Consider the following 57,671-nt stretch of genomic DNA (forward strand, 5'->3'; position numbering starts at 1 on the left):
TTGTAATCGATGGTATTAAAGAACGTTTGGAAAAACGTATTTTCGGCTATACCAGAGTATTCGAAAATAGCTATTATGAGGCCTTTGCCAATTGGTGTATGAAACGTTATGGATGGACATTTGACAAAAATCAGCTAGTTATGTCTAATGGCATTATACCAGCATTGTATGAGTTAGTAGATTATATTTGTAAAGAGGATGAAAAGGTTCTGTTTTTAACTCCGTCCTACGCATATTTCAAGTATGCGGCTGATTTTAATCATAGAAAGTCTGTATGCTCCAATCTGATTAACGAGGATGGATATTATACAATAGATTTTGAAGACCTGGAAAGAAAAGCTGCAGATGATAAGACAACACTTTTTATCTTTTGCAATCCTCACAATCCTACAGGGCGTGTGTGGAAAGAGGATGAACTGAAGAAAATCGGAAGGATTATAAAAAGGCATCAACTTTGGGTTATTTCTGATGAAATTCATTGCGATTTAATTCGCCTTAATCAAACACATATTCCGTTGGGGAAGATTATGCCCGATTATAAAAAACTAGTTACATGTATGGCACCTAGCAAGACATTTAATATGGCTGGCCTGATGCTTTCACATATTATTATCCGAGAAGAAAGTCTAAGGGAAATATGGCTTAACAGACATTACAATTTTGATAATCCTCTAAGTATTGCAGCTGCACAGGCAGCATATGAAAAAGGAGAAATCTGGCTTGAGGAATTACGAGCTTACCTGGATGAAAATTTCAGATTCACGCAAGAGTATCTTTTGCAAAATTTGCCAAAGGCAAAATTTAAAGTATCAGAAGCGACTTATCTTGCATGGGTGGATCTAAGTTCTTATTTTGAGAAGGATGAGAATTTGTCTTTGTTTTTTGCATATAGGGCGGGGGTTCTACTTGAAGGTGGAGATATGTTCGTTCAGAATTCTGATGGTTTTATCCGATTAAATCTGGCATGTCCCAAGTCCGTGCTGGAAGAAGGTTTGAGACGAATATGTGAGGCAGTCAATACAAAGCATAATGAGGACACTTCTGATCAAAATATTAATTAAATAGAGTTAATACTTTAATAAAAGTAGGGGTATTGCACTTAAAGTCACTAATGAAATTAAGTTGCAATACCCTATATTTTTATAATGTAAATATGCTCAAACTTCCTATTAAAAACTTACTACTATGTTTAAACTATTTGTTTAATTATTTCAATTGGTCTTTGTCAACCTTGTCTCGATAAAATAGACATACAGTTAAGCAACTTTTCTCTGATTTTCATAGTTTTTTGGCGATTTGTAATTTAAGCTTGAATGCAGCCTTTCAGTATTGTAAAAGAGCTCGATGTATTCAAAAATACTAGATTTAGCTTGTGCTCTAGTTTCATATTTATTAAAATACACCATTTCTGTTTTTAGGGTTCCAAAGAAGGATTCAGCACAAGCATTGTCATAACAATTGCCTTTTCTACTCATGCTAGCTTTCATACCATAGCTTTTGAGCAAAGATTGATAGGCTTTGCTGGCATATTGGCTTCCCCTGTCTGAATGGTGAATTAAGCCTTTTGTTGGTTTTCTACGGGACACAGCATTATTTAAAGCATTAATAACTAGCTGCTGGGTCATGGTTGACCAGCCTACAACCTTAGGATCATATAAATCAAGAATAATAGCAAGATAAAGCCAACCTTCTTTTGTTGCTATGTAGGCTATATCTGTTACCCAAGCTTGGTTTGGTTTTTCTACGGTAAAGTTTTGGTTTAATAAATTAGGGGCTACAGGGTAGCTATGTTTTGAATTCGTTGTAGCTTTAAATTTTCTTTTCATAATGGATTGAATGTTGTTAAGCTTCATTAACCTGTAAACCCTGTTTCTACCGCATTTGATGCCTTCATGATTAAGCTGTTTGGTAATTCTAATACTTCCATATATATTTCTTGATTTTTTATGGACTCTTTTGATTTGTTCTAGAAGTTTTTCATTTTCTAAGTCTCTTTTGCTTTTAGGGCGCTTTAGCCAGGCGTAATATCCGCTTCGGGAAACCTTGAGTACTTGGCACATCTTCTGCACACGAAACTTGAAGCGGTGGTCATAGATAAACTTAAATATTACTTCGGTTGCTTGATGAAGATGGCTGCTGCCTTTTTTAAGATTTCATTTTCTTCCTCTAAATCAGCTATTTTGAGTTTCAATTTTCTTATTTCATCATCTTCAGATCTTAGATTGCCTTTATGCTTTTCATCTTGCTTTATCCATTGGGTTATTGTAGTCTTTGGTATATCTAAATCCTTTGCAACACTTGAAACAGTTATATTACCTTCTTTAATAAGTTTTACGACTTCTTGTTTAAATTCTTTATCATAGCTTTTTCTTTGACCCATTTGGTACACCTCCTACTTTTTTATTATAGTATACTTTCTTGGTGTCTACCAAATCGGGTGAAGATCATCCTGAACTGCCCCCTGTCAAGTAGACAGGGGGCAGTTCAGTTATTAGGTAACAGTACACTTTTTACATTTATATAAAAACAATCAAACCTTTATACATAAGATAATTAAAGATTCAACTATATATAAGCCTTACTTCGATTGGTCTTTTTGGTTAATCGCCGCCTGAGCTGCTGCTAACAAAATAGACCAATCACCGTTTTTTACTATTATGGAACACTTCATAATATATTCTACTCGTTGCCTGATCAAACCCTAATAACTTCATCTACTATATCTTGTGTTTTAAGATCTTTTAAGGTTATCACTTTAAATGAGAACTTAGCGTTGAAAAAATATCATTTACTGTGAATTGTTTATTATTTGAGCGAATCTATTAATGCTTTCCTCTGAGATATTCGAAGTATCTTTATATACCTTTAGTGTTTTCGTTACTATTAAACGTTCTATTGGATTCATCTTTTTAAATATAAATTCTCCGCCAAAGCTTTCCTTGGCTATGGAGTTTGCTAGGAGCTCAGGAGGAAACGCAGCAACAAATTCAGCCTCCATGATAGTTCCTTGTTGCATACCGCAAATGAAAAGACCAACCTTTTTTCTCTTTAATTCTTTAAGTCTTTTAAAACAGAATTTTTTAATTTGTTTCTGAATATTACCTATATATATAGAACCCCCAATAATAACTTTATCGTACCTGTCTAGAATGGGATCCTTTCCCGATTTTATGTTATGTAAATCGACTCTTCCATTAAGCTTTTTCGAAAGCATATATGCACACTTTTCTGTAGTACCATGCTTCGTTGCATAAATTATTATAGTATTCAGCGCTATACCTCCTCTGCAAAACGTTTATAATAATGTTGGCATATTTCTAGCTTTTTATGCTAATAAATGGCAGAATCACATGAACCATCCTAATAAGAAGTAAAATCATTATCCCCCCTGACTAACGCAAATTGTTACTATAATTTTACCATAAAAAATATTCCATAATTAAATTAAGAAAGTGTTTCCTAAAAGCTATTTTTTGTACTATTTTGTACGCGAAAATACTAATAATCATTAAAAAACAGGGTATTATTTCTTGAAATCACTAAGAAATAATACCCTTACTTGTTTTTATACTGAGTCTCCTAAACCTTTTATTTATAAGGGTTTAAGAGATTCAACCATAATTTCAAGCCTTATTTAGATTGGACCTTGTTGTTAATCGCCGCCTGGGCTGCTGCTAACATAATAGACCAATCACTATTTTTTAGTATTATGGAACACTTCTTGTAATCATATAGTTTATATATGTTCAGGCTTACTGTGCAAAATCATTCCGCTATGATATGAGATCATGCAAATACTCTTGCCTAAGTATAGCCCATCCTTCTTAAACCTCTTTACCCAAATTTTATTGTAATTCTTGCAAAAACCATGATAGAAAAAAAGATATTTGATGGTGTCGTTCCTAGATAAGCATTAATTCCTTGTACTTAATTCCACTTATTAAGTATTAGTTTTTTTATTTCCATTACAAGGAGAATTTAAACTATGCACTAATTACAGTATTCTTTCATAGTATATGTTGAGTAAATATCGAGGGGGTTTTTTATGAACATGTACCATGGTTATCCTATTACATCGCCTCAAGGTTTAAGCGCGGCTGTTGACGAAATGAGATTTTGGCTTCGGATTATGTTTGAACATGCTAAATTTATTCGTGGGGGATTAAATCCAAGTCAGGACCAGGAACTGTTTATTCGCAAAGCAGAGCACTTTGCAGTAAATATTGAACGATTATTCATGATGGTAGTTAATACTCCTCCACATGATGCTCGTCGCGTTAATACTTTTGTTGACGACAGCATTAATTGGACAGTAGCATTGAGGGATTTTAAAGCCCAATTATTTGTTCTTCTAGAGCAATGTAAGGCCGTTGCCGAACTTCCTGCTCCACTTCTTGATCATATTCGCCGTGAAGCAGACTTTTTCTTAACCATGCTATACAGACTAAAAGGTTTACCTGTACCTCCTGAAACAGTCTTAGGTATACCAAACGCCAATATTCCTACCAGTCTTGTGCCTAAGCTATTAATTCCTTTTATGGGTGAACATATTCCTAGAATTGCCCGAGATCAAAACCTATTTTGGCTGCGAATTCATAGGGAGCATGGAGAGGTGCTGTTGCTAGTTGCTTATCGTCCTAAAATTCAAGATATGCTATATGAGGCTACAGCTAAATTTGAGAAACAGCTTGAAATATTGCTTGAAGAAGCTAAAAGTGTGCCCGAACAACCTACTGCTTTAAAATTATTTAATACCAAAGCATATGCTGTAATGAAAGAATGGCATGATTTTTTACAAAAGTTATTTAGGGATGTCGTTGAATGCGATGTACCTTCCGGTCAGATAAATGCTCCAGCCCTGATTTTAGATCATATGGCCCGTGAAGCACAGTACTATCTGGAAGTGCTTTTAATCGAAGATAAAGTATTATAATTCTGAAAAGCTGTAGTAAGAAATGATTTCATTAAGAAAAGGAAAAATATTAAAAACAGGGTATTATCTCTTAAATTACTAAGACACAATACCCTTGTTTATTTTATACTAAATCTCTAATCCCAGCACTTTTGTTATCATATACCGACGCTATAAAGAGCAATTGTTTTTGACTATACATCTAGGTTTACGTGTATACGTCTCCAATCAAATAGGAAGACGTTGTCGATTAGTTTGAATGACGTATTGACGCCTGTGCCGCAGCTAATCTAGCGACCGGCACGCGATAAGGTGAACAGGAAACATAATCTAAGCCCAGTATATGACAAAATTCTATAGAATCAGGGTCTCCTCCATGCTCTCCACAAATACCAAGCTTGATATTTGGTCTAGTTTCTTTACCTAGCTTAGAGGCTATTTCCATTAGTTTACCTACACCTCTTCTATCTATCCTCTGGAAAGGATCTTTTTCCAGTATATTTTTTTCTTTATACTCTTTAATAAACTTGCCTGCATCATCTCTAGAATATCCAAAGGTCATTTGCGTTAAATCATTGGTGCCAAAGGAGAAAAATTCTGCTTCTGTTGCTATTTCATCTGCTGTAATAGCGGCTCTAGGAATTTCTATCATGGTTCCTATTAAGTATTGCAGTGGGATTTCCTTCTCACTTAGTACCTCTTTAGCAGTTTTTACGACAATTTCCTTGTTGTATTGAAGCTCTTTTAATTCCCCCACCAATGGAATCATAATCTCTGGTACAACATCTATGCCTTCTTTCTCCTTCACTAGCACTGCCGCTTCTATAATGGCTCTTACCTGCATTTCATAGATTTCTGGATAAGTGACTGCCAAACGGCACCCTCTATGTCCTAACATAGGATTCATTTCCTTTAAGTCATTCACTACCCCTTGTAGCTGCGTAGCAGAAACTTGCATTTTTTGTGCCAGTTCTTGAATATCTTCTTCTTCATGAGGTAAAAACTCATGCAGTGGAGGATCTAATAACCTCACTGTAACAGGTCGATTTCCCATGGTCTTGAAGATTTCTATAAAATCTTCCCGTTGCATAGGTAGTAGCTCATTTAAGGCTTTTCTTCTTTCTTCTTCTGTTCTTGCTAAAATCATCCTGCGCATTACAAAAATTCTAGATTCCTCAAAGAACATATGCTCTGTTCTACATAGTCCAATTCCTTCAGCACCAAATTCAATGGCCTGTTTTGTATCTCTTGGTGTATCAGCATTGGTTCTAATTTTAAGTTTTCTTATTGCATCTGCCCATGTCATTAATTCTAAGAAGTTATCTGTTAATTGAGACTCTTTTGTCGCTATTTCACCTTCATATACAGTACCTTCATTACCATCCAAGGAAATGTATTGACCTTCTTGATATACAGTTTCTCCTACCATAAAAATTTTCTTGGCTTCTTGGATTTTCAACTCTCCCGCTCCTGCAATACAGCACTTGCCCATTCCTCTAGCTACTACTGCTGCATGAGAAGTCATCCCTCCTCTTGCAGTAAGAATTCCTTGAGCCGCTACCATACCTTCTATATCCTCTGGTGAAGTTTCAGCTCTAACAAGAATAGCCCGTTCTCCCCTGCTATTGGCGTTTACTACATCTTCTGGGGTGAAGTATATTTTCCCAGTAGCAGCTCCTGAAGAAGCCGGTAAGCCCTTTGTAATAATTTTACCCTTGGCTAGTTCTTTTTCATCAAAGGCTGGGTGCAATAATTGCTCTATTTGCAAAGGATCTATTCTTAAAATAGCCTCTTCCTTTGTCAGTCTGCCTTCCTTCACCATATCTACTGCTATATTTACTGCAGCCAAAGCTGTTCTTTTACCATTACGAGTTTGTAAAATATATAGTTCTTCATTTTCTATCGTAAATTCAATATCCTGCATATCTGTATAATGCTCTTCTAAAAGGTTTGCAACTTCTAAAAACTTCTCATAAGCCTTTGGCATCGTATTTTGTAATTCAACAATAGGCTTTGGTGTTCTAATTCCTGCTACAACATCCTCCCCTTGAGCATTCATTAAAAACTCTCCAAATAGCTTTTTCTCACCAGTGGAAGGGTCCCTTGTGAAAGCTACACCTGTTCCTGAAGTTTCCCCCATATTCCCAAATACCATAGATTGAATGTTCACAGCAGTACCTAAGCTATGGGGAATATCGTTGAGTTTTCTATATACATTCGCTCTAGGATTATTCCAAGACTTAAATACAGCCTCTATCGCCATAAACAACTGATCTTTCACATCTTGTGGAAATTCAATACGACATTCTCTTTTTACCATTGCCTTATATTTGTCTATAATATCTTTCAAGTCTTCTGCTGTTAAAGCAGTATCTTCCTCTACATTTTTTTCATCTTTTTTGTTATCTAAAATAGCATCAAATTTATACTTAGGAATCTCTAATACAACATCACCAAACATCTGTATAAAACGTCTGTAACTATCATACGCAAACCTTGGATTTGAAGTAGCTTTCGCCAATCCTTCCACTGAAACGTCATTTAGCCCAAGATTCAATATGGTATCCATCATACCAGGCATAGATATTGCACTACCAGATCGTACAGATACCAATAAAGGATGTTCAATAGCACCTAATTTTTTTCCCATTCTTTCTTCTAACGCCGCTAAATGCTGTAGTGTCTCCTCCCTTAAACCATCCCATAACTTAGCACCTTCCTCATAATATTGATTGCATGCCTCTGTTGTTACGGTAAATCCACTAGGAACAGGTAAACCTATTCTAGTCATTTCTGCTAGATTAGCACCCTTTCCCCCTAGTAGCGACTTCATCTCGGCTGTTCCTTCATGAAAATCATAAACAAATTTTTTCAATTAATACACCCCCACATTATGTAGAAATTTTTATACTATTCATTAAAGAATTAAAAGTAGCAACACTTGGTTTCATGATCCTTAACCTTAACTGAAAAGCTCTACTTTCCATTTGTCAATTTATAACCTATCTCTCTAAAGATTTCTAGAATAATGCTGGCACTTTCCTCTACCGCCTTTGTAGAAACATCTATGACTGGACAACCTAATCTTTTCATGATGTTATCAGCATATTCTAGTTCTTCTAAGATTCTTTCTATACTAGCATAGTTAGCTTCACTTTTTAGCCCCAATGCCTTTAACCTTTCTTGACGAATTTCAATTAATTTCATTGGATTGGTGGTTAAGCCTATAATTTTTTTAGAAGGAACATCAAATAGTTCCTTAGGTGGCGTTACCTCTGGTACTAAGGGTACATTGGCAACTTTTAGATTCTTATGCGCCAAATACATACTTAATGGCGTTTTAGAAGTTCTAGAAATTCCTATTAGCACAATATCTGCCTTTTTTAAACCTCTTGGATCTTTACCATCATCATACTTCACTGCAAATTCGATGGCTTCTACCTTCTTGAAATACTTTTCATCCAATTTCCTAATAAGTCCTGGTTCTCTTTTAGGCGTAGAGCCCAGTACGCCACCAAATCCCTCTATGATAGGCGACATAATATCAATGCTTGGTATATTCAACCTAGCGGTTTCTTCTGTCAAATAATCCTTTAATTCCTGTACCACCATAGTAAATACAACAATAGACCTTTCTTGTTTTGCCTCCTCCAACATTTCCATAATCTGTTGCTTTTCGTTAATAAAAGGGAATCTTCTTATTTCATAATCTTGAAATACAAATTGGCTAATAGCAGCTTTTGCCACTTGTTCAGCAGTTTCTCCTATAGAATCCGATACAAGATATATCAGTAAGTTTTTTTGATTCATACAACGCCTCCTACTCTTTGCAAAGTTCAACAAACAATTTTGTTATATTGCTTTTAGAAATTTTTCCTACTACCTTTAACTTTTGCTTCCCGTCTACTATAGTTTTTTCTACAACTGGCAAACTATCCACTTCATGTTCTACAATTTTGCTAGCCGCTGTTAATACATCTTCTTCTGGAGAAGTTGTGGCTATATTTGGCATACGGGTCATAATCATAGCCACCGGTACCTTATTTATATCAATGGTTCCTATTGCATTTTTCAAGAAATCTTTTCTAGAAATTACCCCTACTAGAGAACCACCAGAAACCACATAGATAGCACTAGTGTCTTCTAAAAACATGGTTACAATAGCATTGTATACCGACATATCTTCTGTAACCACCACCGGTATAGACATCATATCCTTCACCTTCATCCCTCTGACTTCTTGGGATATAAGATTGATGTCAGGTTTCCCGCTATAAAAGTATCCTACTTTTGGCCTTGCATCCAAAGTGCCCGACATCGTTAATATAGCTAAATCCGGCCGCAAAGTTGCTCTTGTCACCTTGAGTAACGCTGCTATTTCTTGGCTTGTTATAGGCTCATTTTGTTGTACAATTTCTATAATTTTTCTTTGTCTGCTTGTAAATTCTATAGGTATCACCTCTTATGTGTTACTCTATTTATTATATATGTTATACTATATAAATAATTTATCATATTTTTTTTACTTTTGCTACAGTAATTTTCTATTATTGAAAAAAATTTTTTCCAGGATAAATAAAAATCAGTTGAAGTATTCCTACACCAACTGATTCTTACTTTATAGGATTAAAACTTTAATTTTTCTTCTAAATAGGTTTCTAATTGATCCATAGAAATTCTTTCCTGCTGCATTGTATCTCTATCTCTGATGGTAACACAATTATCTTCTAATGAGTCATAATCAAAGGTGATACAGTAAGGTGTGCCTATTTCGTCATGACGGCGATATCTTTTGCCAATACTTCCTGCCTCATCATAGTCTACCATATACTTTTCTGATAACTTTTCAAACAGCTTTAGAGATTCTTCCTTTAATTTTTTTGTCAATGGAAATACTGCTGCCTTAAAAGGAGATAATGCAGGATGTAATTTTAACACAACTCTTGTATCATTTTCATCTATAACTTCCTCTTCATAAGCATCTACTAAAAATGCTAAAGTTACTCGATCTGCCCCTAAAGAAGGTTCTATGCAATAAGGAATATATTTTTCGTTTGTTACTGGATCTTGATAAGTAAAATCTACGCCAGAATGCTGACTATGCTGTTTAAGGTCAAAGTCCGTTCTATCTGCTATACCCCATAACTCTCCCCAACCAAAAGGAAATTTAAATTCAATATCTACAGTAGCATTGCTATAATGAGAAAGTTCTTCTTGAGAATGCTCTCTTAGCTTAATACTTTCTTCCTTCATATTTAAGTCAAGAAGCCAATTCTTACAATACTTTAACCAGTAGTCAAACCACTGTAAATCTTCTCCCGGCTTACAGAAGAATTCTAATTCCATTTGCTCAAACTCTCTTGTTCTGAAGGTAAAGTTTCCTGGTGTAATTTCATTTCTAAAGGACTTACCAATTTGTCCGATACCGAAGGGAACTTTTTTTCTAGAAGTTCTTAAAACATTTTTAAAATTAACAAAAATCCCTTGCGCTGTTTCAGGTCTCAAATAAATTTGTGTACTGCTGTCCTCTGTTACCCCTTGAAAAGTTTTAAACATCAAATTGAACTGACGGATATCCGTATATTCATCAGCACCACACTCTGGACAATGAATTTTCTTTTCAGTGATAAATGCCTTCATTTTTTCATTACTCCAACCATCAACAGCCTCTTCTCCTGGATTTTCTCCATGGACAAACAAATAATCCTCTATAAGTTTATCTGCTCTGAATCTAGCTTTACATTTCTTGCAATCCATTAAAGGGTCACTAAATCCTCCTACGTGTCCGGAGGCCACCCATGTTTGAGAGTTCATCAATATCGCTGAATCCAACCCAACATTATAGGGACTTTGCTGAATAAACTTTTTCCACCATGCTTTTTTTACATTATTTTTCAATTCTACCCCCAGCGGACCATAATCCCAGGTATTTGCCAAACCTCCATATATTTCAGAGCCAGGAAAGATAAAACCTCTAGATTTCGCTAAGGATACAATTTTTTCCATTGTTTTTTCCTTTGTCATGTCAATTCCTCCTATTAAATTTTTTAAAAAAATAAAGCCCTCCATCCCCAAAATTAGGGACGAAAGACTTTCCTTCCGCGGTTCCACCCTAGTTGATACTTATCGTATCCACTTTGTGTTGTTTAGCTCAAAAGCGCCCTTCATTGATGAACTACACTGGGCTTTCACCCTCCCCAGCTCGCTTAAGTGTTCTTTTCAACTACTCCTCTTTCTCATTGCTGATGATAAATATACTGCTATGAACTTTCATATATTAAGAGCTACACTGTGACCTTTACCTACATTTTTCCGCCAAAGGCAAAACCATAGATCGTGTATATGAAAATCCAAGGTTAAGACGTATATTTATATATATTTTTAATATAAAATTTATCAAATTATCTTAATATTGTCAATAGGTTTTCTAAAAATCTGCTCCACTTTCATCTAAGTCATCTAAAATATCGTCAATGTTTTCTTTGGTTGGATTGCCCTTCATCATGTTTCTAAAATCCCCGACTTTTTCTTCTGCAATTTCGTTTAAGTCCAATACTTTTCCATCATTTTGCACGATTTCAATCTTGGTCTTTGTCACCAATGCAGCAGAAATGCCAAGTAATGAAGCTAGCGGTGCCAAAACAACCCCTATAGCGCCAGCAGTTATAGGAATATTTAGCATCACTTCGTCGTCTTTTTTTAAAATAACTCTTGTAACATTTCCTTTTTCGATCACTCGTTTTAATTTTTCGATGATTTCATTGCCAGTCATACCCATGTTTTTGGTCCACTTACTATTATTTTCTCCTTCTAAAGCAATCAGAGCTTCTACTACATTTCCTCCTGCATTTTCCAAAGCTTCCTTCGCCTTTTTATAGGATACACCGGTTCTTTCTCTTATAATGTCAATGTTCTCAAGATTAATATCCATAAATTTTCTCTCCTTTCTTACTATAATTTTTCAGCAACCTCAAGACTTTTAAAATCATATTTATTAATATGTACTAAAATATACTGTTTTAACAGTTTTTTTAATGCCTCATTTAAAGTGTCACTTATCTTTAGCTTACGTACCTCATGAATCTCCTTAGACTGTAAATACCTTGCTAAGCGAAGGGTTGTTTCAGAAATCTTCATAGCGTAGGGATCCACAGAAGAACAATGATTACACAAAAGTCCCCCCTCCTGTGGGCTAAACTTCCAATAATCTGCGGTTATTTTGTTACAGTGAACGCAGCGATGTAACTCCGGCTTTAAACCACAATAGTTAAGAAAGTTTATCTCAAAGCTTCTAACAACAGTATTCACCTCAATCTCTGGCTTTGTCAATAGATACAATGTCTTTCCTAACAAATTAAATAATCTATTATTTGTTTGACCCTCATTGGTGACAACTTCCACCAATTCTACTAAATAGGCTGCATAGGAAAGTCTTTTTACATCCTCCCTTAGCTTATAAAAGATTTCCTTAGGTTCACATTGACTAACCGTATATAGACTTTTACCTCTATATAATAAAAATTCACTATAGCAAAAAGGTTGCACGCCAGCCATCAAAGCACTTTTAGGTTTTTGTGCTCCCTTTGCTATAGCATTGATTTTCCCTAGTTTTCTAGAAAAAATCACCAACATATTATCAGATTCCCCATATTTTCTATTTTTTAAAACAAAACCTTCAGTTTTTACAAGCATTCTATTAATCTCCCAAGTATTCCAATCCTTAGTATAATGTATTTGTTTGTACTGACTGCAATAACTGTATCTCCGATACGTTAACATCCTCTTCCTTAGATTTTATATAATCCTTATACTCTTTGCAATATAAGTATGCTTCAATATTACCAGTTTTTTTAAATATGTTCCACATTTTTTTATTTAACATGAAAAAGTCCCCTTTCATCATTTTTTAGGAAGTTAAATGAAAAACTTCCTTAATTATATTTTTAGATTTAAGGGAACTTATATGCATTGAAAATTTTGTAATTGTTTTTTATTCGTATCCTAATGTCCGCAAAGTATTTTGGCTATTTCTCCAGTCTTCCTTTACCTTTACCCACAACTCTAGATATACCTTTGACCCTAAAAGCTTTTCCATATCTTCTCTAGCACTCTTACCAATACCCTTTAGTTTTCTCCCCTGTTTACCTATAATAATCCCCTTGTGGGACTTTTTCTCACAGTAAATCGTAGCATGAATATCTACGATGTTTTTACCTTCTCTTTTTTTCATCATAGATGTTTCCACTGCCACCCCGTGTGGAACTTCTTCATGGGTATAGTGCAGTATTTTTTCTCTAATAATTTCTGCTACAATAAGGCGTTCAGGTTGATCTGTAATCATATCTCCTGGAAAATATTGTGGACCAGTAGGAAGAAAATCTACGACTTTGTCAATCAACACCTGTAAATTTGCTCCTTCCAGTGCAGAAATCCCAACGATATCAGAAAACATCTCTTTTTCTTTATAAAGGGCATAAAGGGCATTGAACTTGTCCTGATCCATCTTATCAATTTTATTTATTACCAAGATAACAGGCGTATTGATATCTTTTAAAACCTCCATGATAAACGCATCCCCAGGCCCTATGGTGGGACTATCATCTACTACAAATAAAATAGCATCCACTTCTCCTAAAGTCTCCTTCGCCGCCCTTACCATGTATTCACCTAGTTTATGTTTTGGTTTATGTATGCCAGGTGTATCAATAAATACAATTTGAAAATCATTTTCTGTATAAACACTCTGTATCTTATTTCTAGTGGTTTGTGGCTTATCTGACATAATGGCTATTTTTTCACCGATTACTTGATTCATTAAAGTAGATTTTCCTACGTTTGGTCTACCAATAATTGTTACAAAACCTGATTTAAATTTCATTACAACACTCCTTTTTGATGTATACAAATACGCTTACAAATTTTAATATACTGAAAGTTCTATTTTTTTCCTTTAGCTATGCCTTTTAGCTAAGGGAAAAAACCTAGACTGTGTATATTAAAATTTAAGGGCGCACGTCTATATAGATAAGTCTTCTGGCGAAAAAGAATTTGGTAATAAATCTGCTATCGTAAATACTTTGTAGTCCTCTTCTGTCTTCCCGATAATGATCTTTATATCTTTTCCATATTCTACAATAACTTGCCTGCATATCCCACAAGGGAAGGTATATTCATCGGTAGCTCCTACTACAGCAATGGCTTCTATCTCTCGATCACCCTCGGATACGGCTTTAAAGATGGCCGTTCTTTCAGCACAGTTTGTACCCCCATAAGAAGCACATTCAATATTGCAACCTCTGTAGACTTTTCCTGACTTTGTTAGAACCGCTGCTCCTACTGGAAAGTGAGAGTACGGGACATAAGCTTTTTTTTGGGCCTCTCTTGCCTCTTTAATGAGCTCTTTATATTCCATGATCTATCCTCCTATGTATTACTCTAACACAACTTCTTTATTATTTGGAAAAATACAAACCCAAGTTTTTCCTTTGTTCATTTTTAATGGATTTCCACTAGCATCCTTAAACTGTGTAGCAGTATTGTAAGCCCCTTTGCTCCAAGTAATAGGTGTAGCCATACCATTAGAGATATAGAGCCCTTTGCCACTGCCGATGAGCTGTATATCTCTTCTTCCTTCAGCATCTCCTGGAATCACCTTTATATTCGTAAATTGAATAATGATATTTTTGCTTTCTAACTGTTGATTGTTATTCTCATCAATATGAGGTTTGCCAAACTGATACCGCTTATATTGCTGTGTAGCAGCATCGTATTGGAAGGTTGAAATATATTCATTTGAAAAAGGAACCGTCACCAATTCCGCCTTTTCCCCTTGAGGTGTCCATTCCTCCTCTGAAAAGTTGAATTTTGGCTGTAAATCTTCCCTTCTTTCTTCTCTGTAACCTACACTTTTCCACGCTTTCATAATCCCTTCTGCACTGGTATATAAACTATGCTCATACATGCCTCTTTGCTTTGATCTTACAGGATCCCGCCATGCCATGATGGTTTCTAATCCAGATAAACTATTCAAATTAGCAGGCTTTAAGTTTTTTATATCTTCAAAAGCTTGTGGGCTTCCACCATGATGCACAAAAATAGCATCATGATCAAAGGCAAGGTTTAAATAGTAATGTCTTGTACTCCTCACAGGACCTATTTTCTTCGTATCAAAATCTTGAAAAACTGCTACTAATCTAGTAATATTTCCTTCTGCTAAAGTTTCATACATAATATCCGCTTCAGAAATACCGCTTTGTGGCAATGCAACTTTTATATTATTAACCATTACTGCCACAGGCCTTCTTTGTGCAGCCTCCTCATCAATCCATATCCCCGTTAGTGGGTTGATGGCCAAACCCTCATAAGAAACCTCCTCCACCTTTTCTACTTCTATTTCTACAGTAGGCTGATCCTCCAAATCTTCTCCAACATCTGTTTTCTTGCCGCAACCTGTGATGGTTACTATAAAACTCATGATAAGTACAGCTATGATGATTTTTCTACCGTCCATTAATAATCTCCCCTTTGTATATGTATTTACCCCGCTATTTGAAAAAAAATAATGGTTATAAGGATACCCAAGATCCCTCCTACCAAAACTTCAAAAAAACTATGAATCCTCCCTTCTATACGGCTTTGACACACCAACAATGCCATTAAAATAGAAAGAGTTGCTATAAACATATTCTCCGAAATAAAAGTCATTGCGGTAGCCAATGAAAAAGCCACTGCTGCATGACCACTAGGCATTCCCCCTTGTAAGGCTGTTCCTCTACCAAAATGCGCCTTTAAAGCAATGGTTGTGAAGATAACAATAATGAAAACAATAAAGGTCAAGTGTATAGGGGACTGCCTCACTCTCGTTAATAAGATATGGGTATAGGGATTAATTCTATGAAAAAAAATCAAGTAGGCTACCATGATAGAATTAATTGCCGCTATTAACACCGCCCCAGCAGCTACATTTTTTGCTATTTTAGCAAATAAATGATACTTATCAGTAATAAGATCAATGGCCGCTTCAATAGAAGTATTGATCATCTCAGCAATGATAACGATAGATATCGTAAGAAATAAAATTAAAATTTCCGTTCTTGCTAAATCAAAAAATAAACTCAATGTTAAAACAACCGTAGCAGTAAAAAAATGGATTTTCATATTTCTTTGGGTTTTGAGGGCATAAATAATGCCCTCAAAAGCATAATTAAAACTCTCAATAAGCTTTCTTACCTTCATTACTACACAACCCCATCTACTCACGTTTTATTCCTAACTGCTGTAATACAGCTTCTTCTTTTGTCCTCATCTCTTTTGCCTCTTCTTCGTCCATGTGATCATAACCCATAAGATGAAACATGCTATGGACTGTTAAAAAAGCCATTTCTCGCTCAAAGGAATGTCCGTATTCTTCAGCCTGCTCTATGGCCTTCTCCACAGATATAACAATATCCCCTAGTATTTTTTCTTCAAGGACAGGTCCCTGATCATCTACCATAGGAAAAGACAAAACATCGGTAGGACAGTCTTTTCCTCTATAAGCTTTGTTCAAACCATGAATTTCTTCATTATCCACAAAGGATAAACTAACCTCGTAGTCCTCCTCCCATCCTTCATAATCTAAAGATGCTTTTACAAGCTTTTCTAATATTTTTATTAACTCATCTTCTATTTTCCTTATATTTTGTCGATTATCAATTTCCAGCTCCATAAGTTTTTCTTCCCTTCAATTCTTTTATATCTGTATCAGGATATTCAATCCGTTCATGAAAAATACCCAATATCACCTTCACAAAAGTCTTTTTAATAATATCTAGTTCCTTTAAGGTTAAGTTGCTTTCTTCTAATTGTCCATCCTCTAATTTATCCTGTATAATTTTATGGATAAGATTTTCTATTTTGTCCTTTGATGGACTGGACATACTCCTTACAGCAGCTTCAACAGAATCTGCCAACATCACAATAGCAATTTCCTTTGTCTGAGGCTTAGGACCACCATATCTAAAGCTTTGTTCATCAATACTTTCACCGTTTTCTCCAGTTTTGGCTTTGTGATAAAAGTAGGCTACCAATGTATCTCCATGATGCTGTTCTATAAAATCCCTTACCTCTACCGGCAACTTATGCTTTTTTGCAAGGTCAATGCCATCCTTCACATGTCCTGTAATAATTAAGCTGCTCAAAGATGGTGTTAATTTGTCATGGGGATTTTCAGAGGTCAGCTGATTTTCTTTAAAGAAATAAGGCCTTTTTATTTTACCAATATCATGATAAAAGGCACCTACCCTTGCTAATAGGGGATTTCCCCCTACTGCATCCGCCGCTGATTCACTTAAGTTACCCACGATAATACTATGATGATAAGTTCCTGGCGCCTCTATTAAAAGTTTTTTCAATAATGGTTGATTAGGATTAAAAAGTTCCACCAGCTTTAGGGGAGTGATTACTTTAAAGAGAGACTCCCATAGTGGTAAAGTGCCTACTGTTAGTATAGAACAAAACAATCCATTTAGGACTCCATAAAATCCATAGGTCAGCACCTTTGTAACGTCATTGCTACTAATAAAACCAATGCCTATAATCGTAAGGATATTGACAAAACTCACGATAATTCCTGATAGGAATATATTTCCCCTCTGCTGTGTATTAATAACACTAAAAACCCCTGCTGTCCCCCCCAGAATAGCCATAATCATAAAGAGGATATCATGACCAGTTATAATACTTACTAAAGTAGCTAAGCATATATTTACCAGAAGGGCCAGTCTCGCCTCAAGAAGAATCGCCACCAGCATAGCCGCCGCTGCCACTGGTATCAAGTAAATCGAAATACCCGCAACGCCTGTTGTAATCAAAAGACTTCCTAAAATAATGATTAAAATCATGAAAAGTTTATCCGTTTTTTCAAGAATTTCTTTATTGAATACATACATATAGGCAATCATTAAAACTTCTAGTACCAATACAATAAAGGCTATCCCTAGATATAGCATGATATCTACGCGACTATCATCTGTTAAGATAGACAACTCTCTTAATAGTTCTAAGCGGTCATAGGTAACAATATCTCCTTCTTTTAAGATAATATCACCTTTTTTTATCATAATTCTTTCAACGCCTTCTACGGCTTCCCGACGAAGTCTTTCAGTAGCATCTATATCAAAAAACATATTGGGGCGAATCGTAGCATGAACCACCGTAATTGCTAATTCCTTTAATGCTTCATTAAAATCCTGTAAACCTAGTATATACTCCTTTATATTGCCTTTTTCAACCTGTAGATTTTCTACCTTGATGCCTATGTTCATATTTTGTGCAATAATTTCGTAAATATAGGTTTCAAGGTAGTTGAGCTTATCTAAGGAAGCCGTCAAAGCGGTTTGAAGGTTTTCCTTGCTTAAATTCAAATGATTTTCTTCTTCTAAAGTTCTTTTCTTCTCCTCTTGATCTAAATCCTCATTGTCCCTCACCTCATAAACTAATTGAAAGAAGTTTTCAATGTCCTTTTTTACCTCAATATGGACCCCTGTATCAAAGTAATAAATCAACTCTACTGACTCTGATGCCTCTTCCTTCAGTTTTTGGGTTGTCCACCGATCTTCTATGTCTTTAGGTGAGTAAATATCTGCTGGTGCCTTTTGGCTCAAGGACAGATCAAACTTTTCTGGTTTTAAACTGAAAACTAGAAATGAAAAAACGCTGAAGAAAAAAATGGTAGCAAGAAGTATATATTGTAACTTTTTTGTTTTCAAACATCTTCCAAAAAAGTTTTTTGATAGCTTGTCTATCCAATCATAAAAAATTTTCATGCTTTTTCCTCCTATATAAGCTACCTATACCCTTCCTATGACTCTGCCTTCATTTGATCAGCTTTATCATAGGCTTGAATGATTTTCTGTACTAGGGGATGCCGAACAACGTCTTTATCTGTTAGATAACAAAAACCCACTTCTTTTATATCCTTCAATATTGTGATAGCATGTTTTAATCCAGAAAACTTACCTCTTGGAAGATCAATTTGTGTAATATCACCAGTTACTACTGCTTTTGAGCCAAAGCCTAGTCGTGTTAAAAACATCTTCATTTGTTCTTTGGTAGTATTTTGTGCTTCATCTAATATAATAAAAGAATTATCTAAAGTCCTTCCCCTCATATACGCTAAAGGAGCTACTTCTATCAAACCTCTCTCCATATACTTTTGAAACTTTTCTCCCCCTAATATATCAAACAAGCTATCATATAAGGGTCTAAGATAAGGATCTACTTTGTCCTTTAAATCGCCGGGTAAAAAACCTAAGCTTTCTCCTGCTTCAACCGCTGGTCTTGTTAGAATAATTTTATTGACTTCTTCATTTCTAAAAGCTTTTACTGCCATAGCCACTGCCAAGTAGGTTTTTCCAGTTCCAGCTGGTCCCACGCCAAAGCTTAGGTCTTTGTGCTGAATTTCTTCTAAATATTGTTTTTGCCCTAAGGTTTTAGGCTTTATAGGTTTCCCTTTTGCAGTGATTAAAAGTGCATCTCCTATAAGATCCTTGATTTTATCTTGATTTCCTTCTAGTACCATATTGATGATATAAGTTATATTCTGTGTTGTTAGACTCTCACCTTTTTTTACAACATTCTTTAACTCTGCAATTAACTTTTCTGTCAGCTGAAGGTTTTTCTCTTCTCCAATGAGCACAAGCTCCCCTTCTCTTGATATAATATCTGTGTGCATGTGCTTTTTTATTAATTTTATATTTTCATCAAAATTCCCAAAAAGCTCCTTAATAAAGTGCATATCCTGTATAATCATTCTCCTTTGTTGTTGGTTTTCCAAAGACTAATCCTCCTCAATGTGTAGTTTCTTTTGTTCTCCAATTTCCTCCAAAACTTCAATAATTAAATTGCCATATAATGTGTTGTTTTCAACAGTAAATTCTGTATTACTGCTGAGTATCTTAAGATCCTTGGGAATTTGTTCCACCAGCTCTTCTACTAGGGTTTCATGCAAAGTATTTTTTGCTGCTTCTACGTCCACTTTTTCTGTCACCTCTATTGCTTCATAAATTTCTTCTGTTATAATTTCGACAGGTATACCTTTATCCCTCCACTGAATAGGTTTTTTTGAAGTTTTTTCAATGATGTATACTTTGTAGGGATGATCTCCTTTGCTTAGGGCAAGTTCCAACTCCCCTAGTTTTATAATTCTTCTTGTGTATTTTTCTCCTGTCTTTTCCTTGTTGATTTTCATCAATGGAACAGATTTTTCTACCTCATAATAGGTTCTAGCGTAAACTTCACCATAGGCATGCAAGTAGATAGGCGCTTCCATAACTTCCCTTTCTATAAGCCCTGTAATCAACAGATCCCCTGATGATACAATATCCCCCTTTTCAACCACTGCATCTCCGTTTCTAGCAATTACCTGTTCAATCACCCCACTTTTTCTAGCTATTACATCACAAGGGATATTTTTATCAATTTTAGGAGGTGGTGGTGTTTTTTCTACCACTTCTATTTTGGCATGTATACCATTGATTTCTATTCCTATCCAAGCTAATTCATGGATATTTATCAGTGCATTGTTTTCTATTTCTCTTAAATCAATAGCATATCTATTGACCCCTGGTTTAAAACCTATCTCTTCTAAAACCGTTAATATTTCTGCCTTTGATACATTTTCGTTGCCGGTCACATCTATAATCAGTACGAAGCTAGATACCACCAATAATAGAATCAAAGAAAAAAATGCCCCCAATATAAGCATTTTTCTTTTCTTTACTTTACTAAACCAAAAAGGATAGCCATTTTTCTCGGATATATATACCTTACATCCTGCCCTTCGGGCCAGTTTTCGTAGTGTTTTAAAAGCTTTAATTCCTATTTTAGCCTCTAGGGTTGTATAGTTGATTCTTTGAATATCCCATAGGTAGATTTCTCTAGCTATACACATATTGATAAATCTTTCCAAAGCTAAACCTTCTATTTTTATAATAACATAGCCTCTTAAATAATTCCATAGTTTCAGTATTAACAACTATATCACCCCTTAATCCGTGAATTCCACCTGCTGAATTTCCCCTACTATGATAATTTCCTCTAGAATAATATTTTTTAAAAGTAGGTTTTTGCCAATAATCCTCAATACGCCACTTTTGGTATTAATTCTTACTCGGTTACTACTATACTCTATAATTCCTTTATGATTTTCTATATAAATCTGGAGATTGCCTACCATCGTAATTTTAGGTATATCCAAAATAATATCTTTAGGCAACTCTAAAATTTCTGCTAAACTTTTTTTTATTTCTTCATTTTTTTTCATTCGGCACACCTCCTTTATATATTCAATTTTTATGCTTTATTACTTTTATGTAGACCATAAAAAAGATAGAAGATGTACTTGACATCTTCTATCTTTTTAGCGCCTTAGGCTTTCCTAATATCTCTGACATAATAATCCCCTGCAGGAGGGCTTTCTCATCAAAGGAAATCCCCTGATTTACAGGTTTTTCTTGAATTTCATTTTCATATATGGTTTTTTCCTGCAAGGATTCTCTGGTTTCTCTCATAGGTTGCCTTTGTTCTAATACTTGCTTTGTTTTTAAATCCTTGTCTTGCATATCCTCCTCATAATAATTTTCATATTCATAAGGGGTTTCATAGACAGGCTCTTCTTCTGCCATTTCAGTTGAAGCAGTATTTTCTTTAAATACTGTTTCAAAGTCTCCCTTTAATTCTTTAAAAAGTTCCCCTAATCTTCCCTTATGGTTTATCGTTGGAGTTTCAGACTCTCCATTGGTTTCACGAGGGACTGGAGGCTTGTTGTTTTTTTTATTCTTGCCGAAAAGGGAGCTTATAATAGCAAAAATGATAAATATGATAATACTTTCCACAGCTGCATCACTTCCTTTTTCTATCGACTGTGGTATCAGTCTTATTCCTGCAGAGAATATACTACTTCTTCACATCTTTTTTGGCTGTATCATCTGTTGATTTATTGACTTTAGAGATCGCTTCCCTCATATTGGTATCTGCTAAAACATTTTTCATATTATAATAATCCATTACACCTAATTTACCTTCTTTTAAAGCAGTAGCCATAGCTTTAGGGACTTCTGCCTCTGCCTCTACAACCTTTGCTCTCATTTCTTCAACCGCTGCCTTCATTTCTTGCTCCTTCGCCACCGCCATGGCTCTCCTTTCTTCTGCCTTCGCTTGAGCAATACGCTTGTCAGCCTCTGCTTGGTCGGTTTGAAGCTGTGCACCTATATTTCTTCCGATATCTATGTCAGCAATATCAATAGATAGAATTTCATAAGCTGTTCCTGCATCTAAGCCCTTATGCAAAACTGTTCTAGAGATCAAATCTGGATTTTCTAATACATCCTTGTGGGTACCGGCTGAGCCTACAGTAGTTACAATTCCTTCTCCTACCCTAGCAATAATCGTTTCTTCTCCAGCACCACCAACAAGCCTTTCAATATTGGCCCTTACAGTAACCCTAGCTTTGGCCATTACCTCTATACCATCCTTTGCAACAGCAGCAATTTTAGGGGTCTCGATTACTTTAGGGTTAACACTTACCTGCACCGCTTGCAACACATCTCTACCAGCTAAGTCAATAGCTGCCGCTCTTTCAAACTCTAGATTAATATCTGCTCTTTGTGCCGCTATTAAAGCATCTGCTACCTTATTTACATCTCCTCCTGCTAAATAGTGGGCTTCTAGTTTATCAATATTTAAGTCTAAACCCGCCTTATTGGCCTTAATGAGAGGATTGACAATTCGTACAGGCTGTACTCTTCTAAAACGCATTCCTACCAATGTAAAGATGCCTATTTTTACTCCTGAAAAATAAGCTGTAATCCATAATCCTACTGGAATAAAACTTAGCAAAACCGACAGCAATATAAAAGCAATTGCTAATAAAATAAGTAATGGAACAAATGCTGGCATATAAAATCCCTCCTAATTAATTTTTTTAACAATAATTCTTCGACCTTCTACTTTCACTACCTTTACTTTGCTTCCTGCTTCAATAAAAGCTCCTTCTGAAACGACATCCAGCAGTTCTCCCTGAATATCTATTGTGCCTGCTGGTCTTAACAAAGTAACTACAGTTCCCTCCATACCTTCATATTGACTATACCTATTGGTAGCACTATATCCCTCTTCTTTTTTCATCTGGGTACCAAGAATAATCCTATCAAAGTGCTTACTTCTAGGTGCATACTTTAGCATCAAAATGAAAGCTATAATAGTTAAGATAAAGGATATCAGCAGAGAGACTACAGCACTGAAGGGTGTAGCAGAGGCCATGACAATACTTATAATAATACAAATAATGCCACCTATTCCTGGAATGCCAAAACCAGGAGCAAAAGCTTCAATTAACAACAGTAAAATTCCTACTAAAAACACCATAAGCACTGCCCATCCGGCATTACCAGCCAAAATAGCTCCCCCAAAGTAAAGTGCAAAGGATAAGAAGCTGACTGTCCCGCCTACCCCAAATCCAGCAGTAAACACCTCTAGCAATAGACCTATGAAACCTACTGTTAGTAAAACAGGCGCTACATAAGCACTGGTAATGGTCTGGGCTAATCTCACTCTACTTGGTACTGGCATCTCAATAACATTCCCGTCGTGAATTTCCACAGCCGCTAGAATATCATTATAGCTTTCTCTTACATGATCAGCAAATCCTATTTGCTTTGCCTGTTGGGTCGTTAGATTTAATAATCTGTTTTTCTCAACAATATCAGGTATTTCAATACTACTATCTGCCATGGAAGCCACTAGCTCAGGGTCTCTCCCTTTTTCTTCTGCTACTGTCCTTAACAAGCTGGTCCAAAAGGATAAGGATTTTTCTGTATTGGGAACAGGTTCAGCTGAACCTATGGTGCTACCAGGAGCCATGATAATAGTATCTGCAGAAATCGTCAACAGTACTCCCGCTGACTCCGCCTTTGTATTTACAAAGGAAATCGTCGGCAAACCAGCTGTCATTATGGCTTTACTTATTTTCTCTGCAGAATCAATTCTACCTCCATAAGTATCTATTTCAAATATAATTGCCGCTACATCAGGATCTCCCTTTACAATATTGATATTGTCCCTTACATACTCATATACCGCCGGCCCAATTTCTCCTCTTATTGGAATAACATAAACATTTTTCACTGTTATGTTTCCAATGGAGGAAAAGGGTAGAATTGAAAATACAAAAACAAAGATAAAAAAAGCAAGCCATCTTTTTTTCATTTTATCACCTCACCTCTTTCTTTAAGATTATTATAACATTAATTAGTTCACTATTATAATAATTATGAAAAGATTATTCTATAGATTTTATCCTTTTATATCTATATTAATATATTTATACGCTTCTTCTATTCATTTTAAACGAAGTAATTCCCCTAGAAAAACTGCCTGTAGTTTGTACAGACAGTTACTGAATTGTTATTGTTGCTGTAATAGGGTAGTGATCAGAAGCTCTGCTCTTTATTACATCATATTTAAGCGGTCTTAGTTGGGGATCGATAAAAATATAATCGATTCTACCAGATAAAACTGGAAGATCGAAGGTAGGCTCTTTCTGCTTACCAGTGGCGTAGCCAACATCCACAAGTCTTTTACTGAGGAATTGTACTTCCTTACTGTTGTGTCTTGCATTGAGATCTCCCACTAAAATAATATCATTAGAAAGCGTATCTAGATACTTAACAATCCCATTGATTTGTTTTTGACGTTCCTGTTGGTTTAATCCCAAATGCGTCACTAAAAAATTCAGCTTTGTACCCTCAACATCAATGACAGCATTCAATAATCCCCTTTGTTCCCTCCCGCTAGGCAAGTGAAGATTTTCATAGGATTCTATTGGATACTTACTAAGAATGCCATTACCATATTTACCTCCTAGCAGATTGGCATTATGACCATAAACATATTCCATCGATAATTTTTCCGCCAGGTACTTAATTTGATCTTCAAACCTTGATCGAACCACACCATTATCTAATTCTTGCAGACCAATTACTTCAGCACCACTGTTTCTAATAACTTCAGCAATTTCATCTAAGGAATATTTGCCAAACAAGTTTCTTCCATGATGGATATTATAAGACATAATTTTCAAAGTATTTACCTTACCTCCATTGGATGGATCTTCTAGCATCATCACCTGAAGTGATCCTTCTTCTGCATCTTCTTTTTTTATCTCTTCTATTTCTATAGGTATCTTTATATTTCCACTTGAAACAAAAATCAATTCATCTATAGCCTGTAAATTTTCGGTTTTATTCGTAATATAAAATATATTTTTCTTTAATTGGGGAGTTACTTTCGATAGGTAATCTTCTAAAACAAAGAAGTGGGTAAGATTTTTTTCATTATTAAATGCCTCTACGGTTAGTTTATTAGTATTCTTATGGGTGATGATTTCTATATGAGAAATGGTTCCTTCATGCAGATATTTTATTCCTCTTATTTTGCCATCAACAGAGGGGTTTATTTTTAAAGTGAATCCAAATAAAAAAAAGATCATGACCATAAAAACGATGGGTATTTTTTTCTTTGTTGTCATGTAGATGTCCCCTTTTGAAAATATTTAGATAATTTATTATAGCACAGGGACGAAATGTTTTATGTAAATGTTTTATAAGGAGTTACTTGTAAATATTCCCGTTTTTGTCTTTTGTTTGCAATAAAATTTACAATAAATGAACCCGGAATAAATCCGGGTTATCTTTTTATTGTAATTGCTGTTTAACAATTTGATTAACCGTCTTGCCATCAGCCCTACCTTTTACCTTAGGCAGAACAGCAGCCATTACTTTTCCCATTTCCTTCATAGAGTTTACACCCATTTCAGAAATAGTTTCCTCCACAATACTGGTTACTTCTTCCTCTGAAAGTTGTTGAGGTAAATATTGTAGTAGCACAGCTATCTCCCCTTGGGTTTGTTCCACAAGGTCTTGTCTACCACCTTTTTCAAACTCTTCAGCAGCATCTTTTCTTTGTTTCAATTGTCTTGAAATAATTTCAATGATATCCTGCTCTTCAAGCTCTACTCTTTTATCTACTTCAATCTGCTTTATTTCAGATCTTATTAAAGTAATAACATTTTTGCGAAGTTGATCTTTTGTTTTCATGGCTTCTTTAAGATCATTCGTTAATCTTTCTTTGAGGGACATCCTTTTCACCTCTACTTGAATAAGATACTTAGAACTTTTTAGTGTTTTTTCTGCGTGCAGCTTCAGCTTTTTTCTTACGCTTTACACTTGGCTTTTCATAATGCTCTCTTTTTCTTACTTCAGATAATACCCCAGACTTAGCGCATTGTTTTTTGAATCTACGAAGCGCATTATCTAGCGATTCATTTTCTCTAATTTTCACTTCTGACATTTTACTTCTCCCTCCCTCCGCGAGCACCCGCTGTGCTTGATGTATAGCAGCATAAATGCTATATTTGCAAGTGGGATTAATACAATACTTTGTTATTATACATTAAAAATAAAGGTGATGCAATATAAATTTTAGCCTGGTGGCCATAACATTTGTCTTCCACCTAATAGATGAAAGTGAAGATGATCCACCGTCTGACCTCCCTGTTTTCCACAGTTATTTACAATCCTAAATCCTTCTTCTTTAATACCTAATTCTACTGACAAGTCTTGTATCACCTTAAATATTTGAGGAAGAATCTCTTGTCGATCTTCTTCTGTGACATGCGCCATAGACTGGATATGTTTTTTAGGAATCACCAACAAGTGATTAGGGGCTGCCGGCTGAATATCTTTAAAAGCCACAACTTTATCATCTTCATATAAAATTGTAGCTGGTATTTCTCCCTTTACAATTTTGCAAAAGATGCACTCTGACATAATACACCTCCTTACACATTACCTTCATAATTTATTATTCAACAGAAAAGAGAAAATTCCTTTAATTTTTAAAAATTTTATAGGATTTCTCCTACAATAAATTCTCCCTTAAAGGTTTCTAAAGAGACCTTCTCCAGCTTTCCTTCTAAAGGATAATCTCCTTTTACTAATACTTTTAAATAGTTATCAGTAAAACCTTCCATATATCCTTCCATTTCCTTAGAAGCTGTTTCAAACAATACAGTTTTCACCTTACCAATAAACTGTTGATAATAATTGGTCTGCAACTGATTTCCTAGAGCAATTAATTTTTCACTTCTTAGATGCTTTGTTTTCCCCTCCACCTGTTCTTTAAAATCTGCTGCAGGTGTACCTTTTCTAGGAGAATATTTAAAAACATGAATACTACTAAAAGCCATTTCTTTTACAAAATCATAGGTTTCCTGAAAATCCTCTTCAGTCTCCCCAGGAAAACCTACAATGATATCTGTTGTTAAAGCCACCAGTGGATAAACCTGACGAATTTTCTTTACAATTTCTCTATATTCTCCAGTTGTATATTTTCTATTCATTCTCTTTAAAATTTTGTCGCAACCACTTTGCAAAGACAAATGAAAGTGCTCACAAACCTTCGATAAACTAGAAAGTTGTTGCAAAAAATCATCTGTAAAAAGCGTAGGCTCTAAAGAACTTAACCTGATTCTTTCTAATCCATCAATAGCATTGACTTCCTTTAGTAAATCTGTCAAAGCATTTTTTTCTTTAAAATCTTTTCCATAGGATGCCACATGTATACCTGTTAACACCACTTCTTTAAATCCATTTGCTGTTAAATCTTTAATTTCCTGAATCACTTCTAGTTTTTTCCTGCTTCTAATAGGCCCTCTAGCGTAGGGAATAATACAGTAGGCACAATACTGATTGCACCCCTCCTGTATTTTCAAAAAGGCCCTTGTTTTTTCTTTTATATCCCTGATGGACATTTCTTCAAATTCTTTCACCTTCATAATGTCATCAACCATGTTAATTTTCTCACCAGGCTCACAGCTTTCTACTAAATCAACAATTTTGCTTCTGTCATTGGTACCAATAACAATATTTACCCCTTCTACCTCTAGAACTTCTTCTGGGGCAGTTTGAGCATAACAACCTACAACCCCAATAATAGCATCAGGGTTGCTTCTTTTTACTCTACGGATAAACTGTCTTGACTTTTTATCTCCAATATTGGTTACAGTACATGTATTAATCACATAAACATCTGCTGCTTGGGTATCGGCTACAATCTCATAACCCGCCTTTTCAAATAACTCGCTCATGGCCTGGGTTTCATATTGATTGACTTTACAACCTAAAGTATGAAAAGCTACCTTTTTCACAAATTAACCTCCTAAATCTCCTAACACATACATTAGTATACTTAATACTGTAAAACCAGCGGTTTCCGTCCTAAGAATTCTAGGCCCTAAAGTAATGGAATGAATCGTTTTATCCTTCGCTAAATCTATTTCCTCTTCTTCAAAACCACCCTCTGGTCCAATCCATATTCCGATTTTCTTTATATTTTCTGTAACCAAAGAAGTCAACAATCCTTTGATACCTTGCGATGCTTCTTTTTCATAAGCAATGATATTCAGATCATTTTCTTGAGCCTTTTGTAACGCTTCCTTTAATGAAAGAGGAAAGTGGATGGAAGGAATTACACCACGTTTACTTTGTTTAGCTGCTTCCATGGCGATTTTTTGCCATCTTTCTACTTTTTTTTCTTTATCTTTATCGTCTTTAAATTGTACAACCGTTCTACTGGTAATAATCGGAACGATGGACTTAATTCCCATTTCTGTTGTTTTTTGAATGATTAATTCCATTTTTGTAGCTTTAGGTATAGATTGATAAAGGATGACTTCAATAGGCGCTTCAGTCTTTAAAGGCATCTGCTCTTCAATAGAAAGTAGGACTTCTTGCTTTGATATACGTTTTATCTTTCCTATATACCCATACTTTTCCCCATCACAGACCTCCACCAAGTCTCCTTCCGAGAGTCTTAGCACTTTTGAAATATGCTTTACATCTTCTCCAGCAATCGTAATCTCATTTGTAGGCAAATGAACATCAGCAGCATTTACAAAAAACCTATTCATGCTTTCCACCCTTTACTTTGGAAACAATAGCTGCCCACTCTCCCATGGTCTCTACCTTTAAAACATCTAACCCAACAGATATTAGGTTCTCCTTTACAGCATCAACCTTATCTAAGATAATTCCTGACGCAATAAATGTACCATCCTCCGTTAAAAAGCTTTTTATATCTTTACTTAAAATCATAATAATTTCTGCAATAATATTGGCAACAACAACATCTGCTTTTTCAGTTACAACCTCCATAAGATTTCCTCTTCGAATACTTACTATGTTCTCAACAGCATTTAACTTTACATTATTTGCTGTTGCGTCTACCGCCACCTCATCGATATCTACAGCTATGACTTTTTCAGCCCCTAGCTTTGCTGCAGTAATCGCTAAGATCCCGCTGCCACAACCGATATCAAAAACAGTTGTATTTTCCTTCACATAGTTTTCCAGCTCCATTACGCACATCATAGTGGTTTCATGGGTGCCTGTTCCAAAAGCCATCCCAGGATCCATTTCTATCACTAATTCCCCTTGTTTTTGCTCATAAATCTCCCACGTTGGCTTAATCACAATATTTTTTCCGAGTTTTGTAGTCTTATAATACTTTTTCCAAGAATGGCTCCAATCTTCTTCATGTACCTCTAGGGTAGTTACTTCTCCTATGCCAATGTCTAAACCATACTCTGGTAAAAGTGCCACCAACTGCCTAATTTCTTCTATTTTATCTATTAACACAGGGCTTTCTGGTAAGTATCCCTTCACAATTGCACCTTCATAAAGATTTTGGAAAATAGATTCATCCACATAATCCCATGAGTTTTCGTCCTTCTCTAGGAAGTTCAAATCATTAGGATCTTCAATCACAACGCCGGCTACCCCGGCATCATAGAGGATATTAGAAACTGCTTCCACTGCCTCTGTCGTGGTTTTTATCGAAACCTCAACCCATTCCATCCTATCACATCCTTAAATAATATCCCATTATATTAATGGTATTATACCCAGTATTTCTCAAAATACTTTTCTTCATGAAGAAATTTTTTCTTTGCTGTACTTATGTAACCACCATTTCCTATGTGTTATAATAAAATCACTCTAAACAGAGTGATTTTATTATAGTATTTTATTACTGCACGCCAAATACATCCTTTACTTTATCAAAAAATGACTTTCTATTTTGATGTATTTCCTCTCCGCTTTCCGCCGCAAATTGCTTCAACATCTCTTTTTGTTTTTCTGTTAAATTTTTAGGGGTTTCTACAACAACCTTGACATATTGATCCCCTTTTCCATAACCCTTAGGATTTTGAATACCCTTGCCTCTTAAACGGAAAATGGTTCCGCTTTGCGTGCCTTCAGGAATCTTATATTTTACCTTACCTTCTAAAGTTGGTACTTCTAAATCTTCCCCTAAGGCTGCCTGTACAAAGGTGATAGGTATCTCACATAAAACATTATAGCCGTCTCTTTCGAAAATTTTATGAGGCAATACCCTTAAGATCACATACAAATCTCCATAGGGTCCCCCCTTTAGTCCAGGTTCTCCTTCACCACGCAGGGGTATGATAGATCCATTGTCTACACCAGCAGGAATTTTAACTTTAATCTTTTTGCGTTTTCTTTCCTTCCCCTTCCCTTTACAGGTTGGACAAGGGCTTTCAATAATCTGTCCATCGCCTCCACATTGGTCACATGCCTTTACATTAACGATTTGTCCTAAAGGCGTTCTTTGGACATAGCGTACTTCTCCTGTTCCTTTACAATGGGCACAGGTTTTTTTAGAAGTTCCTGGTTTAGCGCCACTACCATTACAAGTTTGACAGTTTTCATATTTATGAAACTCCACTGTCTTTTCTGTACCAAAAGCGGCTTCTTCAAAGCTAATACTTTGCTCATACTTTATATCAGCACCCTTTTGAGGACCACTTCGTCGTCTTGAGGAAAAACCTCCTCCAAACATGTCAAAGATATCTCCAAAAATATCCTCAAAACCACCGAAGCCAGCATGACCATCAAAACCGCCACCAGCACCATTCATACCCGCATGACCAAATTGATCATACCGCTGTTTTTTCTCTGGAGAACTTAATACCTCATAGGCCTCATTGAGCTCCTTGAATTTTTCTTCTGCAACTTGATCTCCAGGATTTCTATCAGGATGATATTTCATCGCTAGTTTTCTATAGGATTTTTTTATCTCTTCAGGGCTGGCATTTTTATCTACACCCAGCACTTCATAATAGTCTCTTTTACTCACCTTACCACCGCCCTTTCACTATATTTATTATAGGATGACAGGCTTTTAACCATAAATCATATTATATTGCAGTTTATTGATTTAATCAACCAATTTTATTTTATAAAGTTATCAAGTATGAGGACACCTCAAGGTGTCCTCATACTATCTATTTGTTTTCATCATCCTTAACTTCTTCGTATTCTGCATCTACTACATTTTCATCCTTTTGTTCACCAGCTTCAGCTCCTTGCTGGGCCTCTTGTGCTTGTTGATACATTTGCTGAGAAATGGCATGGAAGGCATTGTTTAAATCTTCGATGGCCTTCTTGATTTCTTCAGTGTTATCAGCTTCTAATGCTTTTTTAAGTTTTTCTACTTCTGCTTTTACTTTATCTTCATCTTCTTTATTGATTTTTCCTTCCATTTCCTTTAAGGTCTTCTCTGTTTGATAAATCAATGTATCTGCTTGATTACGTACTTCTACTTTTTCTTTACGCTTCTTATCTTCCTCTGCAAATTGTTCAGCTTCCTTTACCTTTGCTTCAATATCTACATCTGAAAGATTGGTAGAAGCAGTAATCGTAATTTTTTGTTCTTTACCAGTGCCTAAATCCTTAGCAGAAACATTTACGATACCATTAGCATCTATATCAAAGGTTACTTCGATTTGAGGAACACCTCTTGGGGCTGGTGGAATACCAGATAATTCAAACCTTCCCATGGTGATATTATCAGCAGCCATTTGTCTCTCACCCTGTAATACATGGATATCTACCGCTGGCTGATTATCAGCTGCAGTGGAGAAGGTTTGGCTTTTCTTTGTAGGGATGGTTGTGTTTCTTTCAATAAGCTTTGTAAATACACCACCTAAAGTTTCAATACCTAAGGATAGTGGTGTTACGTCTAATAATAAAACATCTTTTACTTCACCAGTTAATACGCCAGCTTGAATCGCAGCACCAATGGCTACACATTCATCAGGATTAATACCTTTATGAGGATCTTTGCCAGTGATTTTCTTCACTGCTTCTTGCACTGCTGGAATTCTAGTAGAGCCTCCAACTAAAATTATTTTATCTAATTCCTGTGGTGAAAGTCCTGCATCGTCTAAAGCTTTTCTCATAGGTTCTAATGTTTTTTCTACTAAGTGGGCAGATATTTCTTCAAATTTTGATCTTGTTAAGTCCATATTTAAATGCTTTGGTCCACTATTCGTAGCTGTAATAAAAGGTAAGTTTACATTACTGCTCATTGTGCTAGAAAGCTCTTTTTTCGCCTTTTCAGCTGCTTCCTTCAGACGTTGTAAAGACATTTTATCTTGTCTTAAATCGATACCTTCTTGCTTTTTAAATTCTTCTGCAATATAGTCCATAATCACTTGGTCAAAGTCGTCTCCACCTAGATGATTATTTCCATGGGTTGCTAATACCTCAAAAACCCCATCCCCTAGTTCTAGAATGGATACGTCAAAAGTACCTCCACCTAAGTCATATACCAATATCTTTTGCTGTTGATCTGTCTTATCTAATCCATAGGCTAGAGAAGCTGCTGTAGGCTCATTGATAATTCTTTGTACGTTTAAGCCTGCAATTTTTCCAGCATCCTTTGTCGCTTGTCTTTGGCTATCTGTAAAGTATGCTGGTACAGTTATAACAGCATCTGTTACCTTTTGTCCTAAGTAACTTTCAGCATCCGCCTTTAGTTTTTGCAGAATCATGGCAGATATGTCCTGCGGTGTATAGGCCTTTTCATCAATATTTACTTTATGATCAGTCCCCATATGTCTTTTAATGGATAAAATTGTTTTGTCTGGATTGGTAATAGCCTGTCTTTTTGCAGGCTCTCCTACAATTCTTTCGCCATCTTTACCAAAAGCAACAATGGAGGGTGTTGTACGGTTTCCTTCAGAATTTGGTATAACAACTGGTTCTCCTCCTTCTAACACTGCTACGCATGAGTTGGTTGTACCTAAGTCTATACCTATTACTTTACTCATTTTTGTTTCCTCCTTCTAAATTTATCATTGTATATAATTATTGATAGCATGCTTTACTGCGCTACCTTTACCATAGCAGGTCTTAAAACCTTACCGTGGATTGTGTAGCCTTTTTGGAATACTTCTATCACTTCATCAGGCTCAGCCTCAGCTTCTTCCTTCATCACTGCATGATGTAGGTTCATATCAAAAGGCTTATGAAGGGCATCAATTTCCTCTATGCCATGGTTTTTCAAAGTGTCCTTCATCTGTCTTAATACCAGCTCTATACCTTCATAAAGGGCATTACCCTTATCACCTTCCCCTTGAGAATCTAAAGCTCTCTCCAGGTTATCAATGCTGCTTAAAAGCTCCAGTGCTAACTTTTCATTAGCATAAAGATAAATGTCACTTTTTTCTTTTTCAACTCTCTTTTTATAGTTTGTAAATTCCGCTTGAAGTCTCAGCATTCTGTCATAATAATCTTTATTCTCTTCTTCCTTTTCTTCAAGCTTCTTTTTCCACATGGCTATCTCATCACCTGTCCTTTGTGTTTCCATTTCCTCTTGCACTGCTTCTAAATCACTATGTACTTCTTCTTGACTTTCTTCCTGCTGGTTTACTGTATTTGCTACAACTTCTTCTGAAGTTCCATTTGCTTTATCCAAAGCTCTTCACCTACCCTTTTAATTCATCTTTTATTTATATAAAAAACAAAGATAGAGTGCAAAATGCTATAGCACTTCGCACTGGTATTTTTATCTATATCTTGTTCTTAACAATTCGTTTATATACTGACTAATTTGATTCATTACCCCAACAACATTGGAATAATCCATTCTAGTAGGCCCAATGACACTCAATCTTCCAACAATTACACCATCAACTTTATAGGTAGCAGTTACTAAGCTACATTCCTTCGCCTCTTGATAAATATTTTCGCTACCAATAGAAATATTGATACCATCTTCTCTTGACGAGGAAATGATGCTGCTGATGGTTTGTTTTTCTTCTAGCATCTTTAAGAAGGATTTTGCTTTAAAGACATCATTAAATTCTGGAAAATTAAAGATATTGGTGGTACCACTTAAAAATAACTCTGCGTCTTCAATGGCTTCTAAGGCGCTAAATATCTTCGGTGCAACAGATTCAATAATGCTATTAAATTCAGAAAGCTCCGTCATTAAAATTTGCAGCATTTGATTTTCAATATCACTGATGGTCATACCTTGAAGCTTTTGATTTAATAAATTCGATACTTTTTCTAGCTGATCGCTATTGATACCTTCCTTTACATTCACTAAAGGATTTTTAATAATACCCGTGTCTGTCACCATAACAGCAATAATGCTTTGTTGATCTATTGGTACCAGTTGAATACGCTTTATTTTATTTTCTTTAATTTGCGGCGTTAAAACCGCCGACGTATAGTTGGTAAGTTGAGAAATAATCTTTGAACTATACTGTAATAATTGCTCCACTTCTCCAAATTTTCTTAGCAGATTGTTTTGAATATTTTTCCTCTGAAGATCTGCAATCATCTTTATTTCCATTAGATTGTCTACATATAGACGATAACCTTTATCAGATGGAATACGGCCTGCGGATGTATGTGGCTGGGTGAGATAGCCTAGTTCTTCCAAATCTGACATTTCGTTTCTAATGGTTGCAGGACTCACACCAAGACTATATTTTTTAGATAAAGTCCTAGAACCCACAGGCTCTGCTGTCTCAATATAATCATGAATGATGGCCTGTAATATTTTAATTTTTCTATTGTTTAAATCCATCATATCACCTCAAATTATTAGCACTCTATTACATTGAGTGCTAATGATTCTGCTTTTAAAATACCACTTCATTTTATATTTGTCAAGACCTTTGACAAAATTTTTATGGAATTTACAATGATCCTTCTCCTACTTAAATTTTAATATTCATAATAGCATCTCTTGGAAAACTAGGTTTGCCAAGTCTATTCCCTTTGGCGTTAGCTTAACGAAATCATCATTATAAGTAATGAGCTGCTGTTTTTTTAATTTTTCTAAAGTTTTGCCATAGATTTGAAGGGGCGTTTGTCTAAAACGCGCTTCAAAGTCCCTCACCGTTACGCCTTCTATCATCCTGAGACCTAAAAACATCGTCTCACTAATTTCATCCCTCCGAGACAATAGGTTTCTTGTTGCCACTGGTTTCTTCTTTTCCCCTATCCTTTTTATATAGCCTTCAATCTCTTGATAATTATGAAACCTTTCTTGTTTAAAATAGGAATGTGCTGCCGCACCAAAACCTAAGTACTGCTGGTTTTTCCAGTAGGTAATATTGTGGTTACAGGGATAATTAGGCTTTGCAAAATTAGAAATCTCATAATGGAGATATCCTCGACTTTTTAGATAGTTGATGGCGTCATGGTACATCTGAAGTTCTACTTCTTCTTGGGGTTTATAGATTTTTCCCTCCTCCAGCCAAGTCTCAAAAAGGGTATCCTCCTCAATGATGAGGCTATAGGCAGAAATATGCGGTATCTCTAAATCTACCACCTTTTTTAATGAATCCTGCCAATTCTTTATACTTTGATTTGGCAGGCTAAACATTAAGTCTACATTTATATTACTAAACCCTACCTTTCTAGCGTCTTCAAGGTTTTTTTCAAAATCTTCGTAGCGGTGAATTCTTCCTAAACCCTCCAAAAGATGATTTTGGCATGCCTGTAATCCCATACTCAATCGATTTATTCCACTGTGATAATAACTTTTCAGTTTCTCTAGGTTGAGTAATCCTGGGTTTGCCTCTATAGAAAATTCTACCTCCCTTGATAATTTGTAGCATTTGTACAAGGTCGATGTAATTTTCTCTAAGTGCTTCCCCTGAAGAACCGATGGCGTACCGCCTCCTATAAAGACGGTTTTTATTTCATAGGCAGCAGCTTCTTCAGCATAAAGTAGAATTTCTTTCTTCAATGCTTTTACATAATCCTCTATGAAATCCTCTTTACCACTGTAAGATGGAAAATCACAATAATAACACTTTTTCTGGCAAAAGGGTATATGGATATATATACTTAAAGGTTCCAAAGTCTAAGCCTCCTTGTGCAGCATGCAGCAGCTTATAAACAAAACTAGTAAACTCGGCTAGGAGATTACTAGTTTATCCTATCAATTGAATTTAACTGTCTAGTTTTAATACCGACATGAAGGCCTTCTGTGGCACTTCTACACTACCAACCTGACGCATTCTTTTCTTACCTTCTTTTTGCTTCTCCAATAACTTTTTCTTTCTAGTAATATCTCCACCATAACATTTCGCCAAAACATCTTTTCTAAGGGCTCTTATAGTCTCTCTAGCAATAATTTTTTGTCCTATAGAAGCTTGGATCGGGATAGGAAATTGATGTCTTGGAATCTCATCCTTTAGTTTTTCACACATTGCTTTTCCCCTTGAATAAGCTTTGCTTTCATGTACAATAAAGGATAAAGCATCTACCTGTTCTGCATTAATTAAAATATCTAACTTTACAAGCTTAGACTCTCTATAACCAACAAATTCATAATCTAAAGAACCGTAACCCTTTGTCTTGGACTTTAAAGCATCAAAGAAGTCGTAAATAACTTCATTCAATGGAAGCTCATAATGAAGAATAACTCTTGTTTCCTCAATATACTCCATGTTTTTCATTTCACCACGACGTTCTTGGCATAATTCCATTACAGTACCTACGTAGGTGTTTGGTACCATGATATTTGCTTTAACAATAGGTTCCTCCATTTTTGCTATCTCTTGAGGTTTTGGAAGATTGGCAGGATTTTGTATCATCACTACTTCCCCATTGGTTTTTGTAATTTTATAAATAACACTTGGAGCGGTGGTCACTAGGTCTAGATTAAATTCTCTTTCTAATCTTTCTTGTATAATCTCCATGTGTAATAAACCTAAGAATCCACATCGGAAACCAAAACCTAAAGCAGCTGAAGTTTCAGGCTCAAAAACTAAAGCAGCATCGTTCACCTGTAGTTTCTCTAGGGCATCTCTTACATCCTCATATTTTTCTCCCTCAGCAGGGTAAATACCGCAATAAACCATAGGCGTAACTTTTCTATAGCCTGGCAGAGGACTTTCTGTAGGATTTGTAGCGTCTGTAATGGTATCACCCACACGGCAGTTTCTTACTTCTTTAATACTAGCAGCTACATAACCAACATCTCCAGCCTTTAATTCTTCCAGTTGAATCGGTCCAGGAGAATATACCCCTACTTCTGTTACTTCAAAACTCTTACTTGTAGCCATCATTTTAATCTTCATACCTTTTTTAAGAGTACCTTCTACGACACGAATATAGGCAATAACACCTTTATAATTATCATAATAGGAATCAAAAATCAATGCCTTTAAAGGTGCTTCTGCCGATCCCGTTGGTGCTGGCACCTTAGCTACAATGGCTTCTAATACATCCGTAATATTGATACCCTCTTTTGCAGAAATCAGTGGTGCATCGTGAGCCTCTAAACCAATAACATCTTCAATTTCCTTCTTAATTTCGTCTGGTCGTGCACTAGGTAAATCAATTTTATTAATTACCGGTACAATCTCCAAGTTTTGTTCTAAGGCTAAATATACATTTGCCAAAGTCTGAGCTTCAGTCCCTTGAGCAGCATCTACCACCAAAATGGCACCTTCACAGGCAGCTAAACTTCTAGAAACCTCATAGGTAAAGTCTACATGCCCTGGTGTATCAATTAAGTTTAAATAATACTCTTCTCCATCCTTAGCCTTATATACTAGTCGAATACTTTGAAGTTTAATGGTAATACCACGTTCTCTTTCTAATTCCATGTTGTCCAATATTTGTTCCTGCATTTCTCTCTCGCTTATTAGACCAGTATACTCTATCAGTCTATCGGCCAAGGTAGATTTTCCATGATCTATATGGGCAATAATGGAGAAATTCCTAATCTTTTTTTGTCTATCGCTTGGCATTTATGTATTCCTCCTTCTACTTCACATATCCATAACTTTATAAATTATATCATACTATTTTTGTCGTTGGTAGTTATTCTGTGTTGTATTTGAAAAAAAATGTCGGGGTATACCGACATTTCCTATTCCTTCCATGAGCCTATGAAACTGTTGTAATATTTTGTGATAGCCTTCTTCTATAAACAAAGTAACTTTATCTATGGATTCGTTTTTAATATAAATGGATTCCCCCACAACATACAGCACCGTATAATTTTCCTGCACATCATAGCCCAATACTTTTGCCTCATCTAAAGCCATCATTTCCCTCAGGGCATAATCCACAGACAATACACCCATAATTAAAAAAACAAAAATCAATGTGAGAATTAGCAGTAATTGTCTTCTTTTCCTTCTATATTTTAACTTTTCTTCTACTCTACTCATCTACATCACCATTGGTATTGTAGACACTTTTTTTATTTTATAAACCTATTCTCTAATATGCTCCAATGCCTCCGCCAACACATTTCCTAAATAACCCGCTGCTCTTTTTGCTTCTTCAATCGTATTAGCATTGCTTCCTACTTCTATTAAAGCAGTATAATCAGTTAAAAATTGATTAAACCTACCATAGGGCTTCACTAGAATAGGCTTGCTAAAATCAGGATATTTACTATCACTGACAGCCTTTATATAAGCAGCAAAGGTTTCTACCTGCGTACGATTAGGGGTTTCTGGACCAATAACAAATTGAAACTTTGTAGTAGTTTCATTATTAACAACTGCCCTATTGCTTGCAATAAGCGCTTCTCTATTTGGACTTGTATCAATATGATCATAACCGTCTCTGTGAATATCAAAGACCACCTTAATCGATGGATTTTCTTTCAATATCTTTTCAGCCGTTTGTAAAGATCTACTGTAAGAGCCACTATAAGAAGGATAATCATGATAAGTGGTATCATGAATAACGTTAAAACCCCTTTTTTCTAATTCCTTTGTAAGAATTTCTCCTATTGCAATCACTGAGTATTCTTTTCTTAAGGTATGATAGTTCCCTTCTGAAGCTGGCTTATAGGACTCTGTGCCATGGGTATGATAAATTAAAACATGAGGTTTTCCTTCCTCAAACTTTATCTTTGCAGGTTTTTCTGCATTGATAGATAGGGCACTGCTATCTAAACTATCTACAATATCCTCTTCACCAACCAGATAGACGCCTTCCCATAATTCTCCTAGATCATCCTTATCATGTTCTCCATCTATATCTTCAGGTAATGTTCCTGTTGCTATAGAACCAATATCTTCTTCTTCCACAAAAAAAATATCTCTTGTTGCATCTCCTGGGGTTTCAGTATTCTCCCTTGCTAGCTGTATATCCTGAGTAAGACTGGCAGGGAATTGAGCTTGTACGAAGGTGACGGGGTTTCTAAAATCAACGTAAAATAGGTTCGATGCAAAAGAAGAATATACTTTTTCAAAATAATTTCTAATACTTATCTTTTCATCAGTATTGCTTATTGGGAATACCTGATGGATAGCATGTACTAAAAATTTATTTTGTGAAGGCAAATTTTTCTCTTGCTCCATCTTTGCTTCTTCTTTCACTGGCATAGACATCTCAGCAAAGGAATTCTTATCTAAAATCATTTTTCCAAAGAAAAATAAAATCCCCAGAATCAATATCAATATAATAATGTTTTGATAATCTCTTAAACCACTTGCTTTTTTCTTCATCAAATTCAGCACCCACCTTTTATCAGTACTATATAGATTAATATGAAAGGTGGGTGGGATTTATGACACCAATAATATGGTTGTCTTTATTTAGTGCAAATATCGATTGACATCTTTTAAATCTATGCCGGGATGTAGGGCTATATTAATAGCGTTGGCTATAATATGGGATAAATTTAATATGATATCGTCTACTTCTTTAGGTGTAACCATTACATTGGCACTGTAGGGCTCTAAAACTTCCTTTATCATCTGGTATTTTTCTTCTTCCTTTAATTCCTGTAACATATTATAAAATTGAGAGCCTACTTTTGCTTGCTTTGCAAAGGCTCCAATAACCAGCTGAATCGTATCATTTGTCAAAGTGGCAGCATCCACCACCGTAGGAACACCGATGGCAATGACTGGTATTCCTAGTGTTTTTTCATCTAAAGCTTGTCTTTTGTTTCCAATTCCTGAACCAGGGTGAATGCCTGTAGTAGATAGTTGTATCGTAGTATTTACCCGTTCCATTTTTCTCGACGCTAAGGCATCTACTGCTACTACTACATCTGGTTTTACGTTTTCTACAATTCCCTTGATAATTTCTCCGGTTTCTATTCCTGTTGTTCCCATTACCCCTGGAGCAATAGCACTTAACTCCGCTAAAGCTTCATCACTTTCTTTATTATAAAATTTAAAAAAATGTCTCGTTACAAATAATTTTGAAACAACTTCAGGGCCTAATGCATCCGGTGTAACATGTACATTGCCTAAACCAACCACCAAAACCTTTAGGTGTTTGTCAACATGGATCAAAGCATTTAGTTCTTTTGCTAGTATTTTGCTTACTTCGTCCTTCAAATCAGCATCTGGTCTTCTAAGAGCTACACATTCTAGTGTAATATATTTCCCCTTAGCTTTACCCATGAGCTTTTCTCCTTCTTCATCAAGAACCTCTACCCTTGTTATCGTAACATTTTCTAGATTTTCTTGGTCTACTGCTACACCTGGAATTTCTTGCTGTTTTTCCTCTTGATATAATTCTCTAACTTCTAGGGCTAAGTCTGTTCTTACTTGAAACATAAGCTCACCTCTTAATATTAGAATTGATATATAATGAATCTAAGTAAATTTTCATCACTTTCTACTCTATATTATTTGATGATTTCAATAAAATTATCTATCTTCTGCACGACTATTTTTGTATAAGAATAATATTTTAAGTCAATAAATGAAATATATTATTTATTTTTATTGCTTTTTATACTGATTTTTGGTAAAATTACTGTGTTAATGACCACACAAGGGGGTGAATCTATTGGCAAATATTAAATCAGCAATGAAAAGAATCAAAGTCATTAAAAAGAAAACAGCTAGAAACAGAATGGTTAAATCTCAACTTAAGACAGCTATCAAGAAATTCGAAGAAGCTCTAACAGCTGGTAATTTTGAAGATGCTAAAGCTAAGTTAAAGTTCGTTGAGAAAAAACTTATGCAAGCTGCTGCAAAAAATGTTATTCACAAATCAAAAGCATCTAGAAAAGTATCTAGACTTGCTACAAAGTTAAACAAAGCTGTTTAATAGCGATGTAAAAAAACCGTGTCTTAAGTTCCTAAATAAACTAAAGCGTACTCATGTACGCTTTTTTATTTTTACTCATTTTATCTGCACATCTCTATAATAAATAACTCTATAGCAATATGATCCTTCATTTTCCCAGACTTTATGGCAAGGTCTACCTGTAGAAAATGGTTTAACAATGCTTCTAATCTCTCAGTACTAAATCCCCTGCATTGGTTTGCACATTTTGTAGCTACATAGGGATGTATCCCTATCTTCCCTGCAATCATTTTTGAAGAATAGCCCTCTTCTAGCAATAATTTCGTTTTCAGGAGATTCCTTACTTGATTACCCAGGGTTACAGCTATCTTTATAACGGGTTCTCCCTTATGAATCATAGCATTAAAACGCTTTATTGCCTCACCCATATGCTTTTTTTCAATAGCATCCAATAGCTTAAAAATATCATTTTGAAAACTTGAACTAAAAATATTCTCTAAATCCGATAAAACCACTGATGCCCTGTCCCCTACAAAGGTAGTTATTTTCTTTATCTCGTTTTCTACATCCAACAAGCTTTGTACAGCAGTTTTTCCTAAGTAATCTATATTTTCTATAAAATATTCTACTTCTTTTATATCTATAGTTTTACCATGCCTTTTCATGGATTTTTGAACCCATTCCCTTAATTCTTTTGCATTCAACCTTTGACAATAAAGAACTGCTCCTTGTTTCTGTATCTCCTTTACAATTTTTTTTCTTGCATCAATGGTAGTGCTACCATAAAAAACCAAAGAAGTCGTTTCCGGTATGTTTGCAATATACGCTGCTAACTTTTTTTCTTCCTCCTCTGAGATGGATTTCTTTTTCCCTTGAAAAGTTTCTAAATCCTTCACTAATACCAATTTTTTTTCCGCCATAAAGGGCAGGGTTTCACAGGCATCAATAAGCTTTTCCAGCGTAAACTCCTTACCCTCTATAGTAAAAAGATTTAAGTCCTCAAAATCCTTACCAACAACCTTTTCCTTTATGGTCTTTATAAATTCTTCTACTAAATAGGTTTCTTCTCCATATATCAAATAGATTTTTTCTATTTCCTTGGCATGCAGTTTTTTAATTGCTTCATTATAATTCATACTTCTTCATTCCTTTTCTATCATCAACTTATTTTGTTTATTGTACCATATCATCAAGTATATGCCAAAAACCATTATATAATAGATTCCTCCATAAAAAACATTCATGTTTTCTACCACTATGGTACTTATTGACCACACACTGACCTTTTCAACAGCCCAGTATATATAATTCAGTATCCAATTAGTGAAAAAATTTAGTAAATAGGCCGCTTCTACTGAAATAAAACTAAGAAATATACTAAAAAAAGCAATATATAATAATGGTCCCAGCATAGGCACAATAAAAATATTAGCAGCTATAGCTACCAAAGATACTTCTTGAAAATGATAGGCTACAATAGGTATAGTACCGATTTGCGCGCAGAGGGTAAGGGCTATTAAGGATTGTAAAAATGTTGGTAATAGCTTTAATAGATCCCCCATCAAAGGATAAAACAATAAAATACTGAGGGTGGCCATGAAGGATAACTGAAAAGAAACAGAAAAAAGATTAAAAGGATTATATAATAACAATAGAAATGCCACCATCGTTAAACTGTTGATGGGATCATACTTTCTCTGCAAAAGGAAGGCAAAAACATAGAGGTAATACATACTGCTGGCCCTTACAATGGATACAGGAAAGTTCACCATATAGCTATAGAAAAATAAAACCGCCATCGTCGTCAACAATATATTTTTTTTATGCAGCTTTAAGAAGTTGAGTAGCTTGTGGGTAAATAGCACAATGATGCCTATATGTAATCCTGATACAGCAATGATATGGGCTGTACCGCTTTTAGAAAAAAATTCTAAAGTTTCCCTCGCTAAATAACCTTGATTGCCAAACATAATACTTTTTAGTAGGTTACTATTGTCAAGTTCAAGAGAAGCATCTAGGAGGTCTTCCATGTATTTTTTGGCTTTATAGCTGCTGCTTAGTATAGAAAAAGATGTTGGTGCTTCTATCCTCTCTAGGTCTTGAGGACCTACCAAAAGAATACTCTTAAATCCCTTTCCTCTTAAATATTTTTGATAACCATCAAGGGTTTTGTCATAAAAGTCTTCTAGGAGAAGAACATTTTTTAGCAAAAGAGGGTCTCCCGGCTGCAAATTTATATCAGAAGCACTTACACTTTTTATTCGAAGTTTAGCCCTCTCTTTTATACTTATTTCTTCCTCCTTCATCATGAGTTTCAGTACCATTATATCATATTCAATATATCCCCTTCCTTCTGTTTTCAAACCCTCCACCTTTCCCTGCAGGGTCATAGATTTTTCCAAATAACCTCTTAGGAGGGTAGTATCTTGCATATGATAGGCCATGATAAAATTTCCCAGTATCACAAAGGAAATACTGACAAACACAGTCAAATACTTATCAAAAAATAGCATGCATAAGAGAAAGATAATTAAAAAACCTATTAATAAACGTCCCCTTAGAAATATCCCAAATAGATACCCCAGCATAATTCCTGTAACAACCGATATACACAAAACAACAAAGGGTCTTCTCATCCCCTTTCCCCCTTAATGTATGTTTTTATAGATAGAAGGATACCTTCTAATTTTTACACATAGCCCAGTTTTATAGATGCTCGCTTCTAAAGTTAAATTTTAAAAATGTAGCCCTTAGTATATTAAAATTTAAGGGCGCACATCTATATAGCTTTAATCGCCTAATTATTCATTTAAGTGTTTCTACTTTTATATTTAACTTCCCCTCCGGACTGATGGAGATAATATCAATATATATATGGGAATAGAATTCATACACATATCCTATAATATTATAATTTTTAATGTCTCCTAACTCAGATATGTATTGCAAATTAACTGCATTTTCATTAAAGCCTCCTATATCATACTGAAATGAAATAGCAGTCTGTGGAGCTATATTAGAGATATTAAAGCCTTCTTTATTAGCGTTTGAAACAAAAACCAAGTCTTTTAAGCACTGATCCGTCTGATTTCTTATCGTAATAGTAGTTCCCTGATCTATAGAAGATAAAAACCTTGTCGCTAATAATATAACTGATATGATTAAAAATAATATTAATACGATTCTTTTTATTGTCATGAATATAAAATTCTCCCTCTTTTATCCTTTAGGCAAAAACCTATTTAAAAATTCTTTTTTGTATTTATTACTTACATAAGCAGCTAAAGCATAGTCTTTAAAATGCACTATCCAGGCGTTTTTTCCATATCTTTCTATTAAGTGGATATTTTGAAAATTAACTATATATGACTTATGAGTTTGCATAAAACTAGAAGATTCTAGTTTTCTTAATGCTCCTTTCATTGAAATATTAGGAATGATGTACTGGTTATTTTTTGTATGAATCATACAGTTTTTTCCCTGAGATTCGATAAACAAAATATCTTTAAGGAAAATTTTTAAGATATAGTTTTTAATTTTAAATCTGACTGCTTGCTCTTTGATATGCCCCTTTGTAACTCCTTTTATTAGACGGTGGGAAATTTTCAATATATCTTCTTGCTTATAGGGTTTTTCTATAAAGTTATAATAATGATATTTTTTTAAGGCTTCAAGCTGGTAATAGACATGAGTAATAACAAACACAATATAGGTTAATTCATATTGAGATATAGAACGAATCTTCTCTGCGATTTCTACTACTGACATATCAGGGAGTTCAATATCTAAGAAGAATAATTCGATTGTTTCTTGCTCTAATATTCTTATTGCTTGTCCTCCAGTGGCGGCTTCAAATATTTTTATATCTCTATTTGAGGCCTTAAGCATTCTAACTAAGGTACTTCTTTCAAACTGGTCATCTTCAACTACAAGAATATTCATCATTGTAATTCTCCTATCCTATGCTTCGCTAAATATTGATATATTTTTAACAACTTCAAATCCTAATAAAACATTAACATAATGTAATGCTAATTTAAATAGAAGGTCGATGAAGTGTTAAAATAATCGACGAAATGTTATAAAAGCTCTAGCAAAATTAGGAAAAGAGAGCATTCTTTTATTTAAGAATTGCTCTCTTTTCCTAATTTTTCTTATTTTCAATAGCAAAGCACCCATTCCCTTACTGCAATTCCTCTACAAAGCCTAATCATCCTTGTTTAACTAAAAATATTTTTTACATCTGATAAGTTAAGCCCTAAAACTTTTATAAATACGCATAATCATATATTGCTATAAAGAAGCAATATTGCATCATAATAATACTAAATTTAATATTAGAAGTCCTAATCTTTGCAAAACCATGGCTTATAAAAAAACTATCTTTTCTTTGCTTCTTATGGTAAAATGATTTTATAGTGACTGTTGAGATAACCATCTGTTTACGCTTTCCGAGGGCTGTTGCAGATATCTTTTCAGTCGCTGTTTTTTTGAGAGAATCTTGAGGAATCTTGTTCAAAGTTAATTGGTCAATCTGATATAATCATACCATCGCTAAGTCGTATGACTCTTTTGCATGAATCAGCAATACTATCATCGTGTGTTACTATAATTATAGTAATCCCTTTGTTATTCAATTCTTTAAAGATTTTAAGTATATGTAGTCCCGTTTTTTCATCTAAAGATCCTGTAGGCTCGTCTGCTAGCAGTACTGATGGATTACAAGCTAGTCCTCGTGCAATAGCAACCCGCTGACATTGACCACCTGATAATTGAGATGGATATGAGTTAGCCTTATCAGAAAGTTCCATCTGATCTAAAAGATATTCGACAGTTTCTTTCAGCTTTCTGTCTGAAATTCTATTATATCTAAGAGGTAAAGCAATATTATCAAATACAGTCATATCGTCTATTAAAGCAAAATGTTGTACAATGAAGCCGATGTTATTACCACGAAATTCTGCTAAAGCATTAGGATTAAGTCCGTTAATTTTGTTTCCTTTAAACGAGTATTCTCCAACATCAGGAGTATCAAGTCCACCTATAATATTTAATAAAGATGATTTTCCAGAACCACTTTTTCCTACTATAGACACCATCTCTCCTTCTTCAATAGAAAGTGATATACCTTTTAATGCATACACCTTGGATTGTCCATGTCCATAATATTTATCAATATCTTTAAGCTCAATCATAGTCATTATTCCTTTCTCCTAATTAAATAGTTTACATCAAGTTTTTTAATTGCAATACTAGGCGTAATGCAGGAAAATCCAAACACCAACATTGCAACAAGTACTATTATTAATAAATGTATACCGCTTTCAATTATAATCATTGAAATTAGCAAAGAGATAAAAAGTGCAAGTCCCACTATATATAAAACCAAGCCGAACATTTGACATGTAATGCTGAATAGTGTACCTCCACACATCAAATGTACACCATATCTATAATAATTCTCTCGGATACACCCTAAAATATTTATTGATAGACCCACCACAGTAAATATTATCAAAGTTATAACAATATACAGCAACTGTACCACAGCTTCGTCTGATATTTTCATGATGTTGGTAAGGTCTGCTTTCCCTATTTGATATACCTTAAATCTTATAGTGTTATACTTTAGAGTTAAGTCATTTACCAGTTTTTCTATATTTATATTTGCATCTGAAGTTATAATTTGTCCATTAGCCTGTTGTAGTAATGTTATTTTAGCAAATTGAGGATACTGCGCAAAATTCACCTGAGAAAACGCTGGTATTATCATATATCTGTCAAGATAAAATAATGAACCCTTTACAGGCATGTATGTATCCGGTGGCAAAAAACCAATAACCTCAAAAACCATTTTTTCGAATAAATTTATACCTTCAAAAGTATCTCCTATTCTATAATACTCCTTATATTCACTTCCCAGTATAACCTTCACATTATTATTTTCATCTAAAATAAAATCTTTTTGGGAAAAGATTTTCCCTTCATCTAGGGACATTCCAAATTCAGAAAGTACATTTTCTGATACATGTACTGCTTTCACACCGACAAAAAGCTCGTCACTATCCTCATAAGGTCTATAGGGTTGTTCATTATCCCCCTCTTCATATCCAAATCTAAATTTTTCTGGAATCTCCTTGGCACTAATGTTAACATCTATTGGCTGCATAATAGTACTTATCCATGTAACATCCTGATTTTTTCTCAACTCCTCCACAAACCTATAAAGTTGAAAGTAAGCCTTTTCAGAATTCATATATTCTTTATAGCTGCCATCGTCATCAGCATTGTCATTTAAGCCATAGTATATCTTGTCACCTATAAACTCTTTAAAATATCCCGTACTTGAATATGCTACTATCGTGTTGGCTGCTAGCAAAGCAATTAGCGTAAAGCAAGTAATGCATTGTATAATAAGCATATTATTAATAAGTTTATTATTTTTAATATTACTATGAATTTCTTTTTTTATAATTTCCCAATTTATTTTCCTCATTGTTATCACCTCAAAGCTTCAGCTACAGGAACTTTAAGCATTTTCTTGATAGGTGGTATTGTTATCAGCCATCCAAAAATCACATTTAGTATTAATATGCCAAAAAAGGACTCTATTTTTGTTATTCTAACACCCCAAAACCACATTATTACTATTCCTACACCTATTCCTAACGAAGCAAAAATAAAGTAATCTTTGTATATATCCAGTTTAAGCTTCTTATCACTCCATCCAACTAAACGTTTCACTGCAATTTTTCTTCGTTGTCTACTAACCCACTCAAAGGATATAGCAATGCTACAAAGCATATAGCATATCATTAGAAGTATGTATGTCATAGTTAAGCTAATTATATTTTTAAATAATCTATCTACACCGCCTGGATTTATCTCCAAAGCTACCATTGGTAGAGGTAATCCACTAGGAAAACCTTCGTAAGCTTTTAGCTCTAATTCATTGTAAATTTCAGTACTTAAATCACGTGTTTTACCTGAATATGCATCTAAAACAAAAACATTATTATGGTATGCCTTCTGTAGAAGTGCATCTGCATTTACAATGATCATATCATCAAGGACAGTATCAATACGATGCCCTACAACACCTATGACATCAAATAATTTACCCTCCACCTGAATCCGCTGTACTCCATTATCATCAATTATATTTTTAACTTGGTTACGTCCTATTACTGCAAAAGATCTTCCAACATTAAAATCACTTTCACAAAAATAACGTCCTGAAACCATGGGTAGTGAGGTGCTTTTTCCCTTAATATAAATCTGTCTAATGTTATTTTGATAATCATCATGAATTATTGTAAAATTGCTATGGTCACTATCTATAACCAAATCAATGAGTTTTGCAAAACTCCAAGTTTCTTCGTTTATACGGAAATGTATTGCATTTTCACTATATCCCCCCCGACTAATGGTTGAAAGCAGTACTCTTTCTTCGATTGAAACCCATAAAATAATAGATGATACACAAATAGCAGTAAAAATACTTATAAGAAAAAATGACATAGTATTAATTTTCATTTGTTTATATGCTCCTTATAACTAAAAATATGTGTGTAGCGCAACTAATTATCCTAAAACATTTTTTGAGCTTTAAACCATTACTAATTTTTCAACTACTAAACTGATTTTCAACTGTAAATTTGTGTAATAAAATCATACTATAGTAACTATTTAAAGTAACCATCTGTTTACGCTTTCCGAGGGCTGTTGCAGATATCTTTTCAGTCGCTGTTTTTTTGAGAATTTTGAGGAATCTTGTCCATAACATTTCACCTCCTTTGCACTATACTTTTAGCTTTCTGCCTTTTTCGATTAGAAAGTCTGCCTTGTACTTAAGCATATTTTCAGTACATCACAAGACTTCCATTTTTAAAATAGGATTGGAATAAAATAGGGATAAAAAAACCAACAGGATCAATCCTTCTTTATGAATCCAAAATATCCTAAAAGTTTATTAAAATAGTAACTTACATAGCTGTATTTCATTGGTACTAAAAATTCCTCTTAGTGACCAGCTTAAATTCATCACCACAAACTCTAAAATAGCTTGAAAATTAGCGTTTTAAAAGGGTGAAAATTTCCTTTAACAAGCCCTAATGAGTTTTTGAGGTGATATTTTATTGGTTTTAATTAATACACGTATGGATGAAAATAATGAAAATAGTCCAATAATAATAAAAATAATCAAATATGTATTTATATTAGATTTTAAGTAAATGTTAATTAATTCGTTACTCACTTTAGTTTTCAATATAGGATTAATAATCAAAGTAATGAAAATTTCAGAAATTATAATTGCTTTAATGTAGCTAATGGTTGATAGTATGAAACATTCGGAAAATATAATTGAAAACAAATGCTTATAATTGTATCCTATGGCTTTTAATAGGGCGATTTCATTGATTCTTTCACTAATGGAATGATCAATAACAATACTAATTGTTAAAAATGTCAGACTAATAATAATGCAAAACATAATCATACTGATTATTTTTATTGTATTGATTATTCCTGTATCAATCATATTTTTCTCTTCTAAAACCACAACATACTCCCTAGTATTATATAAATCCATTATAGTTGATTTAAAATCACGATAGTCATTTACAATTACTGCCAAAGAATAATCCTTAGCAGGTTCATATATTTGTTGAGAAGTAATTCCTGATTGTGAGGCCACGATATGATAATAATCTGTAAGAGTAGCATAAATTTCACTTTTATCTAATTTATCTTCTTCAAGCTCGTATATTCCAATTACACTACATTTATAAGACAAAAACTCACCATTTATATTTGATGGATACATTATTGTCAAAGTTTTTCCTAAATAAGGTGCTGTTTCTATTGTGATTAGCTGATTTTCTTCATCTTTCATTAAGATAGCAGAAGGAAGGATGAGCACATTTTCATCTTTTTCATTAAATCCCCTACCTTTTGTTGTTTTAGGAATATGTAGTGCACTTCCAGAATCTAAAACCAGTTTTTGATTATAGGAAGTATTGAATTCCTCTATACTAATCTCTATTGTAGAAAAATATGGGTATGCCATCGAAATATCTGGGTGTTCTGTTAGTTTATTTATCCACTGTGTTAAATCTAAGTTGGTGTTTTCGTTATTGATTTGAAGCTGAAGTGTCCTATAATCTGCGATGTTATTGATGTTATTATCAATAGAAATATATGATGTTACTGCTAATGTATAGGAAATAAATAAAAATACGATACAAAATCCTATCAACCCAATATATAAAATATTTTTAAATTTATTCCTAGTTAAATTAACAATTGATAATTGAATAACATTCTTAAGTAACAATTAATTTCGCTTCCTTCCTTGGGTATTTAAAAACATATGTCTTTTCTATAAATTCTCTATCTATAAAATAATAATATCAAGTAAGCTTCAGCTAGCATTATATAAACTAGCTGAAGACGATTTTACAAATAAACAAAATAACTTTTTTAATTGTTTGTTATTGCAGCAGTAGGTTGAATCTTTAAAGCATATCTTATTCCTACAAGACTTGTTACCAATGGCAGAAGGATAGCCATTAATACAAGCAGTATAATTGTTTGACTTTCAATGGTAAGGATTAATGCTTTCATATAAAGAGACATTTGGGTTTGTATTAACCAGTTTAGCAAAATTAATAATGGTGCTAATATTGCAGTAGTACTTGCCAGACTGATAAGACCTGTAACAAATGCCTCCAAAGAAAGTATCATCATAATGTTTTTGTTGGTATATCCTATCGCCTTTAGTAAACCTATTTCTCCTGTTCGTTTTTTTACTGCCTTTAAGGTAGAAAGAGAAATATTGATTAGTCCAATAATGAGGACAATGATACTAACAATAGAACCTACAATCAAAATGTATTTTACTATATCGCCTATAGGACCAATACTCGATAACCGGCGTGACATAAGACCGGTTTCCCGCATGATTTTATTCTCCACTTTATTTATGTTGCTTTTGTCATCCACTATAAAAGCTATGGATTTGCCTAAATTTTCATAACCATCAGTGTCTATATAAATAGATTCATTTTCTATTTTTTCTACTATGTATTGCAAATCATTAGGTGGAATATATACGTCACAACCTTCATTTAAATTTTGGCTAATATCATAAACCCCCACCACCTCAAAAGCATATTTAAAAGGCCGAATATCTTTAAAAGGATGTATAGTCCAGTCAGTAGCATAAAATTCTACAGTGATGGTTTTGCCGATAAAATCTTCTCCATCTAAAAAATCATCAGGTTCTTTAAAATAACCAATTTCATAGGAACGATCCGGATAGAATTGTTTGGGGATAATGCCTACATTTTTAGTATTTTCATCGAAGCCTTCTCCTGCAACAACAGTAGACATAATTTCTATATCAGAAGCATTAAAAAAAAGAAAAGCTTCTTTACTTGAATCTTCAAATAGTTCATCAGTGTTGATAATATTTGTGCCGGTTCCCCATATTTTTATGTAGGATGTAACCACATTTTCATCCTTATTCAAAATTTCAAATAAATTTTTTTCTGTTTCAAAGTCGGATTTTTCATATGTAACAAATAAAGTGCGACACCGTATAGTATTTAAAACTTGTCTATCTATAAAGAAACCTAAAGAAGCGTTTAATGTAAGAGTACTTGCTAAAGTAATTAAAGCTAAAGTGATAATAATAACATGACTCATTATTTCTTTTCTTCTTCGGCATAAATTGATATATGCCATATGAAAATAAAATTTAGGCTTCATTTTTTTCCTCCAAAATACCATTATTCATGTAATATACCTTATCAGCATAATCTAAAACTATATCGTTATGGGATACAATCACAACGGTTTTTCCCTTTTGGGACAATAATTTAAGATGGTCGAGTACGATTTTTTCGCTATCTGTATCTAAGTTTCCAGTAGGTTCATCTGCAAAAATACAAGCTGGATCATTTGCCAATGCCCTTGCTATGGCGACCCTTTGTTGTTGTCCACCAGACAGTTGACTAGGAAAATGATGACATCTGTCCTTCATCTCTAATAATTCCAATAGTTCTATTGCTCTTTTTTGAAGGTCTTTATTACGATACTCTTCATTTATGTACATAGGAACCATCACATTTTCAAAGGCTTTTAGCTTTGGATTTAAATGAAAAGATTGAAAGACAAAGCCAAAGTCCTTCATTCTAATTTTTGCTTTTTCTATATCATTTAATTTAGATACTAACCGATCTCTAACATAAAGTTCTCCATCGGTGAGATCATCCAGTAATCCCAAAATATTTAATAAAGTTGTTTTACCAGAGCCGGATCGTCCCATAATAGCATAGAACCCTTCTTTAATTTCAAGATTTACATTTTTAACAGCTATGACATCTTCATATATCTTATTAATATTTCGTGCAGAAATTAAACAAGCCATTGTATTCCCTACCTCATATAATTATTTTTTTAAACTTATCCCCCGTTAAAAACGAAGGATAAGTTAGTTTTATAATGCTTTCTAATCAATAAAAACTATTACTAGTAAGGGTTAATTACTAGACATTTCAACTTTGTTAGAAGTAAATCCATCTCCTCCAGAGACACGAAAGTTAGTAAAGTAATACCTAAATTTTCCATCGTTTTGACCTGACCAAGATTCCTTATAAGTTTTTTTAATTTCAGGCATATTTTTAAGTTTAGATCCTTGACCATCATAAGTCAAACCTCTTTGTTTTTGTAATTCAATGTAGCAGTTATTGGTATCTTTATCAGAATGATAATCTCTACTTGTTATTGTTATTCCTATAGCATGCCTAGAACCTTTATAATCTCTATATGCTCCAGTTACAGAACTATTTACACTCATGTTTAAAGTTGATGTATAACTTGAATTAGCAAATCCAGTTATGCTACTAGTGGTGATTAGTCCTACTGATAATGCCGAAATTAAACATAACTTCTTTAAATTCATTTTATGTACCTCCCTTATTAAAAATAAAATTTGAATTTATTTGTTCCCTCTTCCTCATTAAACAACAGCAGAAACGCTTTTCATCGTTATACTAGAATAGAATTTATACCAATGTTTTGCATCATAAGTTTCCTGCTAAAAATCTACATCATTTTCATTTTGATTTGACCAATAAGGCTCACTTGCTCTTCTTTGCAACTTGTCTTTCATATTTCTCAAAGTCATTATCCTAAATTACCTAGTTCCGTCCATCCATAATATAGATGAGATCCATGATCCTTTAATTGAATCTTTATTTACTTCTTATGATAAAATGACTTTATAGTAACTATTAAAGTAACCATCTGTTTACGCTTTCCGAGGGGTGTTGCAGATATCTTTTCAATCGCTGTTTTTTTGGAGAATCTCGAGGAATCTTGTCCATAACATTTCACCTCCTTTGCATCCTATTTTTAACCTTCTGTGTTTTTCCATTAGAAGGTCTGCCTTGTACTTAAGTACATTTTTAGTATAGCATAAATTTTCCATTTAAAAATAGATTTGGAACAAAATGGGTGTTTATGGGAATGAAATGGTATTATAAACTATTAAAAAAAGACGGCATTTTTTAAGATAATACCGTCTAATGTTTTTCTTTATTTATTCATATTTAAAGTAATTACTTTGCAAATTTTTAACAAGTAAAAACCTTACCTAACAATCAAACCACATAAATGTATTACTGATGCAACCCCCATACTATAAATAATTATCTTTGAAAAACTTGAATTAAAATTATTCTCACTATGCCTTTTAAATATGTAATGAATAATAGAATGAAAAATCAAAAATAAATCTAATATTAAGTATATCATTAACTCTAAATTGCTAAAATAGTTAACCAAAACAAATAGCATCACTACGTATATTGGAAGATGCATCACAGTAAATATTTGATAAGCTTTGTCATCTTCCATATTCTTAAGATAGATAAACATCTTCCATTCTTTATTTCTTATAGCATCCATTTCATGAAGCAGAAGAAAGGAAAGGTTTAATATAAAAATAGTATTAAGTGTTAGTTCCATTTTTCCTTATCATATCCCCTTTTATCAAACGAAATTATTACTTTAACTCCAGATATGTTAATCTAGGATAGAACCCATGCTTCCTATAAAAGTCAAATACGGATTCATGTCCATCTGCAACCGCTACACAAAACTTCTTACAATTTTTCTCTTTCAGCCAATCAATAGCTTCATTAACGAGTAGGTTACCTAATCCTTGGTATCTGTAAGCTTCTTCTATAAAAAGTGATTCGATTTCTCCTACTTCCTTATGAACTGTTGAGATACAATAACCTATTATTTCCAAATCATCCTTCTCTATTACCGCAACTCGAATATCTTTATCAGTCATTGTTCTAAATTTTTCACATCTTTTTTGGAAGGTAAAGGTTGCATAATGCTCCTTAAAAAATTTAGAATCCTTCATATGTAGTTGATTCAGCTTTTCCCACAATTCTTTTATTAAATGAAGCTCTTCTATCTTTATTACTTTTAGTTTAAAATCCATCCAACCTTCACTCTCCTTCAATATGAGATATTCTCTTCACTATTTGCTTCCTATCGATTAGTAATTAAGATCAGATTTAACCTGAAAGACTAATAATTCAACCCTTCTGGGTTTTATTTATATGGTTTTTTTAATATATCATATGGTTTTCTACATTTCAACACAATTGTAACAAAATAGTATTTGGATGTAATAAAATAGCATAAAAACTTTTTTGTTTGCAGCTTAATTGATTACTTTGGTCTTTAAGCAATGAACCGTTTCTAATTAGCATAGAAAGCTGTTTTTATAGACTTTTTTTCAATCCCAATAAACAGAAGTCACAGAGTATCCCATCTCTCGTTTGCTTTATCAAATAATGGTTTCACTACTTCCTTATGTTTATCTATGATTGGCGCAAAGTACTTGTCAATCGGTTCCATATTTTCATCAACCATAATTTGATAACCGTCTTGTTCATCTTGTATCATAACACCATACTTTGTATTCCCAAAGAATGAAGGCCATATTATTATAGAGCATGTATCATCATCATTGGATATAGCAAGATTTCCAGTATAAAATAAATAATCTGGATATTTTACACTATACTGATAACCGTCCTCACGACAATGATAGGAAGTACTATAATATACTTGTGCCAACATACCTTTAAATACTGGTTCCATATCTTTTGAAAACTTATCATACTTGCTGTATGTAATTTGATGCCAAATTAAATTATAGGCACCAAATAACATGAAAAAAATAATGGTACCAACGATGATTCTTTTTCTTTTATTGCCTTTTTTACTATTCATAAGTTTATCACCCTTTTGCCGTTTTTCTTAATATTTTCATCATGGCTTACAACTATAACTGTCTTTCCTTCGTCATTAAGCTCTTTCATAATTGCCATTACTTTGTTAGCATTATCTTTATCCAAAGAACCCGTTGGCTCATCCGCAAGAATTAAATCACATTTTTTAACCATTAATCTAGCCAATGCAATCCGCTGTTGTTCTCCTCCTGAGAGGGTATATATTTTACTGTTCAATTTATCCTCTAGTCCTACTCTATGTAAAGCCTCTCTTATTTCAATCTCCGAACGATTTTTCTTTTTGATTATATTTAAATTATAATTTACTGTTCTATCTTCCATAAGCGCAAAATTTTGAAATAAAAAACCTACTTTCTCACTGAAGTATTTCAGTTGATTCTTGCGTTTACTGATATCTATTCCATCTATTTTAATTGTACCACTATCAACTTTTTCCAATGCACCTATCATATTAAGAAGAGTAGTTTTACCACAACCACTTACTCCTGAAAAAATTACAAAGTCACCACTTTCAATATTCATGTTAAAATTATCGAACAGTACTTTTTGATCAAAGGCTTTATGCAAATTCTTAATTTCGATCATAACGAACCTCCCTTAAGTATCTTCTGAACATTTATGTTTTCGAGTTTATATACATATCTTACTACGATTACTAATTCTAGTAAAATGACTATCAATCCTCCAGCTATCATAAAATAATATGACGTTATCCCTAAAAAGTAGCTTACAACTACTGCTAATGTTAACCCAATAAATCCAAAAAGTATTGTGGTGATTAGAATTTTTTTATGCTTACCTAATAAGCCGTATCCAACAACTTTTTTAATTGATAATTCGACTGCATTCACACTATATTCACAACTCAATATATTGTTAATAATTATTCCTTCTAGTAACAATATTATGCCCAGCAAAGCAATACCGATTATCATGCCTCGTTTTAATATTTGCCAATAGTGAATGTAGTTTTTATAAGCATTTGTTTTGTATGCTATTTCATTCTGAAAATTATTTTCTGTGATGAATGTATGCCATTCTTTATCAGAAATTCTAAACATGGTTGCCTGCCAAATATATCTGTAGTAAATGTTTTCAAGCTTTTCGGCAATAATGTTATTTAATAATATTACTGGATTTTTTTTAAGCGTGCTATCCACCCCATCTACACCTGTCAAAGCTATTACTTCTGTATTGTTTTCATAATAGATTTCTTCATATTCAAAATTCCCTTTATAATACGTTGTAAAAAAATCTTTGGCCAAATCATGCTCATTACCGCTTTTGCTGTAATCTTTAGGCTTTATAAAGTATACTTTGTTTTCAAGTTTTTTATTTTTTACTTCTGGTATTATATCCTTTAAGTAATCTAAAGCTCCGCTGTCAGCAAAGATATAGTTATCATCATTATAATAATCGTTGCCTAAATACACTAATGAAAGTGCTTTGCCTTCCGATAAATATTTTTTGTATAATATATTAAGTAATCGGCCAGATAATTCATCACTATCATCACTTAAGGAAGCTAGCATAACATATGAATAATCTTTATATTTTAAAAAGAAATCTTTTTGTTTATAAAAGTTTATTCCTTCATATATCAAATCAACACAGCCTACCATGATTATGATTGTAATAAAAATGGTGAATATCTTATAAATATAACTTATACGTAACACTCTCTTTTCGCTGTTTTTTGTAGCCATATCTTTTTTGTAATCAGTAATAAAAAACAATGTATACGAGAGAGAATTAATAATAATAAAAATAACCATACAAATTATTGAAATGTTTAAATGATAGGTAGCGTTTATAAATATATTCATGGTAGATACAATTATAACAAAAAGTAAACTATAGAAAACTATATCAATAATCATCTTTCTAAAAACAAAATCAGTCAATCGTTCTCCTGATACTAATCTTATTATTACTTCTTTTTTTTCTAAAGCTATATTATAGAGTGTC

General features: G+C 34.0%; 56 protein-coding genes (2 of these 56 only partly in view). 3 read left to right on the plus strand and 53 right to left on the minus strand.

Annotated elements, in window-relative coordinates:
* A protein-coding gene (locus BJL90_RS17780; protein ID WP_070971199.1) for a MalY/PatB family protein crosses the window boundary here: on the plus strand, positions 1-1,061 show its 3' portion. 166 nt of this gene lie to the left of the window's left edge; 1,061 of the gene's 1,227 nt are visible here — the last part of the coding sequence; its start codon lies off the left edge, out of view; its stop codon occupies positions 1,059-1,061.
* A 195-nt stretch (positions 1,062-1,256) separates the two neighbouring features.
* Here the strand turns inward: BJL90_RS17780 and BJL90_RS17785 are convergent.
* Positions 1,257-2,380 (minus strand): IS3 family transposase gene (locus tag BJL90_RS17785; RefSeq protein WP_418219416.1). Its coding sequence is split into 2 segments (ribosomal slippage): positions 1,257-2,137 and positions 2,137-2,380, totalling 1,125 coding nucleotides; the frame shifts between segments, so codons are not numbered across the junction.
* A gap of 408 nt (positions 2,381-2,788) precedes the next feature.
* The gene (locus tag BJL90_RS17795; RefSeq protein WP_472235460.1) at positions 2,789-3,277 is read right to left on the minus strand and encodes a flavodoxin domain-containing protein; all 489 of its coding nucleotides are present in this window, start codon (positions 3,275-3,277) and stop codon (positions 2,789-2,791) included.
* Between the two features lie 768 nt (positions 3,278-4,045).
* On the opposite strand from BJL90_RS17795, the gene BJL90_RS17800 reads away from it, so the two are divergent.
* The gene (locus BJL90_RS17800) at positions 4,046-4,933 is read left to right on the plus strand and encodes a DUF2935 domain-containing protein (protein WP_070971210.1); all 888 of its coding nucleotides are present in this window, start codon (positions 4,046-4,048) and stop codon (positions 4,931-4,933) included.
* Positions 4,934-5,162: 229 nt separating this feature from the next.
* Here the strand turns inward: BJL90_RS17800 and ppdK are convergent, their stop codons facing one another.
* The 35 genes from ppdK to gpr all read right to left on the minus strand — a co-directional run bounded on the left by ppdK (position 5,163) and on the right by gpr (position 40,883).
* A complete protein-coding gene (gene ppdK / locus BJL90_RS17805) occupies positions 5,163-7,787 on the minus strand; it encodes a pyruvate, phosphate dikinase (RefSeq protein WP_081562084.1) in 2,625 nt (874 codons plus the stop codon).
* A 101-nt stretch (positions 7,788-7,888) separates the two neighbouring features.
* Positions 7,889-8,722 carry a pyruvate, water dikinase regulatory protein gene (locus tag BJL90_RS17810; protein ID WP_070971211.1) on the minus strand — a complete coding sequence of 278 codons (834 nt, stop codon included), beginning with the start codon at positions 8,720-8,722 and terminating at the stop codon, positions 7,889-7,891.
* A 10-nt stretch (positions 8,723-8,732) separates the two neighbouring features.
* On the minus strand, positions 8,733-9,371 hold the full coding sequence (locus tag BJL90_RS17815; protein WP_070971214.1) for a helix-turn-helix transcriptional regulator: 639 nt from the start codon (positions 9,369-9,371) through the stop codon (positions 8,733-8,735).
* 167 nt (positions 9,372-9,538) lie between these two features.
* Complete coding sequence (locus BJL90_RS17820; protein WP_070971217.1) at positions 9,539-10,936, minus strand: glycine--tRNA ligase; 1,398 nt, start codon at positions 10,934-10,936, stop codon at positions 9,539-9,541.
* Between the two features lie 403 nt (positions 10,937-11,339).
* Entirely contained in the window at positions 11,340-11,843 is a 504-nt protein-coding gene (locus tag BJL90_RS17825; RefSeq protein WP_070971220.1) for a DUF4342 domain-containing protein, read from the minus strand.
* A gap of 20 nt (positions 11,844-11,863) precedes the next feature.
* Positions 11,864-12,604, minus strand: a complete 741-nt coding sequence (recO, locus tag BJL90_RS17830; RefSeq protein ID WP_070971223.1) for a DNA repair protein RecO — start codon at positions 12,602-12,604, stop codon at positions 11,864-11,866.
* Between the two features lie 28 nt (positions 12,605-12,632).
* Entirely contained in the window at positions 12,633-12,815 is a 183-nt protein-coding gene (locus BJL90_RS21605) for a YqzL family protein (protein WP_081562085.1), read from the minus strand.
* A gap of 87 nt (positions 12,816-12,902) precedes the next feature.
* Positions 12,903-13,790, minus strand: coding sequence for a GTPase Era (gene era / locus BJL90_RS17835; RefSeq protein ID WP_070971226.1), 888 nt, complete (start codon positions 13,788-13,790; stop codon positions 12,903-12,905).
* Positions 13,791-13,928: 138 nt separating this feature from the next.
* Positions 13,929-14,324, minus strand: coding sequence for a cytidine deaminase (locus BJL90_RS17840; RefSeq protein ID WP_070971229.1), 396 nt, complete (start codon positions 14,322-14,324; stop codon positions 13,929-13,931).
* Positions 14,325-14,342: 18 nt separating this feature from the next.
* Positions 14,343-15,422, minus strand: a complete 1,080-nt coding sequence (locus BJL90_RS17845; RefSeq protein ID WP_070971233.1) for a DUF3048 domain-containing protein — start codon at positions 15,420-15,422, stop codon at positions 14,343-14,345.
* 26 nt (positions 15,423-15,448) lie between these two features.
* On the minus strand, positions 15,449-16,147 hold the full coding sequence (locus tag BJL90_RS17850) for a diacylglycerol kinase (RefSeq protein ID WP_070971237.1): 699 nt from the start codon (positions 16,145-16,147) through the stop codon (positions 15,449-15,451).
* A 16-nt stretch (positions 16,148-16,163) separates the two neighbouring features.
* On the minus strand, positions 16,164-16,619 hold the full coding sequence (gene ybeY / locus BJL90_RS17855; RefSeq protein ID WP_070971240.1) for an rRNA maturation RNase YbeY: 456 nt from the start codon (positions 16,617-16,619) through the stop codon (positions 16,164-16,166).
* A complete protein-coding gene (locus BJL90_RS17860) occupies positions 16,603-18,717 on the minus strand; it encodes an HD family phosphohydrolase (protein WP_081562086.1) in 2,115 nt (704 codons plus the stop codon). The genes ybeY and BJL90_RS17860 overlap by 17 nt, the downstream gene beginning before the upstream one ends.
* Before the next feature lie 35 nt (positions 18,718-18,752).
* A complete protein-coding gene (locus tag BJL90_RS17865) occupies positions 18,753-19,703 on the minus strand; it encodes a PhoH family protein (RefSeq protein ID WP_070973390.1) in 951 nt (316 codons plus the stop codon).
* 27 nt (positions 19,704-19,730) lie between these two features.
* The gene (gene yqfD / locus BJL90_RS17870; protein WP_070971243.1) at positions 19,731-20,927 is read right to left on the minus strand and encodes a sporulation protein YqfD; all 1,197 of its coding nucleotides are present in this window, start codon (positions 20,925-20,927) and stop codon (positions 19,731-19,733) included.
* A 12-nt stretch (positions 20,928-20,939) separates the two neighbouring features.
* Positions 20,940-21,215 carry a sporulation protein YqfC gene (gene yqfC / locus BJL90_RS17875; protein WP_070971244.1) on the minus strand — a complete coding sequence of 92 codons (276 nt, stop codon included), beginning with the start codon at positions 21,213-21,215 and terminating at the stop codon, positions 20,940-20,942.
* Positions 21,216-21,303: 88 nt separating this feature from the next.
* On the minus strand, positions 21,304-21,786 hold the full coding sequence (locus tag BJL90_RS17880; RefSeq protein WP_070971246.1) for a hypothetical protein: 483 nt from the start codon (positions 21,784-21,786) through the stop codon (positions 21,304-21,306).
* 61 nt (positions 21,787-21,847) lie between these two features.
* Positions 21,848-22,849, minus strand: coding sequence for a flotillin-like protein FloA (floA, locus tag BJL90_RS17885; RefSeq protein WP_070971247.1), 1,002 nt, complete (start codon positions 22,847-22,849; stop codon positions 21,848-21,850).
* 12 nt (positions 22,850-22,861) lie between these two features.
* On the minus strand, positions 22,862-24,157 hold the full coding sequence (locus tag BJL90_RS17890; RefSeq protein ID WP_070971248.1) for an NfeD family protein: 1,296 nt from the start codon (positions 24,155-24,157) through the stop codon (positions 22,862-22,864).
* A gap of 187 nt (positions 24,158-24,344) precedes the next feature.
* Positions 24,345-25,478, minus strand: coding sequence for an endonuclease/exonuclease/phosphatase family protein (locus BJL90_RS17895; protein WP_070971249.1), 1,134 nt, complete (start codon positions 25,476-25,478; stop codon positions 24,345-24,347).
* 166 nt (positions 25,479-25,644) lie between these two features.
* Positions 25,645-26,088 (minus strand): GatB/YqeY domain-containing protein, encoded by a 444-nt coding sequence (locus tag BJL90_RS17900; RefSeq protein ID WP_070971250.1) that lies wholly within the window; start codon positions 26,086-26,088, stop codon positions 25,645-25,647.
* Between the two features lie 28 nt (positions 26,089-26,116).
* A complete protein-coding gene (gene rpsU / locus BJL90_RS17905; RefSeq protein WP_070971253.1) occupies positions 26,117-26,299 on the minus strand; it encodes a 30S ribosomal protein S21 in 183 nt (60 codons plus the stop codon).
* Between the two features lie 131 nt (positions 26,300-26,430).
* Positions 26,431-26,778, minus strand: a complete 348-nt coding sequence (locus tag BJL90_RS17910) for a histidine triad nucleotide-binding protein (RefSeq protein WP_070971256.1) — start codon at positions 26,776-26,778, stop codon at positions 26,431-26,433.
* Positions 26,779-26,855: 77 nt separating this feature from the next.
* Positions 26,856-28,157, minus strand: a complete 1,302-nt coding sequence (gene mtaB / locus BJL90_RS17915) for a tRNA (N(6)-L-threonylcarbamoyladenosine(37)-C(2))-methylthiotransferase MtaB (RefSeq protein ID WP_070971259.1) — start codon at positions 28,155-28,157, stop codon at positions 26,856-26,858.
* A gap of 3 nt (positions 28,158-28,160) precedes the next feature.
* On the minus strand, positions 28,161-28,919 hold the full coding sequence (locus tag BJL90_RS17920) for a 16S rRNA (uracil(1498)-N(3))-methyltransferase (protein WP_070971262.1): 759 nt from the start codon (positions 28,917-28,919) through the stop codon (positions 28,161-28,163).
* Positions 28,912-29,865 (minus strand): 50S ribosomal protein L11 methyltransferase, encoded by a 954-nt coding sequence (gene prmA / locus BJL90_RS17925; RefSeq protein WP_070971265.1) that lies wholly within the window; start codon positions 29,863-29,865, stop codon positions 28,912-28,914. Before prmA ends, BJL90_RS17920 begins: the two co-directional genes overlap by 8 nt.
* Before the next feature lie 172 nt (positions 29,866-30,037).
* The gene (dnaJ, locus tag BJL90_RS17930) at positions 30,038-31,168 is read right to left on the minus strand and encodes a molecular chaperone DnaJ (RefSeq protein ID WP_070971268.1); all 1,131 of its coding nucleotides are present in this window, start codon (positions 31,166-31,168) and stop codon (positions 30,038-30,040) included.
* A 148-nt stretch (positions 31,169-31,316) separates the two neighbouring features.
* Positions 31,317-33,146: a molecular chaperone DnaK gene (gene dnaK / locus BJL90_RS17935; protein WP_070971271.1), complete on the minus strand. Its 1,830-nt coding sequence runs from the start codon at positions 33,144-33,146 to the stop codon at positions 31,317-31,319.
* A 53-nt stretch (positions 33,147-33,199) separates the two neighbouring features.
* Positions 33,200-33,793, minus strand: a complete 594-nt coding sequence (grpE, locus tag BJL90_RS17940) for a nucleotide exchange factor GrpE (RefSeq protein ID WP_070971274.1) — start codon at positions 33,791-33,793, stop codon at positions 33,200-33,202.
* Between the two features lie 90 nt (positions 33,794-33,883).
* On the minus strand, positions 33,884-34,915 hold the full coding sequence (hrcA, locus tag BJL90_RS17945) for a heat-inducible transcriptional repressor HrcA (RefSeq protein WP_070971277.1): 1,032 nt from the start codon (positions 34,913-34,915) through the stop codon (positions 33,884-33,886).
* A 147-nt stretch (positions 34,916-35,062) separates the two neighbouring features.
* Complete coding sequence (hemW, locus tag BJL90_RS17950) at positions 35,063-36,199, minus strand: radical SAM family heme chaperone HemW (protein ID WP_070971282.1); 1,137 nt, start codon at positions 36,197-36,199, stop codon at positions 35,063-35,065.
* Between the two features lie 91 nt (positions 36,200-36,290).
* Positions 36,291-38,099, minus strand: a complete 1,809-nt coding sequence (gene lepA, locus BJL90_RS17955; protein WP_070971284.1) for a translation elongation factor 4 — start codon at positions 38,097-38,099, stop codon at positions 36,291-36,293.
* 54 nt (positions 38,100-38,153) lie between these two features.
* On the minus strand, positions 38,154-38,525 hold the full coding sequence (locus BJL90_RS17960; RefSeq protein ID WP_070971288.1) for a hypothetical protein: 372 nt from the start codon (positions 38,523-38,525) through the stop codon (positions 38,154-38,156).
* 45 nt (positions 38,526-38,570) lie between these two features.
* Entirely contained in the window at positions 38,571-39,818 is a 1,248-nt protein-coding gene (spoIIP, locus tag BJL90_RS17965) for a stage II sporulation protein P (protein WP_070971291.1), read from the minus strand.
* Between the two features lie 90 nt (positions 39,819-39,908).
* Complete coding sequence (gpr, locus tag BJL90_RS17970; protein ID WP_070971294.1) at positions 39,909-40,883, minus strand: GPR endopeptidase; 975 nt, start codon at positions 40,881-40,883, stop codon at positions 39,909-39,911.
* A 226-nt stretch (positions 40,884-41,109) separates the two neighbouring features.
* On the opposite strand from gpr, the gene rpsT reads away from it, so the two are divergent.
* A complete protein-coding gene (rpsT, locus tag BJL90_RS17975) occupies positions 41,110-41,382 on the plus strand; it encodes a 30S ribosomal protein S20 (protein WP_472234821.1) in 273 nt (90 codons plus the stop codon).
* A gap of 80 nt (positions 41,383-41,462) precedes the next feature.
* On the opposite strand, the gene holA is transcribed toward rpsT, so the two are convergent.
* The 16 genes from holA to BJL90_RS18055 all read right to left on the minus strand — a co-directional run.
* The gene (gene holA / locus BJL90_RS17980; RefSeq protein ID WP_070971300.1) at positions 41,463-42,497 is read right to left on the minus strand and encodes a DNA polymerase III subunit delta; all 1,035 of its coding nucleotides are present in this window, start codon (positions 42,495-42,497) and stop codon (positions 41,463-41,465) included.
* 6 nt (positions 42,498-42,503) lie between these two features.
* Positions 42,504-43,997, minus strand: a complete 1,494-nt coding sequence (locus tag BJL90_RS17985) for a ComEC/Rec2 family competence protein (protein WP_070971302.1) — start codon at positions 43,995-43,997, stop codon at positions 42,504-42,506.
* A gap of 169 nt (positions 43,998-44,166) precedes the next feature.
* On the minus strand, positions 44,167-44,559 hold the full coding sequence (locus tag BJL90_RS17990) for a hypothetical protein (RefSeq protein ID WP_070971306.1): 393 nt from the start codon (positions 44,557-44,559) through the stop codon (positions 44,167-44,169).
* A gap of 21 nt (positions 44,560-44,580) precedes the next feature.
* Entirely contained in the window at positions 44,581-45,306 is a 726-nt protein-coding gene (locus BJL90_RS17995; RefSeq protein ID WP_070971309.1) for a LytR/AlgR family response regulator transcription factor, read from the minus strand.
* Positions 45,307-45,890: 584 nt separating this feature from the next.
* Entirely contained in the window at positions 45,891-46,562 is a 672-nt protein-coding gene (locus BJL90_RS18000) for an ABC transporter ATP-binding protein (protein WP_070971312.1), read from the minus strand.
* Complete coding sequence (locus tag BJL90_RS18005; protein WP_070971315.1) at positions 46,562-47,857, minus strand: hypothetical protein; 1,296 nt, start codon at positions 47,855-47,857, stop codon at positions 46,562-46,564. Before BJL90_RS18005 ends, BJL90_RS18000 begins: the two co-directional genes overlap by 1 nt.
* Before the next feature lie 5 nt (positions 47,858-47,862).
* Entirely contained in the window at positions 47,863-48,897 is a 1,035-nt protein-coding gene (locus tag BJL90_RS18010; RefSeq protein WP_070971318.1) for an FtsX-like permease family protein, read from the minus strand.
* Positions 48,898-49,462: 565 nt separating this feature from the next.
* Positions 49,463-50,698, minus strand: coding sequence for an ABC transporter permease (locus tag BJL90_RS18015; RefSeq protein WP_070971321.1), 1,236 nt, complete (start codon positions 50,696-50,698; stop codon positions 49,463-49,465).
* Between the two features lie 146 nt (positions 50,699-50,844).
* Positions 50,845-52,134, minus strand: a complete 1,290-nt coding sequence (locus tag BJL90_RS18020) for an ABC transporter permease (protein ID WP_070971324.1) — start codon at positions 52,132-52,134, stop codon at positions 50,845-50,847.
* A complete protein-coding gene (locus tag BJL90_RS18025; RefSeq protein ID WP_070971327.1) occupies positions 52,124-52,795 on the minus strand; it encodes an ABC transporter ATP-binding protein in 672 nt (223 codons plus the stop codon). Before BJL90_RS18025 ends, BJL90_RS18020 begins: the two co-directional genes overlap by 11 nt.
* A gap of 111 nt (positions 52,796-52,906) precedes the next feature.
* Positions 52,907-53,329 carry a hypothetical protein gene (locus tag BJL90_RS18030; RefSeq protein ID WP_070971330.1) on the minus strand — a complete coding sequence of 141 codons (423 nt, stop codon included), beginning with the start codon at positions 53,327-53,329 and terminating at the stop codon, positions 52,907-52,909.
* A gap of 689 nt (positions 53,330-54,018) precedes the next feature.
* Entirely contained in the window at positions 54,019-54,396 is a 378-nt protein-coding gene (locus tag BJL90_RS18035; protein ID WP_070971332.1) for a DUF6713 family protein, read from the minus strand.
* Between the two features lie 37 nt (positions 54,397-54,433).
* Positions 54,434-54,883: a GNAT family N-acetyltransferase gene (locus BJL90_RS18040; protein WP_070971334.1), complete on the minus strand. Its 450-nt coding sequence runs from the start codon at positions 54,881-54,883 to the stop codon at positions 54,434-54,436.
* Positions 54,884-55,203: 320 nt separating this feature from the next.
* Positions 55,204-55,683 carry a hypothetical protein gene (locus BJL90_RS18045; RefSeq protein WP_070971337.1) on the minus strand — a complete coding sequence of 160 codons (480 nt, stop codon included), beginning with the start codon at positions 55,681-55,683 and terminating at the stop codon, positions 55,204-55,206.
* A complete protein-coding gene (locus tag BJL90_RS18050; protein ID WP_070971340.1) occupies positions 55,680-56,288 on the minus strand; it encodes an ATP-binding cassette domain-containing protein in 609 nt (202 codons plus the stop codon). The genes BJL90_RS18045 and BJL90_RS18050 overlap by 4 nt, the downstream gene beginning before the upstream one ends.
* Positions 56,285-57,671, minus strand: partial view of a hypothetical protein gene (locus BJL90_RS18055; protein WP_070971343.1) — the 3' portion only. It continues 548 nt past the right edge of the window; the window shows 1,387 of its 1,935 coding nt (coding positions 549-1,935); its start codon lies beyond the right edge, outside the window; its stop codon occupies positions 56,285-56,287. The genes BJL90_RS18050 and BJL90_RS18055 overlap by 4 nt, the downstream gene beginning before the upstream one ends.

Source organism: Clostridium formicaceticum (assembly GCF_001854185.1).
GTDB lineage: Bacteria > Bacillota > Clostridia > Peptostreptococcales > Natronincolaceae > Andreesenella > Andreesenella formicacetica.

Coding starts and splice junctions, on each gene's coding strand:
- BJL90_RS17800 (WP_070971210.1), top strand. CDS start 4,046: ATGAACATGTACCATGGTTATCCTATTACATCGCCTCAAGGTTTAAGC.
- BJL90_RS17810 (WP_070971211.1), bottom strand. CDS start 8,722: ATGAATCAAAAAAACTTACTGATATATCTTGTATCGGATTCTATAGGA.
- BJL90_RS17820 (WP_070971217.1), bottom strand. CDS start 10,936: ATGACAAAGGAAAAAACAATGGAAAAAATTGTATCCTTAGCGAAATCT.
- BJL90_RS17825 (WP_070971220.1), bottom strand. CDS start 11,843: ATGGATATTAATCTTGAGAACATTGACATTATAAGAGAAAGAACCGGT.
- recO (WP_070971223.1), bottom strand. CDS start 12,604: ATGCTTGTAAAAACTGAAGGTTTTGTTTTAAAAAATAGAAAATATGGG.
- BJL90_RS21605 (WP_081562085.1), bottom strand. CDS start 12,815: ATGATGAAAGGGGACTTTTTCATGTTAAATAAAAAAATGTGGAACATA.
- era (WP_070971226.1), bottom strand. CDS start 13,790: ATGAAATTTAAATCAGGTTTTGTAACAATTATTGGTAGACCAAACGTA.
- BJL90_RS17840 (WP_070971229.1), bottom strand. CDS start 14,324: ATGGAATATAAAGAGCTCATTAAAGAGGCAAGAGAGGCCCAAAAAAAA.
- BJL90_RS17845 (WP_070971233.1), bottom strand. CDS start 15,422: ATGGACGGTAGAAAAATCATCATAGCTGTACTTATCATGAGTTTTATA.
- BJL90_RS17850 (WP_070971237.1), bottom strand. CDS start 16,147: ATGAAGGTAAGAAAGCTTATTGAGAGTTTTAATTATGCTTTTGAGGGC.
- ybeY (WP_070971240.1), bottom strand. CDS start 16,619: ATGGAGCTGGAAATTGATAATCGACAAAATATAAGGAAAATAGAAGAT.
- BJL90_RS17860 (WP_081562086.1), bottom strand. CDS start 18,717: ATGAAAATTTTTTATGATTGGATAGACAAGCTATCAAAAAACTTTTTT.
- BJL90_RS17865 (WP_070973390.1), bottom strand. CDS start 19,703: ATGATTATACAGGATATGCACTTTATTAAGGAGCTTTTTGGGAATTTT.
- yqfC (WP_070971244.1), bottom strand. CDS start 21,215: ATGAAAAAAAATGAAGAAATAAAAAAAAGTTTAGCAGAAATTTTAGAG.
- floA (WP_070971247.1), bottom strand. CDS start 22,849: ATGCCAGCATTTGTTCCATTACTTATTTTATTAGCAATTGCTTTTATA.
- BJL90_RS17890 (WP_070971248.1), bottom strand. CDS start 24,157: ATGAAAAAAAGATGGCTTGCTTTTTTTATCTTTGTTTTTGTATTTTCA.
- BJL90_RS17895 (WP_070971249.1), bottom strand. CDS start 25,478: ATGACAACAAAGAAAAAAATACCCATCGTTTTTATGGTCATGATCTTT.
- BJL90_RS17900 (WP_070971250.1), bottom strand. CDS start 26,088: ATGTCCCTCAAAGAAAGATTAACGAATGATCTTAAAGAAGCCATGAAA.
- rpsU (WP_070971253.1), bottom strand. CDS start 26,299: ATGTCAGAAGTGAAAATTAGAGAAAATGAATCGCTAGATAATGCGCTT.
- BJL90_RS17910 (WP_070971256.1), bottom strand. CDS start 26,778: ATGTCAGAGTGCATCTTTTGCAAAATTGTAAAGGGAGAAATACCAGCT.
- BJL90_RS17920 (WP_070971262.1), bottom strand. CDS start 28,919: ATGAATAGGTTTTTTGTAAATGCTGCTGATGTTCATTTGCCTACAAAT.
- prmA (WP_070971265.1), bottom strand. CDS start 29,865: ATGGAATGGGTTGAGGTTTCGATAAAAACCACGACAGAGGCAGTGGAA.
- dnaK (WP_070971271.1), bottom strand. CDS start 33,146: ATGAGTAAAGTAATAGGTATAGACTTAGGTACAACCAACTCATGCGTA.
- hrcA (WP_070971277.1), bottom strand. CDS start 34,915: ATGGATTTAAACAATAGAAAAATTAAAATATTACAGGCCATCATTCAT.
- lepA (WP_070971284.1), bottom strand. CDS start 38,099: ATGCCAAGCGATAGACAAAAAAAGATTAGGAATTTCTCCATTATTGCC.
- BJL90_RS17960 (WP_070971288.1), bottom strand. CDS start 38,525: ATGAGTAGAGTAGAAGAAAAGTTAAAATATAGAAGGAAAAGAAGACAA.
- spoIIP (WP_070971291.1), bottom strand. CDS start 39,818: ATGAAGAAAAAAGCAAGTGGTTTAAGAGATTATCAAAACATTATTATA.
- gpr (WP_070971294.1), bottom strand. CDS start 40,883: ATGTTTCAAGTAAGAACAGACTTAGCCCTAGAAGTTAGAGAATTATAT.
- holA (WP_070971300.1), bottom strand. CDS start 42,497: ATGAATTATAATGAAGCAATTAAAAAACTGCATGCCAAGGAAATAGAA.
- BJL90_RS17985 (WP_070971302.1), bottom strand. CDS start 43,997: ATGAGAAGACCCTTTGTTGTTTTGTGTATATCGGTTGTTACAGGAATT.
- BJL90_RS17990 (WP_070971306.1), bottom strand. CDS start 44,559: ATGACAATAAAAAGAATCGTATTAATATTATTTTTAATCATATCAGTT.
- BJL90_RS17995 (WP_070971309.1), bottom strand. CDS start 45,306: ATGATGAATATTCTTGTAGTTGAAGATGACCAGTTTGAAAGAAGTACC.
- BJL90_RS18000 (WP_070971312.1), bottom strand. CDS start 46,562: ATGACTATGATTGAGCTTAAAGATATTGATAAATATTATGGACATGGA.
- BJL90_RS18005 (WP_070971315.1), bottom strand. CDS start 47,857: ATGAGGAAAATAAATTGGGAAATTATAAAAAAAGAAATTCATAGTAAT.
- BJL90_RS18010 (WP_070971318.1), bottom strand. CDS start 48,897: ATGAAAATTAATACTATGTCATTTTTTCTTATAAGTATTTTTACTGCT.
- BJL90_RS18020 (WP_070971324.1), bottom strand. CDS start 52,134: ATGAAGCCTAAATTTTATTTTCATATGGCATATATCAATTTATGCCGA.
- BJL90_RS18025 (WP_070971327.1), bottom strand. CDS start 52,795: ATGGCTTGTTTAATTTCTGCACGAAATATTAATAAGATATATGAAGAT.
- BJL90_RS18030 (WP_070971330.1), bottom strand. CDS start 53,329: ATGAATTTAAAGAAGTTATGTTTAATTTCGGCATTATCAGTAGGACTA.
- BJL90_RS18035 (WP_070971332.1), bottom strand. CDS start 54,396: ATGGAACTAACACTTAATACTATTTTTATATTAAACCTTTCCTTTCTT.
- BJL90_RS18040 (WP_070971334.1), bottom strand. CDS start 54,883: ATGGATTTTAAACTAAAAGTAATAAAGATAGAAGAGCTTCATTTAATA.
- BJL90_RS18045 (WP_070971337.1), bottom strand. CDS start 55,683: ATGAATAGTAAAAAAGGCAATAAAAGAAAAAGAATCATCGTTGGTACC.
- BJL90_RS18050 (WP_070971340.1), bottom strand. CDS start 56,288: ATGATCGAAATTAAGAATTTGCATAAAGCCTTTGATCAAAAAGTACTG.